Origin of the sequence: Pedobacter sp. BMA, assembly GCF_001027745.1 — a bacterium.
Classification (GTDB): domain Bacteria; phylum Bacteroidota; class Bacteroidia; order Sphingobacteriales; family Sphingobacteriaceae; genus Pedobacter.
The window spans coordinates 1-57,671 of sequence record NZ_LECU01000012.1 but is presented as its reverse complement, the minus strand read 5'-3'; the positions used below and the strand labels follow the sequence as shown (position 1 = coordinate 57,671).

Annotated in this window: 51 protein-coding genes and 2 tRNA genes (1 of these 53 running past the window's edge); 31 read left to right on the top strand and 22 right to left on the bottom strand. The window is 40.5% G+C overall.

The window, feature by feature from the left end; all coding sequences use genetic code 11:
- The 3 genes in view from AB669_RS21210 to AB669_RS21200 are tightly spaced (at most 33 nt apart) and all read left to right on the top strand, a layout consistent with a single transcriptional unit that may run on beyond the window.
- Positions 1 to 1,656 carry the 3' portion of a TonB-dependent receptor gene (locus tag AB669_RS21210; protein WP_053058533.1) on the top strand. The gene continues 1,689 nt to the left of window position 1, outside the view, so only the last 1,656 of its 3,345 coding nucleotides appear in the window; the start codon falls outside the window, past its left edge; the stop codon is at positions 1,654 to 1,656.
- A 14-nt stretch (positions 1,657 to 1,670) separates the two neighbouring features.
- Complete coding sequence (locus AB669_RS21205) at positions 1,671 to 3,161, top strand: RagB/SusD family nutrient uptake outer membrane protein (RefSeq protein ID WP_047801390.1); 1,491 nt, start codon at positions 1,671 to 1,673, stop codon at positions 3,159 to 3,161.
- A 33-nt stretch (positions 3,162 to 3,194) separates the two neighbouring features.
- Positions 3,195 to 4,580, top strand: coding sequence for an arylsulfatase (locus AB669_RS21200; protein ID WP_197082465.1), 1,386 nt, complete (start codon positions 3,195 to 3,197; stop codon positions 4,578 to 4,580).
- A gap of 62 nt (positions 4,581 to 4,642) precedes the next feature.
- Here the strand turns inward: AB669_RS21200 and AB669_RS21195 are convergent, their stop codons facing one another.
- Both AB669_RS21195 and AB669_RS21190 read right to left on the bottom strand, forming a co-directional pair.
- Complete coding sequence (locus AB669_RS21195) at positions 4,643 to 5,116, bottom strand: hypothetical protein (protein ID WP_156166827.1); 474 nt, start codon at positions 5,114 to 5,116, stop codon at positions 4,643 to 4,645.
- Between the two features lie 149 nt (positions 5,117 to 5,265).
- Positions 5,266 to 6,381 carry an acyltransferase gene (locus AB669_RS21190; RefSeq protein ID WP_047801375.1) on the bottom strand — a complete coding sequence of 372 codons (1,116 nt, stop codon included), beginning with the start codon at positions 6,379 to 6,381 and terminating at the stop codon, positions 5,266 to 5,268.
- A 238-nt stretch (positions 6,382 to 6,619) separates the two neighbouring features.
- On the opposite strand from AB669_RS21190, the gene AB669_RS21185 reads away from it, so the two are divergent.
- Entirely contained in the window at positions 6,620 to 7,048 is a 429-nt protein-coding gene (locus AB669_RS21185; protein ID WP_047801374.1) for an EamA family transporter, read from the top strand.
- A gap of 223 nt (positions 7,049 to 7,271) precedes the next feature.
- Here the strand turns inward: AB669_RS21185 and AB669_RS21180 are convergent.
- A tRNA-Met gene (locus AB669_RS21180) sits at positions 7,272 to 7,348 on the bottom strand.
- Between the two features lie 138 nt (positions 7,349 to 7,486).
- Between AB669_RS21180 and AB669_RS21175 the strand changes: the two genes are divergently transcribed.
- The 3 genes from AB669_RS21175 (at position 7,487) to AB669_RS21165 (ending at position 10,663) form a co-directional block, all read left to right on the top strand.
- Positions 7,487 to 7,867, top strand: a complete 381-nt coding sequence (locus AB669_RS21175; RefSeq protein WP_047801373.1) for an START-like domain-containing protein — start codon at positions 7,487 to 7,489, stop codon at positions 7,865 to 7,867.
- A 30-nt stretch (positions 7,868 to 7,897) separates the two neighbouring features.
- Entirely contained in the window at positions 7,898 to 9,322 is a 1,425-nt protein-coding gene (locus tag AB669_RS21170) for an LptF/LptG family permease (RefSeq protein ID WP_047801372.1), read from the top strand.
- A gap of 129 nt (positions 9,323 to 9,451) precedes the next feature.
- Positions 9,452 to 10,663, top strand: a complete 1,212-nt coding sequence (locus AB669_RS21165) for a bifunctional 3,4-dihydroxy-2-butanone-4-phosphate synthase/GTP cyclohydrolase II (RefSeq protein WP_047801371.1) — start codon at positions 9,452 to 9,454, stop codon at positions 10,661 to 10,663.
- Between the two features lie 97 nt (positions 10,664 to 10,760).
- On the opposite strand, the gene AB669_RS21160 is transcribed toward AB669_RS21165, so the two are convergent.
- Positions 10,761 to 15,152 (bottom strand): translocation/assembly module TamB domain-containing protein, encoded by a 4,392-nt coding sequence (locus AB669_RS21160; protein ID WP_231582728.1) that lies wholly within the window; start codon positions 15,150 to 15,152, stop codon positions 10,761 to 10,763.
- A gap of 117 nt (positions 15,153 to 15,269) precedes the next feature.
- Here AB669_RS21160 and tsaD point away from each other — a divergent pair, with 117 nt between their 5' ends.
- Positions 15,270 to 16,271 (top strand): tRNA (adenosine(37)-N6)-threonylcarbamoyltransferase complex transferase subunit TsaD, encoded by a 1,002-nt coding sequence (tsaD, locus tag AB669_RS21155; RefSeq protein ID WP_047801369.1) that lies wholly within the window; start codon positions 15,270 to 15,272, stop codon positions 16,269 to 16,271.
- A 23-nt stretch (positions 16,272 to 16,294) separates the two neighbouring features.
- Positions 16,295 to 16,492, top strand: coding sequence for a hypothetical protein (locus tag AB669_RS21150; RefSeq protein ID WP_047801368.1), 198 nt, complete (start codon positions 16,295 to 16,297; stop codon positions 16,490 to 16,492).
- 81 nt (positions 16,493 to 16,573) lie between these two features.
- Here the strand turns inward: AB669_RS21150 and AB669_RS21145 are convergent, their stop codons facing one another.
- From AB669_RS21145 to AB669_RS21130, 4 genes are all read right to left on the bottom strand, one after another.
- Complete coding sequence (locus AB669_RS21145; RefSeq protein ID WP_047801367.1) at positions 16,574 to 17,848, bottom strand: NUMOD4 domain-containing protein; 1,275 nt, start codon at positions 17,846 to 17,848, stop codon at positions 16,574 to 16,576.
- Positions 17,849 to 18,020: 172 nt separating this feature from the next.
- The gene (recA, locus tag AB669_RS21140) at positions 18,021 to 19,034 is read right to left on the bottom strand and encodes a recombinase RecA (RefSeq protein WP_047801366.1); all 1,014 of its coding nucleotides are present in this window, start codon (positions 19,032 to 19,034) and stop codon (positions 18,021 to 18,023) included.
- Between the two features lie 132 nt (positions 19,035 to 19,166).
- Positions 19,167 to 19,832, bottom strand: a complete 666-nt coding sequence (gene nth / locus AB669_RS21135; protein ID WP_047801365.1) for an endonuclease III — start codon at positions 19,830 to 19,832, stop codon at positions 19,167 to 19,169.
- Positions 19,833 to 19,915: 83 nt separating this feature from the next.
- Complete coding sequence (locus AB669_RS21130; protein WP_047801364.1) at positions 19,916 to 20,875, bottom strand: hypothetical protein; 960 nt, start codon at positions 20,873 to 20,875, stop codon at positions 19,916 to 19,918.
- Between the two features lie 208 nt (positions 20,876 to 21,083).
- Here AB669_RS21130 and AB669_RS21125 point away from each other — a divergent pair, with 208 nt between their 5' ends.
- Complete coding sequence (locus AB669_RS21125; RefSeq protein WP_047801363.1) at positions 21,084 to 21,716, top strand: hypothetical protein; 633 nt, start codon at positions 21,084 to 21,086, stop codon at positions 21,714 to 21,716.
- Between the two features lie 59 nt (positions 21,717 to 21,775).
- On the opposite strand, the gene AB669_RS21120 is transcribed toward AB669_RS21125, so the two are convergent.
- Together AB669_RS21120 and AB669_RS21110 are read right to left on the bottom strand one after the other, a co-directional pair.
- On the bottom strand, positions 21,776 to 22,972 hold the full coding sequence (locus AB669_RS21120) for an MFS transporter (RefSeq protein ID WP_047801362.1): 1,197 nt from the start codon (positions 22,970 to 22,972) through the stop codon (positions 21,776 to 21,778).
- Positions 22,973 to 23,413: 441 nt separating this feature from the next.
- Entirely contained in the window at positions 23,414 to 23,998 is a 585-nt protein-coding gene (locus AB669_RS21110; RefSeq protein ID WP_047801360.1) for an RNA polymerase sigma factor, read from the bottom strand.
- Between the two features lie 262 nt (positions 23,999 to 24,260).
- Between AB669_RS21110 and uvrA the strand changes: the two genes are divergently transcribed.
- Both uvrA and AB669_RS21100 read left to right on the top strand, forming a co-directional pair.
- On the top strand, positions 24,261 to 27,065 hold the full coding sequence (uvrA, locus tag AB669_RS21105; RefSeq protein ID WP_047801359.1) for an excinuclease ABC subunit UvrA: 2,805 nt from the start codon (positions 24,261 to 24,263) through the stop codon (positions 27,063 to 27,065).
- Positions 27,066 to 27,081: 16 nt separating this feature from the next.
- Positions 27,082 to 27,735: a LysE family transporter gene (locus tag AB669_RS21100; protein WP_047801358.1), complete on the top strand. Its 654-nt coding sequence runs from the start codon at positions 27,082 to 27,084 to the stop codon at positions 27,733 to 27,735.
- 124 nt (positions 27,736 to 27,859) lie between these two features.
- On the opposite strand, the gene AB669_RS21095 is transcribed toward AB669_RS21100, so the two are convergent.
- Positions 27,860 to 28,390 (bottom strand): hypothetical protein, encoded by a 531-nt coding sequence (locus tag AB669_RS21095; protein ID WP_047801357.1) that lies wholly within the window; start codon positions 28,388 to 28,390, stop codon positions 27,860 to 27,862.
- A 491-nt stretch (positions 28,391 to 28,881) separates the two neighbouring features.
- Positions 28,882 to 30,201 (bottom strand): M23 family metallopeptidase, encoded by a 1,320-nt coding sequence (locus AB669_RS21090; protein WP_082120755.1) that lies wholly within the window; start codon positions 30,199 to 30,201, stop codon positions 28,882 to 28,884.
- 193 nt (positions 30,202 to 30,394) lie between these two features.
- Between AB669_RS21090 and AB669_RS21085 the strand changes: the two genes are divergently transcribed.
- From AB669_RS21085 to AB669_RS21045, 9 genes are all read left to right on the top strand, one after another.
- Positions 30,395 to 31,135, top strand: a complete 741-nt coding sequence (locus AB669_RS21085) for a dienelactone hydrolase family protein (RefSeq protein WP_047801356.1) — start codon at positions 30,395 to 30,397, stop codon at positions 31,133 to 31,135.
- Between the two features lie 407 nt (positions 31,136 to 31,542).
- A complete protein-coding gene (locus AB669_RS21080; RefSeq protein WP_047801355.1) occupies positions 31,543 to 34,815 on the top strand; it encodes a TonB-dependent receptor in 3,273 nt (1,090 codons plus the stop codon).
- A 20-nt stretch (positions 34,816 to 34,835) separates the two neighbouring features.
- Positions 34,836 to 36,362, top strand: a complete 1,527-nt coding sequence (locus AB669_RS21075) for a RagB/SusD family nutrient uptake outer membrane protein (RefSeq protein WP_047801354.1) — start codon at positions 34,836 to 34,838, stop codon at positions 36,360 to 36,362.
- 64 nt (positions 36,363 to 36,426) lie between these two features.
- Positions 36,427 to 37,323, top strand: coding sequence for a glycerophosphodiester phosphodiesterase family protein (locus tag AB669_RS21070; protein WP_047801353.1), 897 nt, complete (start codon positions 36,427 to 36,429; stop codon positions 37,321 to 37,323).
- 225 nt (positions 37,324 to 37,548) lie between these two features.
- Positions 37,549 to 38,328, top strand: coding sequence for a family 16 glycosylhydrolase (locus AB669_RS21065; protein ID WP_047801352.1), 780 nt, complete (start codon positions 37,549 to 37,551; stop codon positions 38,326 to 38,328).
- Between the two features lie 52 nt (positions 38,329 to 38,380).
- The gene (locus tag AB669_RS21060; protein WP_047801351.1) at positions 38,381 to 39,580 is read left to right on the top strand and encodes a glycoside hydrolase family 88 protein; all 1,200 of its coding nucleotides are present in this window, start codon (positions 38,381 to 38,383) and stop codon (positions 39,578 to 39,580) included.
- 120 nt (positions 39,581 to 39,700) lie between these two features.
- Positions 39,701 to 40,540, top strand: coding sequence for a 5-dehydro-4-deoxy-D-glucuronate isomerase (gene kduI / locus AB669_RS21055; protein WP_047801350.1), 840 nt, complete (start codon positions 39,701 to 39,703; stop codon positions 40,538 to 40,540).
- Positions 40,541 to 40,605: 65 nt separating this feature from the next.
- Positions 40,606 to 41,739, top strand: coding sequence for a DUF4861 family protein (locus AB669_RS21050; RefSeq protein ID WP_047801349.1), 1,134 nt, complete (start codon positions 40,606 to 40,608; stop codon positions 41,737 to 41,739).
- Between the two features lie 23 nt (positions 41,740 to 41,762).
- On the top strand, positions 41,763 to 42,530 hold the full coding sequence (locus tag AB669_RS21045) for an SDR family NAD(P)-dependent oxidoreductase (RefSeq protein WP_047801348.1): 768 nt from the start codon (positions 41,763 to 41,765) through the stop codon (positions 42,528 to 42,530).
- A gap of 85 nt (positions 42,531 to 42,615) precedes the next feature.
- Here the strand turns inward: AB669_RS21045 and AB669_RS21040 are convergent, their stop codons facing one another.
- The 3 genes from AB669_RS21040 to AB669_RS21030 all read right to left on the bottom strand — a co-directional run bounded on the left by AB669_RS21040 (position 42,616) and on the right by AB669_RS21030 (position 44,982).
- Positions 42,616 to 43,242, bottom strand: coding sequence for a carbonic anhydrase (locus AB669_RS21040; protein WP_047801347.1), 627 nt, complete (start codon positions 43,240 to 43,242; stop codon positions 42,616 to 42,618).
- A 222-nt stretch (positions 43,243 to 43,464) separates the two neighbouring features.
- The gene (locus AB669_RS21035; RefSeq protein WP_047801346.1) at positions 43,465 to 44,064 is read right to left on the bottom strand and encodes a hypothetical protein; all 600 of its coding nucleotides are present in this window, start codon (positions 44,062 to 44,064) and stop codon (positions 43,465 to 43,467) included.
- A gap of 327 nt (positions 44,065 to 44,391) precedes the next feature.
- On the bottom strand, positions 44,392 to 44,982 hold the full coding sequence (locus tag AB669_RS21030; protein ID WP_231582727.1) for a Crp/Fnr family transcriptional regulator: 591 nt from the start codon (positions 44,980 to 44,982) through the stop codon (positions 44,392 to 44,394).
- A 61-nt stretch (positions 44,983 to 45,043) separates the two neighbouring features.
- On the opposite strand from AB669_RS21030, the gene AB669_RS21025 reads away from it, so the two are divergent.
- The 4 genes from AB669_RS21025 (at position 45,044) to AB669_RS21010 (ending at position 46,813) form a co-directional block, all read left to right on the top strand.
- Positions 45,044 to 45,739 carry an HAD family hydrolase gene (locus tag AB669_RS21025; protein ID WP_047801344.1) on the top strand — a complete coding sequence of 232 codons (696 nt, stop codon included), beginning with the start codon at positions 45,044 to 45,046 and terminating at the stop codon, positions 45,737 to 45,739.
- The gene (locus AB669_RS21020; RefSeq protein WP_047801343.1) at positions 45,736 to 46,383 is read left to right on the top strand and encodes a chloramphenicol acetyltransferase; all 648 of its coding nucleotides are present in this window, start codon (positions 45,736 to 45,738) and stop codon (positions 46,381 to 46,383) included. Before AB669_RS21025 ends, AB669_RS21020 begins: the two co-directional genes overlap by 4 nt.
- A gap of 34 nt (positions 46,384 to 46,417) precedes the next feature.
- A complete protein-coding gene (locus tag AB669_RS21015) occupies positions 46,418 to 46,624 on the top strand; it encodes a hypothetical protein (protein ID WP_047801342.1) in 207 nt (68 codons plus the stop codon).
- Between the two features lie 112 nt (positions 46,625 to 46,736).
- Positions 46,737 to 46,813, top strand: a tRNA-Ala gene (locus tag AB669_RS21010).
- Between the two features lie 110 nt (positions 46,814 to 46,923).
- Here the strand turns inward: AB669_RS21010 and AB669_RS21005 are convergent.
- Together AB669_RS21005 and AB669_RS21000 are read right to left on the bottom strand one after the other, a co-directional pair.
- Complete coding sequence (locus tag AB669_RS21005) at positions 46,924 to 47,910, bottom strand: SMP-30/gluconolactonase/LRE family protein (protein WP_047801341.1); 987 nt, start codon at positions 47,908 to 47,910, stop codon at positions 46,924 to 46,926.
- Between the two features lies 1 nt (position 47,911).
- Positions 47,912 to 49,102, bottom strand: a complete 1,191-nt coding sequence (locus AB669_RS21000) for a sorbosone dehydrogenase family protein (RefSeq protein WP_047801340.1) — start codon at positions 49,100 to 49,102, stop codon at positions 47,912 to 47,914.
- A gap of 264 nt (positions 49,103 to 49,366) precedes the next feature.
- Here AB669_RS21000 and AB669_RS20995 point away from each other — a divergent pair, with 264 nt between their 5' ends.
- The 6 genes from AB669_RS20995 (at position 49,367) to AB669_RS20970 (ending at position 54,452) form a co-directional block, all read left to right on the top strand.
- The gene (locus AB669_RS20995; RefSeq protein WP_047801339.1) at positions 49,367 to 51,022 is read left to right on the top strand and encodes an alpha-L-fucosidase; all 1,656 of its coding nucleotides are present in this window, start codon (positions 49,367 to 49,369) and stop codon (positions 51,020 to 51,022) included.
- Between the two features lie 123 nt (positions 51,023 to 51,145).
- Positions 51,146 to 52,024 (top strand): AraC family transcriptional regulator, encoded by an 879-nt coding sequence (locus AB669_RS20990; protein WP_047801338.1) that lies wholly within the window; start codon positions 51,146 to 51,148, stop codon positions 52,022 to 52,024.
- A gap of 216 nt (positions 52,025 to 52,240) precedes the next feature.
- Positions 52,241 to 52,498 (top strand): DUF3606 domain-containing protein, encoded by a 258-nt coding sequence (locus AB669_RS20985; RefSeq protein ID WP_047801337.1) that lies wholly within the window; start codon positions 52,241 to 52,243, stop codon positions 52,496 to 52,498.
- An 8-nt stretch (positions 52,499 to 52,506) separates the two neighbouring features.
- On the top strand, positions 52,507 to 53,280 hold the full coding sequence (locus tag AB669_RS20980) for a DNA-formamidopyrimidine glycosylase family protein (protein WP_047801336.1): 774 nt from the start codon (positions 52,507 to 52,509) through the stop codon (positions 53,278 to 53,280).
- Positions 53,281 to 53,386: 106 nt separating this feature from the next.
- Positions 53,387 to 53,848 carry a helix-turn-helix transcriptional regulator gene (locus AB669_RS20975; protein WP_047801388.1) on the top strand — a complete coding sequence of 154 codons (462 nt, stop codon included), beginning with the start codon at positions 53,387 to 53,389 and terminating at the stop codon, positions 53,846 to 53,848.
- 100 nt (positions 53,849 to 53,948) lie between these two features.
- Positions 53,949 to 54,452, top strand: coding sequence for a hypothetical protein (locus AB669_RS20970; RefSeq protein ID WP_047801335.1), 504 nt, complete (start codon positions 53,949 to 53,951; stop codon positions 54,450 to 54,452).
- Positions 54,453 to 54,516: 64 nt separating this feature from the next.
- Here AB669_RS20970 and AB669_RS20965 read toward each other — a convergent pair whose 3' ends face one another.
- The 5 genes from AB669_RS20965 to AB669_RS22445 form a co-directional block, all read right to left on the bottom strand.
- Positions 54,517 to 54,882 (bottom strand): response regulator transcription factor, encoded by a 366-nt coding sequence (locus tag AB669_RS20965; protein WP_047801334.1) that lies wholly within the window; start codon positions 54,880 to 54,882, stop codon positions 54,517 to 54,519.
- A gap of 499 nt (positions 54,883 to 55,381) precedes the next feature.
- On the bottom strand, positions 55,382 to 55,567 hold the full coding sequence (locus AB669_RS20955; protein WP_047801332.1) for a CsbD family protein: 186 nt from the start codon (positions 55,565 to 55,567) through the stop codon (positions 55,382 to 55,384).
- A 121-nt stretch (positions 55,568 to 55,688) separates the two neighbouring features.
- On the bottom strand, positions 55,689 to 56,804 hold the full coding sequence (locus AB669_RS20950; RefSeq protein ID WP_047801331.1) for an AI-2E family transporter: 1,116 nt from the start codon (positions 56,802 to 56,804) through the stop codon (positions 55,689 to 55,691).
- 137 nt (positions 56,805 to 56,941) lie between these two features.
- A complete protein-coding gene (locus AB669_RS20945; protein WP_047801330.1) occupies positions 56,942 to 57,520 on the bottom strand; it encodes a hypothetical protein in 579 nt (192 codons plus the stop codon).
- 17 nt (positions 57,521 to 57,537) lie between these two features.
- Positions 57,538 to 57,671, bottom strand: a 134-nt coding sequence (locus AB669_RS22445; protein ID WP_156166826.1) for an OmpA family protein, incomplete at its 5' end; no start/stop codon positions are given.

The window sequence follows — 57,671 nt, the reverse complement described above, 5'->3', positions numbered from 1 at the left end:
CCGGGATTATATTCAACCGGAGCTTATATTGTAAACAAAAAACAGAATTTCCTGAATGAAAACACCTTAAGCTATACCAAAACCTTTGCCGAAAACCACAAGCTTACTGCGCTTGCAGGGGTATCCTATAACATTGTTCACCTGGAAGGCGCAAGTTTGGCAACAGCCGGCGGTTTTGCCAATGATATTGTAAAAACTTTAAGTAATGCCATTGCAAACTCAGCAGGGGTAACCTTAACCGGCACCTCTACCGAATCGAATAATACGCTGTTTTCATACTATAGCCGCTTGCAGTATTCTTATAAGGATAAATATCTTTTCTCAGGAAGTATCAGAAGGGATGCATCATCTAAATTTGGTTCAGAGAACCGCTGGGGTACATTCCCTTCACTATCTGCCGGATGGAAAATCTCAGAAGAAACCTTTCTTAAAAACGTTAAAGCGATCAGCGACCTGAAGCTTCGCCTGAGCTGGGGTAAATCGGGTAACAACAATATTGGCGATTATAACGCCATCAGTACCCTGATTAGCTCCAATTATGTTTTTGGTGGAAACACGCCAACAACTGCAACAGGACAGGTGGTTTCCGGTTTAGCAAACAAAGCTTTAAAATGGGAAACTTCCAGCACTTACGATTTAGGCCTGGATCTTAGTTTATTAGCCAACAGGATTAACTTCACTTTTGATGCCTATCATAAAAAGAACACCGACCTGCTTTTAAATCTGCCAGTACTTTCAGCAAGTGGCTTTAGTACAAGTCTCCAGAATATTGGTGCGGTAGTAAATACCGGTTTGGAATTTAGCCTTAATACCGTAAACATCAAAACTCCCGATTTCCAGTGGACGATGAATGCGAATATTTCCTTCAATAAAAACAAGGTAACAGATCTTGGCCCAACACATGCAGATATTCAGATTGCTTCAGCATACAGCGGAAGTAACGCCCCTTATTTATTAAGAGAAGGTTTGCCTGCATTCAGTTATTACATTACCAAAACAGATGGCATATTAACTGCTGCAGATATCGCCAACCCTGGTGTGGCCAAGGTAACCGGTCAGACTGTGGGCGACGCCAAATATGTAGACAGCAACGGCGATGGAAAAATCACTGCCGCAGATCGCGTAATCGGCGGACAGCCCACACCAAAATATACCTGGGGATGGTCAAACAACTTTAAATACAAAGGCTTTGACCTGGGTATTCAGTTATATGGCCAGCATGGAGGCTCAATCCTTTCTTACCTGGGCAGGGCAATCGACTTTTCGGGAAGCACAACGGCCAATGTTTTAGGTGTGTGGAGAGATCGCTGGTCAACCACCAACCAGGATTACAGCGCAGCAAGAGGGAAACTCGGAGCAAGTTATACCTATCCGCAGGTAACATCAGACTGGGTTTACTCAACCGATTTCTTCCGAGTGCAAAATATCACCCTCGGTTACAACCTTAAAAAACTCATTAAAACACCTTTCATTTCTTCGGCACGAATTTACCTCGCTCTCGAAAATTATTTCTCTCACGATAAATATAAAGGAGGTGCAAATCCCGAAGCGCAGAACACCAACGTGAGTGGGGATACCAGTTATGCCATATCGGGCGATTACGGTTCACTGCCATTGAGTAAAACAGCTTCAGTTGGTTTAAACATTGGTTTCTAATAATGATTACAGAAATGAAAACGAAAATATATTTAAGTCTTTTTTCGCTCTTGCTCATATTGAGCAGCTGCGATAAACAATTGGATCAACTGCCGGTATCAAGCCTGGCTACTGAAAATTTCTTTACCAATAACAACGATTTCCTGCAGGCCGTAAATGGTGTGTATTCGCAATTGAGCAATTACCCAAGCCAGGCCCTATGGTTAAGTGAAATGCGCAGCGATAACTTAAACGCTACCTCTGACGGTAACCGTGACTGGGACGGCATTAATAACTTTACACCCGATATTGCTACAACAGGTTTTATTTCAACCGCATGGAAAGCCAACTTCAACGGTATTTATAATGCCAATACGGTTTTAGCTGCCTTAGAAAGTAAGGGAAGTATTTTAACAGTGGCCAATGCAACGCGCTATCAGGCAGAGGTTAAATTCCTCAGGGCATTTTATTACTTCTCGCTGGTGCGTACTTTTGGACAAGTGCCGTTGATATCTACTGTAAAAAGCGCTGCTGAAGTGGCCACAATTCCACGCAGTCCCGTTGCCGATGTATATGCACTCATCGAGTCTGATCTGCAATTTGCAGCAAGCAATTTACCTGCAAGCTTTACCGGTACCGATTTGGGGCGGCCAACGTCTTATGCCGCCAAAGGGCTTTTGGGTTTGGTTTACCTCACCAAATCAGGCCCTACCTATAGCATTAACGGTCCGGGGCTAAACAGTAACGAATACACAAAGGCAGCAGCATTATTTGATCAGATTATCACGGGAAGCCCCTACAGCTTTGGAACCAGCTACACCAATATCTTTTCCTACGCCAATGAAAATAACAGCGAGGTGGTGTTCGATGTGCAGTTTGCCTCAAGTTTAAATGGTGCCGGTTTTCCATCACATTTGGTACCAGTAGCATACTGGACGGGGCAGGGAATTTCAAATAGTTATGGTAATGGCTACGGGGCCAGTACTTTTCCGGTTTCAAAAAGTCTGGTGACTTCCTATACCACCAATACGGTAAGCGGAACAGACCTGCGTTACCCTTTTAATGTAGCCACAACTTACACAGTTGGCCCTTTTATCAAAAAATATATCGATATTTCGAAAAAAGGTACAAGTGGAAAAGACTGGCCGATTAATTTTATTGTGTTGCGCTATACCGATATTTTAATGATGAAAGCCGAATGTATTTTACATGGTACTGCCGGAACACAGGCCGATGTGGATGCTATTGTAAATCGTGTGAGAGCAAGGGCGGGTATAGGCAATATATCCAATGTTACCATCGAAACCCTGATGCAGGAGCGGCAAAGGGAGTTTTTAGGTGAAGGACTGAGATGGAACGACCTGGTAAGATCAGGACTGGCAGTAACGCAGATGAATACCTGGAGAACAGCTGATGCCATCACTAAGATAAATCCCATTGTAGCCAATTATGTGATCTATCCGGTTCCGGCAAGTGAACTGCAAACCGTTCCAGGCTTATACACCCAAAATCCGGGTTATAATTAGCGTTAAGTCCAAATGCATATAAATTGAATAAATATGATGATAAAGAAATTATTGCCTTTCTGTTTGATGCTGATGATGAGCAACATGGTATTTGCTCAGCAGCAGAGCGGCCAGAAACCTAATATTGTTTTCATCCTTGCCGATGATTTAGGCTATGGCGATGTGGGCGTTTACGGACAAAAATTAATTCAAACGCCTAACATTGATAAACTCGCAAAAGAGGGAACACGATTTACAGATTTTTATGCCGGTGCACCCGTTTGTTCTCCTTCCAGAGGATCGCTGTTAACAGGCCTGAATACCGGTCACGCCACCATTAGGGGTAATGCCACCGACCATGGAGGCATTGCAGGCAAAAAGGGAAAGAATGTAGTTTACCGTGCTAACCTGACAAGAGACGATTACACTATCGGAAACCTGATGCAGGACGCTGGTTATGAAACATCACTGGTGGGTAAATGGCATGTTGATGGCTATGATTCGCTGGCTACACCGCTGCAACGTGGTTTTGATAAATTCTCAGGCTGGCTGATTAATGTTCCCGAAACTTATGCCAGTACTTACTGGCCCGAAAAACGATATGTAAACGGAAAGTTGATTACCATTGAGCCTAATACCAATCAAAGAAAAGGTTATTACGAAACCAATTTATGTACCGATGAGGCACTGGCCTATCTGAAAACAAAAAAGGACAATAAAGACCCTTTCTTTCTGATGCTCAACTTTAATAATCCACATTCTCCGCTGGATGTGCCCGATCAGGCGATCTATAAAAATAAAGACTGGCCCGAGGATATGAAAACCTATGCAGCCATGGTTTATTATCTAGATCAAGCCGTTGCAAAAGTTAAAGATTATCTGATTAAAAGTGGTTTGTCGAAAAACACTATAGTGTTTTTTGCTTCTGATAACGGCCCGCGTTCTGAGCCAACTTCCCAGTTAAAGGCCGTATCAGAATTTTTTGATTCCAATGGTCAGCTTAAAGGCTATAAACGTGATGTTTATGAAGGTGGTATCCGCGTGCCTTTTATTGCCTGGGCACCCTTTATTAAAAATGCCCCTAAGGTGAGCCGTGTACCCGGTTACTTTGCCGATATTTTGCCCACTTTCGGAGACATAGCAGGCAAAACTACAGGATTCAAAACTGATGGATCAAGTATTTACCCTGCAATTAAAGGCGAAAAAAATAAAGAAGACCGGTTTTTATACTGGGAGTTTTTTGAACAGGGATTTGAGCAGGCTGTACGATATGGCAAATGGAAAGGAGTGAAGCGGCACAATAAACTGGAACTTTACAACCTTGATAACGACATCGGCGAACAGCACGATCTCGCTGCCGAACAGCCAGAGGTGGTTAAAAAGATCGAAAATTATTTGCTAACTGCCCGTACTGAATCCCCATACTGGTCGGTGAAATAATCGGGTTCTTTTGCTTGAAATTCAAGTCTCTGTTTCGCAATGAGAAACAGAGACTTGAATGATTATAACATATTAATGATTGCCCGATAAGACGTACTTCGTTTTAATAGCTTACCCTGACAATAAGCCTGAACTTCAAAACGGATTTTATGTACTTTATTTTTTTCCAGATTCAGGCTGCAATAAGGAATGAAAATAAACGGATCTCCTTCATTACTCAATTGTAGCGCCTGATCTTCCATGCATTGCATCACACTATTACCTTCGCGATAAAGTTTAACCTTCAAAATCACCTCTTTTCCACATCTGTTATCTATTTTAAACTTAGGATAGATCATCATTCCCTTAGAGTTCTCGTAAAGCTCATTATGCTCAATTTTAGCAGTAATTTTCTCCGCAATAACTGGCATTATCTCCTCATTTACATCGCTTAATGCGGTAGCAATCTCAAGGTTAGAATTTGAGGCATTCTGTTTGCTTTGTGCAAAAACAGATATGCTCATCACTAGAAAGAAGAGCGTAAAAATCGTTTTCATTGATTAAAGTAACAGATTTTTAACGACAAAGTTTTGACCATTTTGTTCAATAGCCCTAAAGGGCTATCGCTAATTCGGGCTCTGGCTTCAATTATTATAGCCGAAATACATTCTTTCTGTATGCTCTTAATTCATTAAATATTAATCACTTAACCTAATTTTTTTCTTAACCATTTACGAATAGGCTGATCATACCATTTCAATGTGGCATAGGCCAGAATAATCGATCCGGTTAAAATTAGCAAGGCATAAGGCCAGGCTTGTACAATTGTTGTGCCTTTATGGTTGCTGATCCACGCAACATAAAAATATACCAGCGGATAATGCACCAGATAGAGTGGATAAGATATATCCCCTAAAAATTTACAAATTCTTTTCTCCGCATTACCTTTAATGATTTCGCTGGAACCAAGGTATACAATCAATGGGAAAATAAAAATGATACATACGGATTCGTAAATCCCGTTCATCCAGAAATGTTCCCCGCCACCAATACGCGGCATATATAACACAATTGCAATTAAAACGCTACACCACAAAAATGCATTTTTAATCCGTGTTGGCTTTGCCACACGCGAAAGCAACAAACCAGCAAAGAATGGGTACATCGTGCGGACTATGCCCACCTTCACCTGCTCCACATTCAATGTCCAGCCGCCACTAACATCGCCATTGGTAATAGCCAGGTAAGCCAGCGCAATCGCAGCAATGACAACTAATATACTTAATGCATTTTTAGAAAACTTCCTGATCCAGACAGCATACAGGATGTTGGCAATATATTCAAAAAAAAGCGACCAGCCCACACTGTTCAGCGGATGCATCTCTTGCCAGCCACGGATATCCAGCGACAATGGAACTGGAAGTATGGTATAGCCTATTAATAGCACCAATAGCATTTTCCATAAAGGTATGGTATGAATAAGTGGCCATATTGTAGAATCCGTAAAATAGAATCCGATTGCACCTAGAGTCATACCTAAAATCACCATAGGTTGAAGACGCTCTAAACGGCGTTTCATGAAATCACCAAAGGTCATTTTAGGCCACTTGTCATCATAGGCATAGCCCATTACAAACCCAGATAGTAAAAAGAAAAAATCTACCGCCAGGTAGCCGTGATTGACCAGGATATCCAGATGTCCGGTTCCAAGTGGTTCTGTGAGGTGAAAGGTGACAACGATGATGGCTGCGATGCCACGAAGGCCATCTAATATCGGGTAGTGCGGTTTGGTGATTAGTTCAGTGTTCAAACTGGTTCTCATAGGAAGCGGTAAAAACTGCAATTTGTAAAAAATATTTAAGATTTCAGTTTTGGTATTTTGGTTTAGTGATTTTTATAAAGGGCGTATAAACCAGAATGGAATATCCTTGAACGTAATGATTCAATTCCCGTATTTTATTTCAACTGGCTTATTCGGAACATCAATAATGATGCTGGTCTGTCAGTAATGTTACAATCCATTGTTCCGCTTTGTTGTTCATTAGTCAAAAAGAAATATTATGTGGATTATATGGGCGGTACTAGCCGCAGTTTCGGCGGCGGTGGTCATTGTGCTCACTAAGGCAGGACTGAAAAATGTTGACCCTAGTCTAGCCTTTGCCATTCAGGCGGTACTGATATTGTTGATTACCTGGGGTGTGGTGCTTTACCAGGGGAATTTTACTTCCTGGAAAGCAATTGAAAAAAACGCGTGGATTTTTCTGATTGCTGCAGGTATTTTTACTTCGCTCTCAACGCTATTCTCTTATAAGGCATTGTCTATGGGACCAGCATCTTACGTGGCTACGGTCGAACGGATGTCTCTTGTTATCGCCATTGTGCTCTCTGTTATTTTTTTAAAGGAGAAATTAACCTGGCAGATTGTAATAGGAGGAACAGTGATGTTGGCGGGAGCCGTACTGATCGCTCTGTCCGACCAGGGTGAATGACCCTTTCTGTCCAGCGTCTCTCTTCTTGCATGGGGGTTATGAGAAATCTAGATACCCGGCGCGTTGACTTCGCTGATGAAAATATCTCGCTGGCATACTCTAATTTCTTTAAGTGAGCTTAGCGGATTCCAAGGTAGCTATGAGTTTCAGTACTTCGAATTTTAAGCATTTTTTAAGGTAAAAAAAAATGGGCAAACCAAACAGAAATTTGATTTGCCCACTATGGTAGCGGGGAGCAGGATCGAACTGCCGACCTCAGGGTTATGAATCCTGCGCTCTAACCATCTGAGCTACCCCGCCGGGTAAAAAATATTTGCTATATTATCAAATATTTTAGGTGGTTATTTTTTGGAGTTGCAAATATAGAATAATTTACCTTTCTTTAGAAAAATAAAATAAAAAAAATTAAGTCCGGATTTATTCTGGTAATGAATTAACATGGCAGATAAGAAAAAATTTACGCTAGAGTACGAGGTTAAATCGTCACCAAGAATATTGTATAGTTTTATTAGTGAGCCTAATGGCCTGTCGCAATGGTTTGCCGATGATGTTATTTTCCGCGATCAGGTTTTTACTTTTACCTGGGATGACGAGCAGCTAAAAGCCAAGCTGGTTTCTATAAAAGAAAACAAATTAGTAAAGTTTAAATGGCTTGACGACGAACCTCAATGCTATTTTGAGATGGAAATTGTTCAAGACGAACTTACCAATGATGTGGCGCTCTCCATTACCGATTTTACAACAGACGACCTTCTGGCAGAAAAAAAATTGATATGGGACAACCAGATCGATTACCTTATTAGCGTTTTAGGTGCATAATAATAGCTGCGCAATGTTTACCTTTGTAAGGTGAAAAAAATACATCTTCTCTTAATAAAAGCATTCATCAGACCCTTCATTGCCACATTCTTTGTGATGATGTTCATTCTTTTGATGTTTTTTTTATTTAAGTGGATAGATGACCTGATTGGTAAAGGCTTCGAATGGTACACCATTTTAGAGCTGATGTATTACGCTTCTGCAGCCAATGTTTCCATGGCCTTGCCACTATCAGTACTCTTGTCTTCAATCATGACTTTCGGTACCCTTGGCGAAAACTACGAGTTGGTGGCCATCAAATCAGCAGGGATATCTTTACAGCGTGCAATGAGGCCATTGCTGGTTGTGATTTTGATGCTCACCATTGCTTCCTTTCTGTTCTCCAATTACATGTTGCCCAAGGCCAATTTAAAGTTTGGCTCCTTGCTTTACGATATACGAAACAAAAAACTTTCTTTTCTGATCAAACCTGGCGTATTCAACAATGCAATCCCCGGCTATGCCATTCGTGTAGACAGTAAAGATGAGGATGGAATGCTACATGGCATTATGATTTATGATCATAAGGATAACAATGGTATCCCGAAGGTTATTTTAGCGAAAGAAGGTAAAATGGAGAAAACTGCCGACGGAAAATCGCTTATCCTCAGACTTAAAAATGGCGTCCAGTATGAGGAACAAGCGAAAAATAACGGCATGTACAATCCCCGTCAGGTATTTTCGCGGAGAAGGTTTAAGGAAACAGCACCAGAGTTCGATATGTCTTCTTTTGATGGAAATACAACCGATCCGAATGCTTTCGGAAACAGTACCCCAATGCTTAACCTGAAAGGGCTGGTTAAGAAAAGAGATTCATTGAAGCGTCAGCTGGATACCCTTCAAATCAATACCATTGCCAGTTTCACGGGTAATTTTAAGCAGTTTAATACAACCAAAGGCTACACAAAGTACAAAACCGCCCCTAAAAAAATAGACGATGTTATTCTGAAAGACATACCGAACGGATCGAGGAAACAGAGTCTGGAGAATGCAACCAACGTGGTGGCAGGTATTATGCAGCATGTGCCGAACTGGGCGCCGCGTCAGAATGATTTAACAGGCGAATGGATATTTACGAAGGTTGAATATCAACGTAAGTTTACGCTTGCCGCTTCATGTATCCTTTTATTTTTTATCGGAGCGCCATTAGGTGCAATTATCCGCAAAGGTGGAATGGGTCTTCCCGTGGTAATGGCGATTTCTTTTTTCCTGGTTTACCATATCATCACCACCGTGGCAGAGAAAACTGCCCGAGAAGGAAACCTGAATCCCATTTTTGGTATGTGGATAGCCGTGATTGTGCTGTCTCCGCTGGCAGCCTTTCTAACCTACAAGGCCACAGTAGATTCTGCCCTGTTCGACGTCAATGCGTACAAGGTGTTCTTCGCTAAATTTTTTAAGAAGAAGGAGAAATAAGTTCCCACTACATTTACTTCCAGATGATTATTTTAATCATTAGAATGCTCAATAAGGTTGTACCTTTGTGCAAGCAAACATCAATGCTTCTAGGCTTTTGAGGGCTTGCGACATTATGCTTTAATAACAATGCAAACAAAATTAAATACAATAGAAGAAGCCATCGCCGACATTAAAGCCGGAAAAGTAATCATTGTTGTAGATGACGAAAATAGAGAAAATGAAGGCGATTTCTTAACAGCAGCCGAAAATGCTACGCCAGAAGTAATCAACTTTATGGCTACTTATGGCAGAGGCTTGATTTGCGCACCACTTACTGAAGAGCGTTGCAAAGAATTGAATCTTAACCTGATGGTGGGAAAAAATACAGCAGCATATGAAACCAATTTCACCGTCTCGGTAGATTTGGTTGGTCATGGTTGTACAACTGGTATATCAGCCAGCGATCGTTCTAAAACGATGTTGGCTTTGGTAAATCCTAAAACCGATCCGGAAGAACTGGGCAGACCAGGTCACATCTTTCCTTTGATTGCCAAAGACGGTGGAGTAATTCGCCGTGCAGGTCATACAGAAGCCGCCGTAGATTTAGCACGTCTGGCCGGTATGAAACCTGCTGGTTTGTTGGTAGAGATTTTAAAAGAAGATGGCGAAATGGCTCGTTTACCTGACCTCTTTAAAATTGCCGAACAACACCAGTTAAAAATTATTTCTATTGAAGATTTAATTGCTTACCGTTTAAAAATCGATAGTTTAATTAAACAGGAAGTAACAATTGATTTGCCAACAGCCTGGGGTGATTTCAAAATGACTGCCTACACGCAGTTGGATAACAATGCAACACACCTGGCCATATCTAAAGGTACCTGGAATCAGGATGAGCCGATTTTAGCCCGCGTACACAGCTCATGTGTAACCGGCGATATATTCGGTTCCTGCCGTTGCGATTGTGGCCCTCAGCTGCACAAAGCGCTTGAAATGATTGAGAAAGAAGGCAAAGGCCTTGTAGTGTACATGAATCAGGAAGGAAGAGGAATTGGATTAATCAATAAACTCCGCTCATACAATCTTCAGGATGCCGGTTTTGATACCGTTGAAGCAAATATCAAACTGGGTTTTAAAGGAGATGAACGCGACTATGGAGTAGGCGCACAAATATTGAGATCTGAAGGTGTAACGAAAATGCGCCTGATGACCAACAACCCTACTAAAAGAGCTGGACTAATAGGCTATGGACTGGAAGTGGTCGAAAACATCCCGATTGAAATTGCAAGCAATAAACATAACGAACGTTATCTGGCCACTAAGCGTGATAAAATGGGACATTCCATCATGAAAGGATAGTCACTTAGTCAGAAAGTTCTGAAAAGAGAAAAGGGTCGTCAATTTAATTGATGACCCTTTGTTTTATAACCTGGTTTTGCGATCCTGAATCAGCTAATTATCTTCTCGGATTATTCTTATTCTCATTTATGATGGCTTCTTTATTGATCGATTTGTTGGTTTTTACCGGTGCCTGATCTTGCCTGCGCTTCAAGCTTCTGCGGTAAGAACCGGAAATCTTTTGAATGAACTCCTTAAAAGTATCAAACTGCTGTGTGTAAACTAATCCAAAAGAAGTAACATTTCTGGCCTGATCAATGCCCGGGTTCGCAAACACACTTTGTATGGTAGGAGGCTTATTCGCAATTTTACTGGTCAGACTACCATCCTTTCTGATCAGAAACACTGCTTCAACCTCACCGCCCACATTACTTTTGGAGAAGTCCAGCGAGAGATCGCTCAGACTATTGCGATCTACAATACCGGCATTGATAATTAACCTGTCGTTGAATAGTTTTACCGATGCACTTGCTTCGCTCAGAGAACGAACGTTAAGGTCAACAAAATTTAAGTTTAATGATGATAATACATTGTTGAACTGGTTAAACACAAGTTCGGTAGCTGTACTGGCCGCTGTAGAGCTCAACTGGTTACCAATTGATTCTCCACCGTTGCCAGGTGCAAAGCTTCGTCTGATGATTAAACTAAAAGCCTGAAGGTTCAGATTATTCACATCACTGAAATAAGTTTGCAACTCTTCTTTAATAGCTGGTTGAGCAGGGAAGTTAATGTCCAGTTTAATATCTGGTTGTAAAAGTAAACCCGTAAGGCCCATTTCAACCTCTGTATTTACACGCTGGTTAGCATTACTACTGGCATCACGGTTGGCTGCCTTAAAAAGATCGCTTAGGTTGGCCCTTAATGCATAAACTGCTTTTAGGTTGATCTGAGCAGCAGTAGGGTTGCCTGTCCACCTGATCGTTCCGCCCTGTCTGATTTCGAATTTTTTATTGATCACTTCCTGAGCCGTGAAATCAAAACTTCCTGATTCAATAATGTAGTCGCCAGACATTTCAAAATCGCCCAGACTATTAATGTTCAGACTTAAGTCTGCATTTCCTTTTCCGCTTAAATTTCCTAAAGTGGTATAAATGTTGGCTGTAGTATTGGGATCAATGCTCAGCTTAAAGGTTAAGGTCAATCCATCAAAGTTCGTCGTCTTTTTAACCGTCGCAGCCGATGAGTCCCTGCTGATGAAATTAATGAAATCCTTATCTGATACCGTTTCTGAACTGTTTAACGGCAGATTGAAAACTGTACCTTTTTCTGTTTTGGCATTGATGTCAATTTTCATCTTGCTCGTTGGCCCGTTAAATTTGAATACACCTGTTCCATAAGCCTTCCCGTAATAAATCGAATTGTCTTTCGCAGTTGTATTCAGCGCCATTAAATTGTCCGCTTTCAGACTTACATTTAGCGTAGGGTCATTAATGTCATTCAAATCAACCGTTCCGGATTCCACCATACCTTTATGGCCTTCAAGGTCACTTAATTCAAAATCTTTAAGCGTAATGACACTATTGTCAACTTTTACCTCATTGCTGATCACGTAAGTCGTTTTGAGGTAGTTGACCATTAGTTCAGCCTTGTCCAGGGCAAGCGTTCCATTAATCTGTGGCTTATCAAAACTTCCTTTTACTGTCAGATCAGCCGATATATTCCCCTTTAAGTTTGATACCAGCTGCTTAACAAAAGGTTCAAGGATGGTAAGTTTACTTTCATTCATCCGTAAATTCAGGTCAATCTCCTTAGCTTTCAGATCAAGATTTCCGGTCAGCTTGAAAGTCTCGGAATTTTCTGTCACTACACGGGTGAAAATACTAACCTTATTGCTTTCACTATTGAAGGATGAAGTATCGGTAAGTGTACCGATATAGATATCGTTGAAATTTAGGGAATCTATTTTAATGTCGTCATTTACCCTCGGACCTTTTAATATGCCATATAGATTGGTTTCACCATTAACAGCCCCGCTCAGTTTCACGCCAAATCCTTTGGTAAAAGGGTTTAAAGTTTTCAGGTTAAAATCCGTAAAGCCAACCTTAATCAAGTCTTTCGGGTCGTTAGAGATCAGTCCATCAATGGTAAGCTGCTGTGAACCGTTCGTCAGGTCGAAATTGCTAATTTCCGTTTTACCATTATTAAGTACAATACGAACTTTTTCCTGAATCCGCCACTCCTCGCTGTTGATTTTCAAAATCGACGGAAGGATACTCAATCGTGCAGTCGTATCCTGGTTTTTAGTAAACTCAACCAATCCGTTTAAATCAAGCTGATTGGCCTCATCAGAATTCGACATCTTCACGTTGAAAGCCAGGCTGTCATTCCGCAGGATGTTCGAAATGTTTACATCTTTGATAAACAGACTATCATTAAGTTGAACACGGTCTGATGTAACAATAAGTTGAAGTTGCTCAGGAGTAGTATTTTCATCAAGAATGATATTATTTACCACGATGCCGTTATACTTCAGCGTCTTCACGTAACCATTTAAAGTAGCCTTATTATTTCTCGAATCGAAGTCGCCAATTAGGGTAGCACCATCGTCCAGGGTCAGTCCGGGTGATATCAGTTGCGCCAGGGCCTCAAATTTTTTGATCTTCAGATTAAATTGAAAAATCTGGTTTCTATACTTGATAATGTCAGCCTGTAGCGATGGGATATAGGTTTTGGCTATCGCTTTATAATAAGATACGATCGAATTGAGGTCGTATTCTCCAACTATACTGGCATCGAGTATATCCGATTTGATAACTAAATTCCTGTTCACACCAGTGCCGGCAGCCATTAATTGAACCGAATCTACATTGTAAGTGCCTTTGGGGTTTTTCAACGTAATCTCTTGAATGAGTAAATTCCCTTCTATATTGTTCAGATCGGTTCCCGAAAAATTAGTGGTAAATTTTGCATCAACCATTAATGAATCTTTCATCAGTTTCAAGGCTTTTAGTTTTGCCTTCGAAATGGTTGCATTAAAGTTAAATACAGGAAGTTTAGGATTTAGGTTTACCCCTCCGTCAAAAGCCAGTTTAATATTCTTGTCATTGATGCTTAGCTTGCCATCAAAGTATTTCTTATCAAATGTACCATCGATTTTAACGTTACGGTAGCGATAACCATTAAAGTCAATATATGCGATGTCGCCATCAAGTTTTTCAGTCAGGTTTTTAAGCTCCGTTCCTCTTCCTTTTACATTTAATGATGAAGTGATACGGCCAAGGCTACGCTCATCAATTAAATTACCGATATTGAAATCATAAGTTTTAACACTTCCGGTATAAGATGGCACATCATTTTTGTCGATCTTCATGTTAACATCCGAAACAATGCGACCCAATTTGGTTTTGAACTCCCCATAAGCGATAAAGTCATCCTGAAAACCGGTGAAATTACCGTTAAAGTTAATGTTGCCAAACTTATTGATAATTACAGGAATGAGTTTCTTTTTGCTGTTGGTAATGCCTGCCAATACCTCGTCAAGATCTGTTTTATTGGTGCCTGCCATTTCTATTTTCAGGTCCATGAAAGTTTCCCGCCACTTCGGAAGCCCTTTTAAAATGAAATCTCCCTTAATATAGGTCGCTTTACCCGCTTTAACAGAAAGGTTTCTTGCCCTTAAATTATTTACCAGCCCTGTAATTTGTCCGTCAACATCTAAATCAAGTTTCATGTCCTTAAGCTCCGGAGCAAAAAATGCCACATCTCTTGAGCTAAGGTGGCTGTCTTTAAAAACAGCTTTCATTCTCACGTTATCAATGTAGTGGTTAAAATCGCGGTAGCCCTTAAACTTCATTTGATAATAGTTGGTCAAACGGCTTTGGTTCGTTTCCAGCAACAGGTTTTTCAATTCAATGGCATTGCTGTCAATAGTAGTCTCAGCGGTTAGGTTTTTCAGGTAAAAGCCGCTTTTCTCTTTTAAGGTTAGGTTTTTGATATTCGTTTTTAGCAGGTGGGTCTTCATATCAAGGCCCTCAAAAATCCCACTGAGCTCTTTTACACTTACATTATCAAAGTTGACAGCGCTACCTTGTGCGGTATCTTTTGCCGCAAAATTCTTATAGCGAAAAGCAAATTTATTCAGAATTAAACGCGCTAAACTAACATCAAATGGTTTGCTTTTCTTTTTCTTTACAGTAGGTTTACCCGAATCAAAATAATCGATGATGAAATCGAGGTTAGAAGACTTATCTTTGAAATCCTTTAGGAAAAATTGTCCATTGTTAATTTGAACAGTGGTGATGTCAATAATTTTCTTGTCGATGGATAGCTGATTGATATCGACCATGAATTTAGGAGTACTTAATAAAGTATCTTTTTGTAGGTCTAGTACAAGTAAGTCTTCAAGTACAACAGATTTAAAAGGCTTTATGTAAAGACTTTTGATAGATACGGTTGTTTTAAGCTCCTTAGATAGATATGCAGCAGCCCTTTGCGCAAAAAAAGTTTGCACGGGCTTAAATTGTAGTGAGAAAATGATTAGCGCAAGCAGCAAAATTATTGATGCAATTACCCAAAGGAGTATTTTAAATAGTTTTTTAATAATTTTGCAGCTTAAATATTAAATAAATTGTCTGTCATACTTGCTATAGAGTCCTCTTGCGACGATACCTCGGTTGCCATATGTAACAACGGCAAAATTACGGCCAATGTTATTGCAAACCAAACAATTCATGAAAATTATGGAGGGGTAATCCCAGAACTGGCATCCAGAGTACATCAACAAAATATTGTACCTACGATAGCCCAGGCTTTGAAAAATGCTGAGGTTACAAAACAGGACATAAGTGCAGTAGCTTTTACACAGGGACCCGGATTGTTGGGCTCTCTGCTGGTAGGTGTATCATTCGCTAAATCTTTTGCCCTCGCCCTTGGCGTTCCGTTAATTTCTGTTAATCACATGCACGCCCATATTCTGGCGCACTTCATCGATGATCCTAAACCTGAATTTCCTTTCTTGTGTTTAACCGTATCCGGAGGACATACGCAAATCGTACTGGTACGCGACTATTTCGACATGGATATTGTTGGCGAAACCCTTGATGATGCAGCAGGTGAAGCCTTTGATAAAACAGCAAAAATTCTGAAACTCCCATATCCTGGTGGTCCTTTAATCGATAAACATGCAAAGAACGGAAATCCTGTAGCATTTAAATTTGCAGAACCCCAGATTGCTGATCTGAATTTCAGTTTTAGCGGTTTCAAAACCTCTATCCTCTATTTCATCAGAAAACAAGAAGCTGAGAATCCTGATTTTATTGCCGAAAATTTAGACGATATTTGTGCTTCAGTGCAGCACAGCATCGTTCAGATTTTATTAAATAAACTGAAGAAAGCAGCAAAGCAGTACAACATTAAACAGATTGCCATAGCGGGTGGAGTGTCAGCCAATTCCGGTTTGAGGAATAGTCTGCAGGAGCTTGCCGGCCAACTCGGTTGGGAAGTGTTTATCCCTGCTTTTCAGTACTGCACCGATAATGCTGGTATGATAGCCATTGCAGGCTATCAAAAGTTTTTAGCCAACGATTTTGTTGGCCACGAGATCGCGCCAAAAGCGAGAATGGAATTTTAAATAATATTAGCAATTTTATATACATGACTGGAGCATCATTGATTTTTTGGGTTATTTGTGCCATTCCCCTCATCGGACTGTTATACTATCTGATTAGAAAAGATAAAAACAAGTTAAAAGGTACCTGGGGGGTAATTATTCTTGGAGGGCTTGTTATTGCCGCTTTACTGGTTATAGTATACGTAACAAAAGATTTCAGTACCGTTTTCAGTCAGAATTAAATACCTTGCTACCATAATAAAATAGCCATTCCGAACAGGGGATGGCTATTTTATTAACTCATGTTAGCGGTTTGAATTGAACTAAAGCGCCTGCATTTGTTGAGGAGCCGTAGCGGTATTCCTTTGATTTTTTTGCTTCATGTAGCGTTGTAACAGCGAATGCTCAAAATGACTATGCTGCCTGAATGAATTGGGATTAAGCCTTAAAGCTTCGCCCTTCGCCCAAAGGTAGCCACCTGCGGTAATGCCATCGCCCTTTAATACAATATGAATGCTTTTCGAATCTACTTTAGTTTTACGACTTGCATCAGAAACGCCGGCGTATGTTCCTCTCCAGATCCCATCAAGATCATAACGGCTGATTTTGTTATGCTCTGAATACACCGAAGAATGTTTAAAACCTGGTAACTTTTCCAGTTGTTTAATATTGATGGTAGGCTTGGTGCTGTAGCGCCATATGAATCCCCCACAAGTGATGTTTCTTCCATTTAAACTTCCCGAAAGTTGATTGTAGTTGAGATTCAGCTTACTTTCAATCTCCTTGATGGTTCCAAATGTTGCAATCAGTTTTCCCTGTAAGCTATACTGGCCGATATTGTGGATATATTTGGAAAGGGGGGAGCCCCAGATACCTGTTGTTCCTGCAAATTCATTAATGTCAATTTCTTCATTGGCACCTCTTCTCCAGATATAGCTCTTATAAGTAAGTGGCTTTCCACGCGTTGCTTTGGAGAGCAGATTAGCGCTGCATCCGAAAACCTTAGCCGCCACTTCTGCATTGTGATAGGTTTCCAGTAGCTTTCCAGATAACGAATAACGACTGATCTGGTCTTTAGGATTCTCTGCACGCTTTGCATTGATCTTGGCCTGCATTACCAAACGGTCAGTCTGGCTCATGGTGGCGAAAACATTGCCTTTTCTTCCTGCCTCAGCCATGCGCTTCTGTTTAATTTCCTGGCCTCCCATGAACAGGTTTTCAGCCGTAGTATTCAGCGTGTCACCGTCAGTAGGGAAAATATAGGTGTTTTTGTCGGCAAGATCGAAAGGCTTAACAAAGGTATAGTATACTAAACGCGGAACACTGAAATTAATAATCTTTCCTGCCATACTCATAGATACCTGGAGGTAAATTCTGGTGTCACCAGTAAAGCTATTGTGGCTTTTATTTTGGGTTTGTTTAAGGATTCTTTCCGGAAACTTTCTTTTTACACCTAAACGGTTTTCCAGTTGTCGGGTCAGCGCTTTAATGCGCCCATGGTTTGATACTTGAAAATGTCCTTCAAGTCCGATAATATCTTTCCAATACTCGTTTTCTCTTGTATTTAATGAGAGGTCCGTATAAGCATGTAACTTCATAATAATTGAATTATGACTTATAAACGCAAAACTTTAAAGAATGTAACGTGCTTTAACGTTCTTTAACATTTTTATGGCATTTCAGTCTGTATTGTAACATAAATGCTATTTACAGCAACAAAAAAGGGGCAGTTTATGGCTGCCCCTTTATTCAAAAAAGATACGGTTTAAATTATTTCTCAGCTAAATGCTCACCAGTAACTTCAGCTTTAATTTTAATTTCTAATTCTTCAGCCAATTCTGGATTATCATTTAAAAGTTGCTTTACTGCATCCCTACCCTGACCAAGTTTAGTATCCCCGTAAGAAAACCATGAACCTGCTTTTTTAATAATTCCAAAGTCTACGCCTAAGTCGATAATTTCACCGTTTTTAGAAATACCTTCTCCAAACATTACGTCAAATTCGGCAATACGAAAAGGCGGTGCAACTTTATTTTTAACAATTTTAACTTTAACGCGGTTACCAGATACCTCATCAGAATCTTTAATTTGCGAAGTACGACGGATATCTAAACGTACAGAAGCATAAAATTTCAAGGCATTACCACCGGTAGTGGTTTCAGGGTTACCAAACATCACACCAATTTTATCACGTAATTGGTTGATGAAAATACAGCAACATCCGGTTTTTGAAATTGTACCTGTTAATTTACGTAAAGCCTGACTCATCAAACGGGCATGTAATCCCATTTTACTGTCACCCATTTCACCCTCAATTTCACTTTTAGGAACCAGGGCCGCAACGGAGTCAATTACAATTACATCGATAGCACCAGAGCGAATCAGGTTGTCCGCAATTTCCAATGCCTGCTCTCCATTGTCTGGTTGTGAAATCAAGAGGTTATCAGTATCTACGCCTAACTTCTTTGCGTAAAACTGATCAAAAGCGTGCTCCGCATCAATGAATGCTGCAATACCACCTTTTTTCTGCGCTTCCGCAATGATGTGTGTCGCCAGGGTTGTTTTACCAGATGACTCCGGACCATAGATCTCAATAACCCTTCCTTTCGGAATACCACCAATACCTAATGCAATATCTAAGCTGATTGATCCTGTAGAAATAAAATCTATAGGTTCAATTGCAGTATCGCCAAGTTTCATAATGGTACCCTTTCCATAAGATTTTTCTAACTTATCGAGTGTTAACTGTAGGGCTTTTAATTTATCAGGATTTGCGCTTGCCATTTTATTTAATTTGTTGCTGTAAATATACTTGAATTGTCAGCTAATAAGTCTGAATGTTTATAACTATATGCTAAAATATTTAGCTAAGTTAATTGTTTTTTAGCTAATGTCAATAGTATTATCAAAAATATTTTATGCCTCTTTCTTTTCCCGCGCATTTTGCACCGTCAACCGTTCAAAATACCGGCACATGTAGGTGATCTCACAAACATCGCACTTCGGGCTTCTCGCCAAACATACATATCGCCCGTGGAGAATAAGCCAATGGTGGGCAATGTGGATGTCTTGTTCAGGTAAGTGTTTGACCAGATCTTTTTCAACAGCCAGAGGTGTTTTCCCATTGGTAAGTCCAAGCCGGTTTGCTACCCTGAAAACATGAGTATCAACGGCCATAGCCGGCGCATTGTAAATAACAGATGCAATCACATTGGCCGTTTTACGCCCAACACCCGGCATCTTCTGCAAGTCATTAATATCCGAGGGTACCACGTCATTGAATTCATGCAGTAAAATGTTAGCCATTCCGACCAGGTGCTTTGCTTTATTGTTTGGATAACTGATACTTCTGATGTAGTCAAAAACAATATCTGGGGTAGCCTCCGCAAGTGTTTTTGCATTTGGGAAGCGTTGAAAAAGAGCTGGTGTAACCATATTCACCCGCTTATCCGTGCACTGTGCCGAAAGAATTACCGACACCAGAAGCTGGTATGGATTATTGTAATGTAATTCTGTTTCCGCATCTGGTTGTTTGGCAGAAAAATGTTCTACAAAAAGTTTATAACGTTCTTTTTTAAGCATGAGCAAATATAGGGAATGCAGCCCTATCACCGAAAATGTAATATCCTACATAGTTTCGCACAATATCACTCTATTTGTCTAGTCTAGGTTCCTTCAATTTCCCTCAACAGTGCATCACACTCTGCAAAAGCATCATATAAATATTTGTTCCGTTGTTTCTCACCCTGCCCGCTGAATGAAACAGATTTCATGATCAGACTTTGCATCCAGTTTTTGGTTTGCATGCAATAAGTCTGATCTTCAGTGCGCAGATAATTAAAAGTATTGAACCTGTTGTAGCAAGTCATCCTGTCTTGCTGATTAACCAGATAGGATATACTTCCCAATACATCGCAATGGTACCAGGTGAAGGTATGATGAGGATCGATCGATTTCTTACTGCCAATAGCGTACATGTTCATATCTGTAAGGCAGTACTTCACTTGCTCAATAATCTTTGCCGCCAATTTTCTGTCCGACAGGTGACCGGCTTCAAAAGCATACCTGATCTGCTCTATAGTGCCGGTTATGGTATCCTTCGACCAGATTTCTGTACTTGGAATTTCCAGATAGGCTGCATTAAGTTCTTTAGATAAACCAATAATCTCATCAGATAAAAAGGATTCATTATAAGCAATGTTTTGATTATTGGTGCTGTTGGCCCAAAACGATAATTTGAAGCTGGTTAGTTCCGCGTATTTAAAAAAATGGAATACAGGGATATCATCCGTTGTAATCGTAATGTGTTTCTGCTTACTGTTTTTTATTGCCTTAATGTGGCTCAACAAATTCTTCAGATAGTTTACCATATCCAGATCCTCGTTCACGCTCAGGTAATTAAACGTAACCGATAAGGATGCTTTCGGGCTGTATAAAAAAGGAACATCAAAACTATTGGAAAGCTTTACAATCTGTTCAATGCTGAGTAAACTTGTTCCCCTAATCTTTTTATAAGCCTCATTAGTACTGATGCCCAATGCTTCTGCAACACTTAAGGCCAGATTCTGGTAATCCGGTAAAGCAGACTTGATTGACTCGAAAAATACGGTTTGTTGATTATTCATAAAGATTATCTTTTTTCGAGGTTGTAAACCATTTTACTAATCTAATTAATTAATTCAGGTTTTTAAAACCTTTAAATTGAATTTAATACCAACTTTATATCTAACTATTGTGTTTAAAAGTTATAATCTTCTCGGGATATATTGAATATAATTAATTGAGTTCTTGATTATCAGTTAGATTCGATACCAAACTTAATTAGCAATCACAATGAAAACTTTAAGCCTGGTTTCAACAGCCTGTCTTTGTATCCCCTGGAGAATAATCGCCTGGTTACTTTTGTGTTCATCATTAGTAAGCATTCTGCTATCAGGCTGTGCTTCTTTTTCTGATGCTACAATCGAAAATCACAGACAGAAAATTGCTCAGGGAAATTTATCCCAGGTTACAGGGATATACCAACTTGCTCCGGATCTGGAATATAAAGCTGATGGAAAGGCGAGGAATCTTGATAATAGAAATTTCGCGAAAGACATACATCTTTACATCAGTCAAAAAACAAGCAATCTCGATTCCGCTGCTGATATGCGGCTTATCATTAAACAGTATAAAATTGATCAGCTAACCTTTATTGTTAAACAAAATAGCCATACGCTAGATAGTCTTGCTGTGCCGGTAAAGTTTAATAAAGGGTCAGTATACCTTCAGAACAAAAGCCGTGAGTATATTGGCATACCATATTTGTTTGGTAGTATCATGACCGAAAAAACAAGAATTGGTTTGGCAAAAGATGAGGGACTTATAATACACTATTTATCAAATAGTTCAGGTGCGCTTTTATTTATATTTTTTGGCAGCAACAGTTATCAAAAAGCATATCACCTAAAAAAGATAAAGCCATAGTTATGCATGCCTGTCTTTAGGCGTTTGCCACGGTCAACTTGGTGATCGGAAAAAAAACCTTAATGCATCGGTACGTATTCTGATTTTGCCGCCACTTGTTCTCCAGGAGGTTTTAATGCATTTCGTTTGATTAACCAGAACGCAAAAAATGCACCCGCAAGCGCCATTGCGGCACCTACGTAAGCAGGTGAGGTATAGTCGAAACCATAAACCAGCGGTAGTCCACCAAAAAACGCACCCAAAGCATTTCCGATATTAAAGCTCGCCTGACTTGCCGAGGCAGCGAGCATTTCAGAACCTTTCGCCGATTGAATCATTAACATCTGAATAGGAGAGGCCAGTGCAAATGATACCGCACCGGTTATAAAAGTCATGATTAAAGCCAGTGGCTGGTTGAAAGAAACGAAGTGTACGATGATTAAGGTTGCAACCATTGCAATCAATAACACTGCCGAAGCCTTAGCAGGTGAGAACCTGTCGGCAAGCTTTCCACCAAGATAATTTCCGATAAACATACCAACGCCGGCCAGCATCAAAATGTAAGTAACAGCATTAGCGGAAAAACCTGCTACGATGGTCATGAGCGGTGCAATATAGCTGTACCAGGTAAATAATCCGCCCGTACCAATGGAAATCATAAAAATGATAATCCAGGCATCCTTCTTTTTAAAGAAGCTGAGCTCAGATTTCAGATCGCGGTTCTCAGTAGCAGGTAAGGCTGGAAGCCACAGTTTTAGAGAAAGCAAAGTAACCAGGCCTACAAACACTACTACCGCAAATGAAATCCGCCACGAGAAGTTATGGCCAATAAAAGTCCCTAGCGGGACCCCCAGGATGTTGGCAATAGTTAAACCCATAAACATCAACGAAACAGCTTGTGCAGCTTTTCCTTTTTCCGCAATCCTGCTTGCCACCACCGAGCCCACGCCAAAAAAGGCGCCATGTGGCAAGCCCGATAATAACCGGGCAATAAATAATGTATCAAAGGTTGGCGCAAACGCCGAAAATGCGTTGAAAGCAGTAAACATAACCATCAAGGCAATCAGTATTTTCTTCGGCGGGTATTTACCCGCAATCATAATCAGTAATGGTGCACCAATTACTACGCCTAAAGCATAAGCAGATATCAAATGTCCGGCTTCAGGAATGCTAACCTTTAAATCAACCGCGATGTCGGGCAGTAAACCCATCATTACAAATTCTGTAATGCCAATACCTAAACCTCCTAAAGTTAACGGGATAAGATTTCTGTTCATGTTCTGCTTAGTGTTATAATTACACTAAGCAAAAGTACCTGTTTTTTACTGAAGATGGAAGATGCATCAAACATGATGGCAAATGAATGATACAAAAGGTGGAAAATAAAAAAAGCTGCCCCGGTTTCAGGGCAGCTTATAGCTCGTGTAAATTTTTGTTATTTCGATCTGCTGTAGGTCAAAATCTTATTGATGGTTTCATCACTTGGATTTTTAGCTAGCCGATCCAACTTAGATTTGATTTGATCATAAAATAAGTCGATTTCCGTGTCAGATTCTATATCAGTTTTATGCTGAAACATAGGGTGATTAGGTAAATTTACATTTGTGTTCGATGTAGAGGTTTTTGTCATAAGCAACTAAATGTTCTAAGTTTTATAAACTTAACGATTGTTTAGATGCTTTATTTCAATCCCTAAAACAAAATATGTAACTTTTTCATTACCCTTTATAGGTCATCTCCTTTGTTTTGAGCATCTTTCTCAGGTTGCTCAAAGCGTAACGCATACGCCCTAACGCAGTATTTATGCTTACGTCTGTTAAATCGGCTATTTCTTTAAAACTCAGGTCTGCGTAATGGCGCATTAAAAGCACTTCTTTCTGCTCATCAGGCAATAAATGAATCATTGCCTTCAAATCTTTATGCGTTTGATCACGTAGCATTCTTTCCTCCGCACTTTCATCGTAAAAGTGTAGCATATTGAATACATCCATTCCATCAGAACTGGTAATGATCGGAGTCCTTTTTTCTTTTCTGAAATAATCGATAACCAGGTTGTGCGCAATACGCATTACCCAAGGTAAGAACTTGCCTTCCTCATTGTATCGTCCTGATCGCAGGGTATTAATGACTTTTATAAAGGCATCCTGAAAAATATCCTCTGCCAGGTATTGGTCTTTCACCAATAGATAGATAGAAGTATAAATCTTGCTTTTATGTCGTCTTAAAAGTTCCTGCAATCCATTCTCGTTCCCGGTAATATACAATTTTACCAGGTCCTGATCGTTATATGATTGTAAATCCATAGGTTTACCTACACTAAATCCCGTACTATTTGCTAAAAATTAATTTGTAGATGTTTAATTTCTATAGCTTTTCTCCTATGCTTTTTTGATTCTTGTTAGTTTGGTTCTGAGCTTGTTAATATCCAAAGAAAGTTATTTTTTTATCAAAAAACAAAAAATAAAATGTTAAAAAATAAATTAACGACCTCAGTACCCTATTTTTGTATGTTTTTAAAACCCTACATTTATTAAATGGGTTATGTTTTAAAATCCTTTATTATTCATGAGCAAAAAAGAAGCCGAAAAAGATCCGCATAGAAATATTATTATAAAAGGTGCTCGTGTGCACAACCTTAAAAACATAGATGTCGCCATCCCAAAAAATAAACTGGTAGTGGTTACAGGAATGTCAGGTTCCGGGAAATCTTCTCTCGCTTTTGATACATTATATGCTGAAGGGCAGCGCCGCTACGTCGAAAGTTTGTCTTCTTACGCTCGTCAGTTTATGGGAAGGATGAACAAACCAGATGTAGATTATATCAAAGGTATTGCACCCGCCATTGCCATTGAGCAAAAAGTGATTACATCAAATCCGCGTTCAACCGTGGGTACGTCTACTGAAATATATGATTACCTGAAGCTTCTCTTTTCCCGCATCGGCAAAACCATCTCACCGGTTTCAGGTAAAGAGGTTAAAAAAGATTCGGTAAGCTCTGTAGTAGACTATGTAAACGCCCTGCTGGAAGCTACTACAGTAACTATTTTCTGTCCACTGTATCCACATAATAACAGGACTATAAAAGAAGAACTCGCTATTTTATTGCAAAAAGGCTTTTTGAGGGTTTTAATTGATCAGAAGATTTTGAAAATCGAATCTGTTTTAGAAGATGTCGATTTCAAAGATGCTGAACTTACAGATGATAAAACTGTTCAGATTCTGATCGACCGGATCGTAACCAATCAGGAAGAAGAAACCTTAAGCCGCCTGGCCGACTCGGTACAAACCGCTTTCTTTGAAGGAAAAGGTGATTGTTATGTAGAGGCTGAAGGAAAAACAAAGCACTTTAGCGATCGCTTTGAGCTTGATGGGATCAGGTTCGAGGAACCTACACCAAACTTCTTTTCATTCAATAATCCTTACGGAGCTTGTAAACGTTGCGAGGGATATGGAAATGTAATTGGCATTGATGAAGATCTTGTGATACCAGATAAAAGCAAGAGCGTTTATGATAATGCCATCGCACCTTGGCGTGGTGAAAAAATGGGCGTTTGGTTGCAAAACTTCATTAAAGCCTCTGCTAAGTTCGACTTTCCTATTCACCGCGCATATAGCCAACTTACCGATAAGGAACAACAGCTCTTGTGGACTGGAAATAAGCACTTTTCCGGGCTGAATGATTTCTTTAAAGAACTCGAAGAACAAACCTATAAGATACAATACCGCGTGATGCTTTCGCGTTACCGTGGTAAAACAACTTGTCCTGAATGTAAAGGATCCCGTTTACGTAAAGATGCGTCGTACGTTAAAATTGCCGAAAAGTCGATTATAGATGTTGTACTGATGCCCTTGTCGAAAGCCCTGGTTTTCTTCAATGAACTGAAGCTGAATACTACAGATGCTAAAGTTGCAAAACGTTTACTGGCAGAAATTGATAACCGCTTTCTTTATCTGAATAATGTTGGTCTTGGCTATTTAACGCTGAACAGGTTATCAAATACCTTATCAGGAGGTGAGTCTCAAAGAATTAATTTAGCAACTTCTCTGGGAAGTAGTCTGGTGGGTTCCATCTATGTGTTGGACGAACCAAGTATCGGCTTACACCCCCGTGATACCAATAAACTGATAGAAGTACTGCTCTCCCTGCGTAATGTGGGTAATACTGTGCTGGTTGTAGAGCACGAAGAAGAAATGATGCGTGCTGCCGATTATATCATAGACATCGGTCCTGAAGCCGGTACCCATGGCGGTAATCTGGTGTTCAGTGGCGACTATGAATCTATCCTGAAAGATAAAAATAGCTTAACCGGCCGATACCTGTCGGGCGAAGAGAAAATTGCAATTCCTGCACAGCGCCGCAAATGGAAAGATCATGTCCTGATCAAAGGGGCACGGGAAAATAACCTGAAAAATATTGATGTCAAATTCCCATTGGGTGTATTTACAGCGGTAAGCGGGGTTTCCGGTTCCGGAAAAACCAGTCTGGTTAAAAAAATATTGTACCCGGCACTGCAAAAAGCCATTGGTAATTATGCTGGTGAACAAACCGGCTCCTATGATGGGATATTTGGTAATTACGAAATGGTGAGTGCCGTGGAGCTGGTCGATCAGAATCCAATTGGCCGTTCCAGCCGTTCTAATCCGGTAACATACGTTAAAGCATGGGATGATATCCGGTCATTATTCTCAGGGCTGGCGGCAGCTAAAGCTGCGGGACTCAAACCGGCAGCTTTCTCTTTTAACGTAGAGGGCGGACGTTGCGACGTTTGCCAGGGTGAAGGCGAAGTGAAAATTGAAATGCAGTTTATGGCCGATATTTATCTGCCTTGCGAAGCTTGCGGCGGAAAACGCTTCAAGCAGCAGGTACTAGATGTGGTTTATAAAGAGAAAAATGTATCCGAAATTCTGGATATGACCATTGATGAGGCCGTTGAGTTTTTCAAAGATGAGCCAAAAATCCTTAATAAACTGAATCCGCTTGTAGATGTTGGTTTAGGCTATGTACATCTTGGGCAGTCGTCCAATACCTTATCAGGTGGAGAGGCACAGCGAATCAAACTTGCATCCTTTCTGATTAAAGGGAACAATGCGAATAAAACGATGTTCATTTTTGATGAGCCAACTACCGGACTTCACTTTCACGACATCAAAAAGCTGTTAAAAGCACTCAACACCTTAATTGAGCAAGGCAATACCATTCTGGTAATTGAGCATAACATGGATATGATTAAGTGTGCGGATTGGGTGATCGATATTGGTCCCGAAGGTGGCGATGGGGGAGGTGAACTGGTATTCGAAGGAATACCAGAAGATCTCGTTAAACAGAAAAATTCCTATACCGGTAAATACCTGGCAAGCCATTTAAAATAAATACCTAATTTCGTCCATGCTATTTTTAACGTTTATTATAGGTATTCTTCTCAACGCCATGGGCTATATTCCGCCCGGTAATATCAATCTTACCGTGGCGCAGCTGGCCATAAACAAGGGGATGCGACAGGTATGGTATTTCATCCTGTCATTCTCCTGTGTGGAGGTTTTTTTTACCTTTGGGATGATGCGTTTCGCCCGTTGGGCTATGAGTGATATCAATCCCGATGCCGCAGTAAGCGAAGTCCGGCTTGGCACTTTGGTCGATTGCTTCATGATTCTGATGTTTATTACAATGGGAACTATCACCTGGGTCAACCGTAAAAAAGTCCCTAAAACAAGTAATACTGAAGAAGATAAACGCAGCGGCAGCGTGCTTTATGGTTTAATCCTCGGTGTGCTCAACCCGGTGCAAATTCCTTTCTGGCTATTCTTCGGGAACTATGTCATTCTGCACGAATGGATCGAAACTGATTACCTCTCTCTGGTTGTTTTTGCCGTAGGTTCGGGATTCGGTTCGGCACTGGCATTGTATGTTTATGCACATTTTGCTACTTTCATTCAGGAAAAGTTTGCCTTGAGCAGCCTGATCATCAATAAGTCCATCGCCATATTTCTTTATGTGCTTGCTGCATATTTATTGGTGAAACAAGCGATAGTGATATTTTAGAAGGTGTTACTCAATTGGAGTTCCTTATCTATTGACTGCTGTTAATAGTCATTAACAGGGTTTTGGTCGAAAGCTTTATCTGAGTGGCTGACTCCGACGGGATTTCTATAGAATATCTCTGACACTAATTTACCTCTCTTTTAAAAGCAATATCATTTATGAAAGTCTCAAATACGATATCAGCTTCAGCTTTTTCAGCTACTTTAAACATTATTTTTGCAATCATCGAATAGGCTTGCTGTGGATCAGATATTAGTGTATAAGTATATTCACCATCGTGCAAAGTTTTCCAAATTAGATACTTTGTCTGGTTCTTAGTTGTTATCTCTGATTGTATTATGTTAGATTGCAACCCCAATTCAGCCATTACCCCTTCAAGTTCTTTTTTAATTTGGGTTAGTGTTCTAGCTTTCTCCTTTTTAACAATGTAATCTTGAAAGCCTAAAATGATATTATTTATCTTATATGCGTTCTTCATACTAAGGATATTTGCGTGTGATTTAAAACTCTGCCCAAGATTTTTTTCTGCATTTGGGGCTAATAATTTTACTGAGCCTGATGGTATTTTGATACTTATTGACGGGTTGATTTGAGCCCAGGTATTTTTGCTTGAAAAATAGCAGAATATTATTAGTGAGATTATTTTAATTTTCATGATTGAATTTATTTGATCAAAATGATAACGTTATTGTTAGTAACATTCTACACTGGTTAGCAGGGTTTATAATAACCTTTAAACAAATTTGGGACTTAATTATTGACGCGATGGGTGAAAAATCAAACTATTTAGGGGTGTTTTTCTACAGTTTCAGTTTTATCACAAGAGGCTAATTTTAAAAGAACCAGAATTCATTAGAATCATCTTCAAGGTTACGCTTCAGTTCGGAAATGCATGTGGTTGAAAATATTGAAGTACTTGAAGCAGAGTATTCAATTAATAATATTGAGCAGGCTTTCGAAGTATGGAGGTTACTCCGGGTGAGATATTGACGTTTCGATGAGTGCTGTAAGTTTTTTCTGCCTTATAAGATATATGACAAGCCTCCAAAGAATGAAGGAAATATTTCCGGAATCGTTACAAATGAGCCATATTAGCAATGAAGGAAAAAGAAATAGGCAAAATCCTGCAAGTTTTTCGCTAAAAGATTACTTCACAATCCAGCCAACCTCATTCTGCTCGTTACTCACCAGCTGATAATTATTGAAGTTGCCCAATAAACTTACGGTTTCCCCTGTTTTTAAATGCAGTTTAACCGGGGCCAGGGTATCAGGCTCGTTATAAACCTGCTGTTGCTGTGCATTGATTTTAATTTTTCGTAGAGGCTTACTGCTCTGTACCACTCCATCAATCGGTATAAATCCGCTGCTCCCATCAGGCAGCTCTGCCCTGTAATAGTTGCCAGTAGCGCCGTTAATACGAAGAACCGTTGCCGGCGACAGGTTCGATACAGCCGCTGATTTGCTTTGTAGTGTGCTCAGTAAACTTGTTCTTCCTGTAGTACGTAATGTCCTTTTCAGGTTCATCAATGATGCAGTGATATTAGCGGGTGTCTTCGTGACCGGATCAATGAATGGAAGCGGGTTGATTGCCCCGGCGGAAGTATAAATCCCGAAGTGGAGATGCGTCGGTGTATTTTTAGCATTTCCGGTATTGCCCATTAAACCGAGCGTATCACCAGTTTTAACATCTTGTCCTTCAGTAGCAATCTGCTGGTCGAGATGCGCATAATAAAGCGTGTAATCCCTGCCTTTTGGTCGTAGCCACACCACCTTACCCCCCAAATTGTTTTCGTTTACCCGGGTTACCGTGCCATCGGCAATGGCCACAACAGGGCTTCTGAATGTTCCAAAAATGTCAACACCCTCATGTTTGCGGGCATTATTATCGCGCCCATCACCCCAATAACTTCCAATGCTTTTACTACTTTTCGATTGTGTAGGAAAGGCGAGCGATGGACCGGTGGTAATCTCCAGGGTGTATTCCACACTCTGTAAAAGTTCAGGCTGCAAACGGATCAGATACGTTCCGGTGTCATTTATTTCGTGCTGAAGTACACGGTTTAGTGTGTCGGCAGAAGCAATAAGTTTGGGATTACTTACATCGGAAACGTACCATAAGTCCAGGTATAATGCAGTTTGTGCAGGTTTCTTTGCTAAAGCGATCGTCAACTTTTGCCCTTTAGTAGCCGTGAATTTATAAGTAACCGCCTGCACCTTATCTGCGCCAAAAAATCCTGTCTCCCGGTAAGGTAAACCAATCGTCAACGCCTTTTGTAAACTTAATAATGAAGAATTAATCCACGCCGAACCCATCGCAGTTTTGTCGAGTCCCGCTGTTTCCAGTTTCCTTCGGTATTGTTCGTGAGGATTGGCTGCTTTAAATAAGTTAACTGATCCGGATTTACAGGAGTAAATAGCCACAATAGCAAACGTGGCTAATATAAAAAGGAGATGTCGCTTCAACATAAATGATAATTTCTTTAAATAACAAGCCCCTTTGCTGATAGTTTTACCCCGCCAGAGATATTACCGGCTACTTTCTATCATCCAGATTTAATTTTTCAATCATCAACAAACCTATCCTGTAATTTCCTGTTTTGATTGGTGGCACAATCATTCCAGAATCGTATTTTAGAAACATATAAACCAATAAAGAAAAATGAAGAAATTAATGTTAATAGCAGCTATGCTGATCAGCGGATTTGCAAATGCGCAACAATTAAAGGCGGTTAGCTATTCCGACGGAGACCAGAAATTAAATGGTTTGGTAACCCCTAACGCTGGCAAAAAACTTCCCGGTGTATTGGTATTGCCGGCATGGAAAGGAATTGATGAGGAAGCGAAAACTGCTGCGCTCGATCTTCAAAAGCAAGGATACATAGCCTTTGTTGCCGACATTTATGGCGAAGGCAACATTCCTGCCGATAATGCTGCTGCGGCTAAGCTTTCCGGAAAATATAAACAGGATCATCAGGCTTACCAGAAACGGATTAGTCTGGCGCTGGAACAATTAAAGAAAGCTGGTGCACTTCCAGATAAAATCGCAGTTATCGGCTATTGTTTCGGTGGTGCAGGTGCACTTGAAACTGCCCGTGCTGGTTTGCCAGTTTTGGGTGTCATCTCCATTCACGGTAGTTTAGGTAAAGCTGCTGACAGACCAAATGGGCCGTTAAAAGCTAAAATATTAGTAGAGAACCCAGCTGATGATGCAAGCGTAACCCCTGAAATAATGTCTAAACTCATTGCTGAAATGAATGAAGGCAATGCCGATTGGCAAATCATTACCTACGCACACAGTAAACATACCTTCACAGACCCAAAATCTGCCGATTATAACGAGATCATGGCAAAAAGGGCCTGGAAGCACACTACCGCATTTCTGGCCGAATTACTGAAATAATTCCGGCTTTACACCTTAATAAATCCCGCAAATCCTTGCCAATGCTGAAGAAATTTAGTAATATGGTCTGGCTCTGCGGGTTTTTTGCATCTCACCCATCCCATCCGCCTTTACCCCACCTTTTTGCCACTTTTAACCCACCTCCGCCCCGCGGATACCTTAACTGCTGTTTATACCACCTGGCCACAAAACTGTTAATCTACCCTTAACATTGCTGCTGTCTTCTTATTGTAGTGTTAACCTGCCGGCAATGTTTTCTTAAAACAGCAAGCCTAGTTTTGCCGACGTAAAAAGCTCTCCCAAACAAATATTTAATTAAAACATTTGCCTATGTGAATTTGAAAATGTACGCCTTTCAATAACATAAACGAATTTCTATTTCTCAAACAATTACTTAAATCAAAAAGATGATTTCATTTTTTTCAGTAACAGGTATCAAAACTACCTGTAGGAAATTGCTATTGCCACTCGGGCTATTCGCCCTTTGCAATGCTCCGGTCCTGGCAGCCACCAATGGTAAATTATTTCCGGCTATCAAACTCAATAATCGTTTAGCTACCATCAGCGGAACGGTAACAGACGAGAAGGGACAGCCCCTTCCTGGTGTGAGTGTTTACGATAAACAAACCAAAAAAACAACCACTACAGATGCTAATGGTAAATTTACCATCGATGCTACAAATGGCGCCACCCTAACATTTTCGTATATCGGCTTCGAAACCCAGGAACTTTTGGTTGGAACTAGTAAAACGATTAATGTACAATTAAAGGAAAGCAGTAATACCCTGAATGAAGTCGTTGCCATCGGGTATCAGAAAATCCGGAAATCGGATGTTACCGGTGCAATCAGCAGCGTTAAAGCCAGCGAAATGAACCTCAGTGCACCAACCGTTGGTCAGGCACTTGTGGGTAAAGTAGCAGGCGTACAGGTGTCGCAAACCACAGGCGCACCTTATGCTGGTACAAAAATCCGGGTAAGAGGTGTCGGTTCAATTAATGCCAGCTCCGATCCTTTATATGTTATTGATGGTTATCCATCAGGAAATAACGTTTTCATTAACCCTGAAGATATTGAAACCATCGACATTTTGAAAGATGCAGCATCTGCGGCTATTTACGGTTCAAGAGGTTCTGGCGGTGTAGTGATGATTACAACAAAGAAAGGTAAAGACGGCAAAGGCAAGTTCGAATATGATGTACAGGCTGGTATCACTCAATTAGCAAAGAAAGTAAAACTATTGAATGCTGAACAGTTCATCCAGTTGATGATTGATGCCCGTAACAACGCGTATAAAGATCTGGTAGTGAACGCCGGAAAAACCTGGAATGATGGAATGTTTTCGGATAGCAATGCGGCGCGTACCGCTAACGTAGGTAACAGCTCTTCAGTTTGGATTCCGACCGACATATATAATGCAGCAACGCAAACAGCAAAGGCACCGGCTTATGATACCGATTGGCAGGATGTGTTATATAGAGATGCATTTTTTCAACGTCATAACCTGTCTTTCACAGGGGGAAATAAAGACATTAAATACTTTGTCAGCGGAGGATATCAGGATCAGGACGGTATTGTCACCAATACAGCTATGCGTTCATTAAATTTCCGTACAAACATTGAAGGACAAGTGAGTAAGAGAATGAAGGTAGGGGCTAACATTGCCCTAACCCAAACCAATAACAAGGAAGTTGGTGAAGGTCGTTTCAGTCCTATGATGTCGGCCTTGTTGTATTTGCCTTATTTACCTGCAACTGATGCAGCAGGCAATCCCATTAAATACGGTATGGCTGCTTTAGCCAATGAATACGGCTACCAGGGATTGGAAAATCCATTAGCAACAGTTAACGAAATGAAAATTAACCGTTTGGGTAACCGTAATAATTATAATGCTTATGCTACCTACGATATTCTAAAGGGTTTAACATTCAAAGCCAATCTTGGAACCACTAATTATGCGGAAAAATACGATTACTATCGACCTACAAGTTTAAGTAATGGTGGCGGTAATGCACCTTATTCCGCTTCTGCAATTGCAGCGTCTAATTCTATTGCTCAAAATCTAACCCGTGTTGATAAATTAGCTGAATTTACGTTAGACTATAATAAGAATTTTGGTAAGAATAATATTGATGTTCTTGGTGGTTATTCAGCACAGCACACTGCTACTGATGTTGTGCGCATAAGCGCATCCGGATTTAATAATGACAAAATCGGAGAGATTACAGATAAATCTGCCGATGCTAACTTATTTACGCTAGGATCACAAACAGGAAAAACAGTGACCACCCTTCTTTCTTACTTTGGTAGATTTAGTTATAACTACGACAGCAGATATTTCTTAAGTGGTACATTCCGGATGGATGGTTCATCCAGATTTGGTCCTCAAAATAAATGGGGTGCCTTCTCTTCTGTATCTGCAGGTTGGAATCTATCTCAGGAAAAATGGTATAACGATTTCTTAGGCAGAGGCTCTTCTGTTAAACTAAGAGCCAGCTGGGGATTGAGCGGCAATAATAATATCGGCGATTATCAGCACACACAAACCATGAGTTCTCCTGGTGGAGCTGTGTTTGGCAGCGGAGCGGTTTCTACAGCTGTCTGGGCTGGTGGTATTAAAGATCAAAGTTTAGGATGGGAATCAACCTCTCAATATAATTTTGGTACCGATCTAAGCCTCTTTAATGGTAGGCTATCTGTAATGGCCAATTATTATTATAGTTTATCTTACAATTTATTATTTAATCAGCCAATCTCATCAATAGCAGGTTCATCAACTATCTTAACAAATCTTAAAGATAGTAAGGTAAGGAATACAGGTGTTGATCTTCAGTTAGATGGGCGTATAATTAATAATGAAAACTTCAAATTAGGATTAAGCGGTAACATCGCTTTCAATAAAAATAAAGTACTTGATCTTGGAGGCAATAGTACAATATACAGTTTTGGTGCTGAGAGACAATACATCACGCACGTAACCATGGAAGGTCAGCCAATTGGCATGTTCTACGGTTACCAGGTAGCAGGAAGGGTAACTCCAGAATTGCTTGGTAAAGTAGCAAGGTCTTCAGCACAATCTAATCCATATAAAGTTGGAGATTTGTATTTTGAAGATACCAATGGTGATGGAATTGTAAATGACGCAGACAAGAAAATCATCGGGAGCCCTTATCCTGACTTTACATATGGCTTTGCCGTAGATGCAAGCTACAAAGCAATTGATATCAGAGCTTCATTCAATGGTTCACAAGGTAATGATGTTCTGGATGGCCAGGATTATTATCTATATAATTTTGAAGGATCGGGCAATCAGTACGTAGAAGTTGCAGATCGTTACAGAAATGAAGCTAATCCGGGAAGTGGCTTAAACTACCGGGCCTCACGTGCCGGCACACAAAGTAATAGCACCCGTTTATCGTCATTCTACATCCAGGATGGCTCTTATTTAAGGTGTACTAATATCACTCTGGGTTATAGTTTCCCTAAAGCTGTTGCCAAAAACCTCCATGTGGAAAATATCAGGGTTTTTGGTAGTGTAGATAATGCGTTTACCATCACGAATTACAAAGGCTACAATCCTGAGGTAGATTATAATGGCGGCGCTAACGGTACGCCGGGCGTTGATTATGGAAATTACCCATTAGCCAGAGCTTATAACCTTGGTATCAAATTAACATTTTAATCATTATTAATTTCACTGAAATGAGAAAAAATATTTTCATAGTTTTTATAGCGTTGATTTCTCTGTCATCCTGTAAAAAAGATTTTCTTGATCAAAAAGATCCTAATGCAGTAACAGTAGATCAATATCTAACTTCTCCAAGTGACGCTCTCCTTGTTTTGAACGGTATTTATGCTTCACTAAGAAGTGGTAGTAATATTGGTGAAGGCAGTGGCTTGTATACCGATCAGCGATCAGACGATACTGGAACAAATGATAACCAGAGTAATGCCGGTGAACCATTCCAATTTGGTGATTTCAGTATTGCAACCAGTAACAGTTACCTCAAAGGACACTGGGGAAGTTTATATCAAACCATTACCAGATGTAATTTAATTACCTCAAACATAGATAAAGTTCCCTTTACAAATCCAGACCAGAAAGCACAATACCTGGCGGAGGCAAAATTTATTAGAGCACTTATTTATTTTCATTTGGTGCGCAAATGGGGCGATGTTCCTTTGGTTACGAAACAGTTGACCACTAACGATGAGGTGTTGGCCAATACTGCACGTCAGCCACAGGCTACCGTGTATGCACAAATTGTAACTGATCTAAAGGATGCTTTAACCAGTACAACTATTCCCAATCTCGCCACTGGAGCAAACGCAGGTCGTGTATCTAAAGCTGCAATTAATGGACTACTTGGACAGGTTTACCTTACCATGGCAACTACTGTGGAGGCAAACAGAACGGAAAATCTAACAAATGCCAACACCTATTTGATGGCTGCTTATAATTTAAAGCCTTTCGCTTCTCTTGCCAGTGTTCCTTATGCTGATGTTTTTGATGTAACGAAAAAAACAAGTAACCCTGAAGCCATTTTTGAAATTGTAAATGCTCAAGGTAATGCCAGCTATGCATCCAGTATTGCAGCAGATAACCAGGCTTGGGGAGAAACCATTAACTCACCAAAAGTACCAACGGGCGTTGGAGGCAATGTAACACCAGACTTAATCCTGGATTATGAAACTGGCGACCCACGTAAAGATTTTTCAGTAAAATATGCCGCTGATGTACGTGTCAATGATTGGTTTGTAACTAAATACCGCGATACAAACGCAGGAGCTACCGCAAACGGCTACGGCGGTAACAACTGTCCCCTCATGCGCTATGCAGATATTATCCTCATGCTGGCAGAAGTAAATATGTTACAAGGCAACGACGCCGCGGCCATTACTTACCTGGATATGGTTAGGGCAAGGGCAGGTGTTCCATTATATGCCGTAGCACGCACAAAGGCTACTTACAATGCTAAATACCCAACGTTAAAACTGGCTATTTTACATGAGCGTCGTGTAGAATTAGCATTCGAACACCACAGATGGTTTGATTTGCTGCGTTTCTTTACTACCGCTGAGCTGGTAACATTTTTCAAAGCTAAATCACAAGCCAACTTTGGAAATGCCAGACTCAGCAACTTTACCACAAAAGACAGGTACTTCCCGATCCCTTTTGATGAGTACAAACTGAATCCGGAAAAAATGTACCAGAATCCTGGCTACTAAAAATATTAATAAATGGCAAACCCCGGGCGATTGAGCAATCAATCGCCCTTTTATATTTTTAAAGATGAAATACAAAATCTTGATCGCATCAGTACTGGTTCTAAATGCCCTGAATACTTTTTCACAGCAACCTGCAGCTAAACTGACTGCACTTTTTAATTTAAACCATAAAAATATACTTGTTGCCGCACACCGTGGCGATTGGCGCAATGCGCCCGAAAACTCCCTAAACGCGCTGCTAAACTGTATTGATAAAGGTTTTGATATGATGGAGCTTGATGTGAAAATGACCAAAGACAGCGTGTTGGTGGTCATGCACGACCAAACCATCGACCGCACCACCAACGCAAAAGGCAAAGTAAGCGACTATACTTTTCAAGAAATAAGTAAGTTCAGACTTAAAAACGGTCTCGGCAGGGTAACCTTAAACCCCATTCCCACATTTAAAGAAATGATGCTTGCCGCAAAAGGGAAAATACTGATTAATGTAGATAAAGGGAACGACCACCTCACTGAAGTATTCAAAGTATTAAATGAAACCGGAACCTTGAATCAGGCCATCGTAAACGTTGGAGATAACATCAGCTACAGTAAATTGATTTCTACAGAAAAGATCCCATCGGATGCCGCGCTGATGGTCGTAGTTAACATGGCCGGGCCTGATGCCATTGAACTAATCAAAAGCTATAAAGCTTTTCCAAAAAGTGTTATCCAGCCCATTTTTAATACCGATACTTTATCCACCTTAAAATCACTTCCTGCAATTGCGAAAAGTCAGGTCATCTGGCTGAATAGTTTGTGGCCTTCACTTAACGGCGGGCACGACGATGATCGCGCCGTTGAACAAAAAGATACAAAAGGGAGTTGGGCCTGGTTACTGGAACTTAAGCCTCTGGTGATCCAAAGCGACCGCCCGGCAGATCTGATATCCTATTTGAAAGCAAATCATGCACATCAATAAAAAAATCAAATTACCGCCCCAAACCACGTTTTTGTGTGCTATTTGTTACAATGTTTAGGAATTTCACCCTTATTGTTTAGGATAGTCACCCAAGGAAAGCAAGTTTAACAAATATGTTTGTATCGCTTTAAGGTAACATAAGGCATATGAAATAATTGTTTGTTTAATATTTGACTGGCTGCACCTACGCTGTTTAAAAGGTGTAGCCGGTTTTTTCCTTCATCTATGAAAATTGTACTTGCTGCATTATTAGCGTTTCTAAGTGTAAAGGGCTTTGCCCAAAGTAACGGACCTAAAAGAAAATTAATCTGGTTCGACGAGTTTAATTATACCGGTTTACCAGATCAGCGCAAATGGGATTATGAAACCGGATTCGCCCGTAATAAAGAACCACAGTACTATACGCGGGAGCGCCTCGAAAACGCCAGGGTAGCAGATGGAAAACTGATTATCCAGGCCATCAAAGAATCTTACAAAGGCGCAAACTATACCTCCGCAAGCTTAATTACCCTTGGTAAAAAACATTTCCGGTATGGCAGGGTAGAAGTGAGGGCTAAAGTGACCAAAGGTATTGGCGCCTGGCCCGCAATATGGATGCTCGGCGTAAACCGCCAGGAAGTCAAATGGCCTTTCTGTGGTGAAATTGATATCCTCGAGTATGTAGGAAAGGATTCAACTCAGGTTTATGGAACCACACACTTTACAGATAAAGATGATGTATACCATTATCAAACTGAAAAGCCTGTAGTAGGGAAACCCTGGGAAGATTACCATGTATATGCCATCAATTGGGATAAAAAGAAGATTGAATTCTATTATGATGATAAGTGTTACTTCACCTACGACCTGAGTAAAGCAGATCATGAAGACTATAACCCTTTCAGAAGGAAATTCTATCTCCTGCTCAATATGGCACTGGGGCGGGAAGGCACGCTCGGCGGCCGGCTCGACGATCGTATTTTACCGTTAACTTATGAAGTGGATTATGTGCGTGTGTACAAGTAAAATTATCAGCATCATCAATCTTTCCCTCAACTTAAAACCCTAACAAACCAATATGATTAACAAAAGTCTGATCTTTAGCCTCCTGCTTTTCTCAGGTGTAACTTCTTCCGCACAAAAAACTGCTGTAAAGCCAATGGCACAGCTTATCGATGAAGAATTCAGGTTTGCCACCAGCCAGTACAAAGTGCTCGCACGTAACATTACACCGGGTAAAACACCCCAAAGTTATCAGGATGGTAAGCCAATAAATAAAGAAATTACCTGGTGGTGCAGTGGTTTTTATTCCGGGAGTTTATGGTATATCTTTGAGCAAACCAAAGACGTTGCCATAAAGAAACAGGCCGAAGAGGCCTTGAAACTGATTGAACCAAATCAAACCTATACGGGCAACCATGACCTGGGTTTTATGATGTACTGTAGTTTTGGAAATGCCTATCGCATCACAGGCAAGCCTGAATATAAAGCCATCATCAACCGGTCGGCAGAATCGCTGGCCAGCCGTTACCATGAGCCGGTAAAAGCCATCCAATCCTGGAATAAAAGCAAGTATTGGGAATATCCGGTCATCATCGATAACATGATGAACCTCGAAATGATGAACTGGGTATCCGATCAGGGTGGAGATCCAAAGTATAAGGAAATCTCCATTAACCATGCAAATACCACACTGAAGAATCACTTTCGCCCTGATTTCAGCTCCTATCATGTAATCGATTATAATCCGGAAACCGGAGCGGTAAGGCGAAAAGCAACCTGGCAGGGAGCAGCTGATTGCTCGGCCTGGTCACGCGGACAAGGATGGGCACTTTACGGCTACATCATGATGTACCGTTTCACTAAAAACGAGGCTTATCTGGCTCAGGCCAGGGGAATAGCAAAATTTATCCTCAATCATCCCAATCTGCCGGCAGATAAAATACCCTTCTGGGACTTTGATGCACAGGGAATTCCATATGCCAAACGCGATGCATCTGCAGGTGCTTTGATTGCTTCAGCACTCCTTGAACTGGGTCAGTATACGCCGGAAGATGAAACGAAAACATACAAAGCTGCGGCCGAAACCATGATATATTCCTTATCAACTGATGCCTACCGGGCGAAGCCGGGAACCAACGGTGGTTTTCTGTTAATGCACAGTACAGGTGCCTACCCGCTCAATATAGAAATTGATGTACCGCTCATCTATGCTGATTATTATTATCTGGAAGCATTGGCCCGTTATAAAAAATGGTATCTGGGAAATCAGAAGTAAATTTAAACGTTGGTTATACGTTAATTTTCAATAATTTCGGTATTCATTCAAATAATAAGCATGGTATAAATATATTTGCTACCGGAACTTATTGTTTCACCTTATCTCAAATTTTAACCAATGAATAAATTCGAAAGCCGTTACGCTCAAAGCCCTAAAGAAGTAAAACAAATGGATACCGCTGCTTTGCGGGAAAACTTCCTGATTGAAAATGTTTTTGAGGCTAATCAGGTAAACTTAACATTATCTCACTTCGACAGGTACATCGTAGGTGGTGCTATGCCGGTTGGTCAAACCCTTGAACTACCTAATCCTGATGATCTTAAGGCCACTTATTTTCTGGAGCGCCGGGAACTGGGAATCATCAATGTGGGTGGTAAAGCCATCGTAACTGCTGATGGTGAAAAATTCGAACTGGAATATAAAGAAGCTTTATATATCGGGAAAGGTACGCAATCAGTAACATTTGCCTCGGCAGATTCTGCACAACCTGCAAAATTATACATCAATTCGGCACCTGCCCACCACACTTACCCAACAAAAAAAGTGAGCAAGGCAGATGCAGAGATTGTGGAACTGGGTACACCTGAAACAGCAAACCACCGCGTCATCAATAAGCTTTTGGTGAATAGCGTATTGCCTACATGCCAGTTGCAGATGGGAATGACCGAACTAAAATCAGGCAGTGTATGGAACACCATGCCAGCCCATACACACGACCGCAGAATGGAAGCCTACTTCTATTTCGAAGTGCCTCAGGGACAAAGTGTGTGTCATTTTATGGGGCAGCCACAGGAAACACGCCACATCTGGATGCAGAACGATCAGGCCGTTATTTCTCCAAACTGGTCAATACACTCCGGTGCAGGAACCAGTAACTATACCTTTATCTGGGGCATGGCAGGTGAAAACCTCGACTATGGCGACATGGACCACTGTGCCATTACCGAATTAAAATAAGTTATTCAAAATAAGCCTGGGGTCTATCCCACGCTTATTGTTTGTTTACCTCAATCCTATAAACAATGAAAAGAATCTTTCACTGTATTGTACTGCTTTTATTATTCTCTTCTCATGCATTTGCACAGCAGAAATACCCAACCATAACAATTAAAAATTCATCTTCTGCTAACAGGGTGGATGTGGTGGTTTCAATTCCCTGGGCGCAGATTTTAAAAGCCGATCCGAAAATTGATACCGCCAAGTTTTTGGTCATGAACAAGAATACAGAAACTGAAATCCCGCATCAGCTTGAATATAAAGGTGAAAAAATAGTACAAAACCTGTTGTTACAGGTTTCTGCAAAGGCGCAGGAAAGCCTGGTCTTGCTCATCTTTGCATCAAAAGCCAAACCAGTTGTAGCAAAAACTTTTGCCCGCTATGTGCCCGAACGTAAAGATGATTTTGCATGGGAAAACGACCGTATCGCTTTCAGGATGTATGGTAAGGCTTTAGAGAAAACATCAGAGGATGCCTATGGTATCGATGTGTGGGTGAAAAGCACAGAAAAGCTTGTGGTAAACGACCGCTATAAAAAGAACGATTATCATAAAGATCATGGCGATGGCTTAGATTATTATAGCGTTGGCTTCACCCTTGGTGCCGGAAGTATGGCACCATACCTGAATAACAAAGTTTACTATTCCGGTAATTACCGCACTTCTAAAGTGTTGGATAATGGTCCCTTGCGTTCCACTTTTCAGCTTACTTATGATGAATGGGATGTTGCCGGAAAAAAGGTGAAGGTAACTAAAACGATATCGATCGATGCAGGTTCACAATTAAACAAAATCGAAAATGTATATAGCTGGTCAGGCAGCGGCAGTTTGCCTGTTGCCATTGGTCTTGCAACCAGAGGCGAAAAAGATATGAAGGCGCTGCAGGATCAAAGTGGCGTAATCGGATATTGGGAACCGGTACACGGAGCGGATGGGATAACCGGCGTAGGCGCTGTAAGCGGAAAATCATTCACGAGCACCTTGGCAGAACCAAAACAACTATTAGCGTTAACTGAAGTTAAAAATAACATCCCTTATGTTTACTATGCCGGTGCAGCATGGAATAAGGGTGGTAGAATTGCTGATGAAACCTCATGGTTTAAATACTTAAAAGAATTTCAGCAACAATTGAAAACACCATTGAAAATAACGGTCAAATAAAATATCATACAAATTAAGATCTTATGTCACAAAATATATTCAATCTAAGTGGTAAAACTGCGCTGGTTACAGGTTGCAAAAGGGGAATTGGTAAAGCAATGGCGCTTGCCCTTGCAGAAGCCGGCGCCGACATTATCGGGGTTTCTGCCAATCTTGAACTGCAGGGAAGCTCAATAGAACAGGAAGTTACTGCACTGGGAAGAAGGTTTTATGCTTATCAATGTAATTTCAGCGATCGCGAGTCTACCCTTAAATTTGCCGCACAAGTAAAGGCCGATCATCCGGTAATCGATATTCTGGTTAATAATGCGGGAACAATATTGCGTAAACCAATTGCCGAACACCCCGATGAAATGTGGGATGAAGTGATTGCCGTTAACCAGACTGCACCATTTATTTTGACCAGAGAGATCGGCCGAGATATGGTTAACAGAGGAAGCGGGAAGGTTATTTTTACGGCCTCGCTTTTATCATTCCAGGGTGGTATTACCGTTCCAGGCTATGCTGCCAGTAAAGGTGCTATTGCATCATTAACTAAAGCGTTTGCCAATGAATGGGCAGCTAAAGGGGTTAATGTAAACGCCATTGCTCCTGGCTATATTGCAACTGATAATACATCTGCTTTAAGGGAAGATCAGGATAGAAGCACATCGATACTGGCACGTATACCCGCCGGAAGATGGGGAACTCCGGAGGATTTCAAAGGTCCAACCTTATTCCTGGCCTCGGGTGCAAGCGATTATGTGCACGGAACGATCCTAACGGTTGACGGTGGCTGGATGGGACGATAGTATCACCTCTAAGACAAAAAAAGTCCGGAGTTCTGGTCATCAAACCTGTACTCCGGACTTTTCCATTTATAATCTATTACCCGAACTAGTACAAGTCATATATCTCTTTAATGTCTTTTAACACAGCTTTGAAATCCAGTTTCAGGTCGATAAGCTTGCCGGTACGAATATCAAATACCCAGCCGTGAACGGTTAAACCACGTTCTGTAATCGCTTGTTGAATTGCAGCTGTTTTAAGCAAGTTTACACACTGTTCCTGAACATTCAGTTCCACCAAACGGTCATAGCGTTTTCCTTCATCCTCAATCGCGTTTAATTCATCTTTATGGGTACGGTACACATCACGGATGTTTCTTAACCACGGATTTAAGATACCCATGTCTGCAGGCTGCATAGCGGCTTTCACACCACCACAGTTATAATGCCCGCAAACCACTACGTGTTTCACTTTCAAATGGCGAACAGAGTAGTTTAAAACGGTCATCACATTTAAGTCTACGTTGTTTACCAGATTAGCTACGTTACGGTGTACAAAGGCCTCTCCTGGTTTTATACCCATTAAATCTTCTGCCGTTACACGACTATCCGAACAGCCGATGTATAAAAATTCAGGGGTTTGTCCTTTTGCCAGTTCTGTAAAATAATCAGGATTGATGGCCAGTTTATCAGTGATCCATTGCTCATTGTTTTTAAATACGTCTGCTACATTCATATTCTATATCTGATTTTGTTTTTATTGGTATGATGAACTATTAATTTATTATAAAACTAAAGAAAGATTTCCTGATTTCGATGAGTTCTTCTTCAGTTATTGTATTGTTTATATTAAAATGCTCAGGCTATCCAGAAACAACAGCTATGGGGAATATGTTTTACAATAAAAAAAGGTCCTGGTATAATGCCAGGACCTTGCATAGGTAGATGAAATGGATTTTTAGCTGGCTACAGCAATTGCATTCTTATTAATGTGTTTAGGTAGTTCTTCTAATGTGTAAAGATTGGAAAGACATTCACCCAATACATTTTTATGGGTATACCAGGTATTCTCGTGGGTAAAATGACACACACCAATCCCCATTTCGGTAATTATTGCCCCAATAAGGGTAGCGAAATGGCTTTCAAATAAGTTACCGCTATAATACTTCAGTGAGAAAACCTTGTTGTATTTTTCTAGTTGTCCTTCAATTTCTGCAGTTAATTTTACCGGTGCCGCAGCTTTCTTTTTTTTCTTTTTAAACAGTTTCTGCAAAAAGTTTTGCCTTACCAGCTTGTCTTTAAATAGCTTCTTTTTATATTCTTTTAAATCGAAAGACTGCATTCCGGTACTGAAATTCAACTTCAAGTTGTTTTCATTGAAAGAGGTGATGCTGGGTTTGTCCCATTTAAAAACCATTGCAAGTGAACCTGATGGGTTTCTGAAAGAAAATGATGGATTCATATCCAATACAGTTTCATGTTCATTTAGCCGTTTTAAAAGGGTTGGAATAAGTTCGTCAGTGAGTGAGTTTGAGTAGATGTGGATAAAAGCGCTCATAATTATAAGATTACTAATAGATTAGTTATTGCCAGGAAATAATTCCTTGTGATTTTTATACGAGATAAGGATATCTGGAAATTAAAATACTTTAGGATGCGTCCATGGGGATCATTCTGGAAATGTCAATGTAAAGGTTCTTTTTTGCATGGTTATTCATTTGTGTATATGCTTATAATGTATCCGGCAGATCATTTTAAGCCTAAAACGTTTGTTTGTTTGATTTCGCTACAGTAGCAAAAAAAATATTTTACACACAATAACTATACCAATGATGCCCTTCCATACATCCGCAGACTTGGTGATATGAATCATTGTTGTTATAGATCAACTGTTTTTTTCCTGAACCAATTTTAATACTCTGTTAAAGCTCCGTGTAGAAATACCCAGATAGGCCGCCATATCTTCCTTTGAAATGGAAATCTGCTCGTCTGTTTGTAGCTTCAACAGTTTTTCCAAACCGTATTCCAGTGTGTACAATTGCTGAAAAGATGCCCTTGAGCTGGTTTGAATAATCCGTGTGGAAAGTTCCTGAAGCAGTAGGCGGTTAAACTCGTTATTTTGTTCCGTCAGGGAAATAAAAACATGATCGGGAATGGCAAACACTGTCACCTCCGTAATGGCTTCCACATTACAAAGGCAATTAATTTTTTTGATGGCCTCCAGTTCTCCGGCAAGCTCCCCCTTTCCCAAAAACTCAATGATGAAATCCTTTCCGTTTTCCTCAGAAATAAAACACTTGGTAATACCATCTTTCACAATGTAAATGTTGCGTATCTGCTCTCCCTGTTCAATAAATCTGTACCCTGCCGGGAATGACTTGATGGTAATTCTTGATTCCTCATTGCCGGCATAATAACGCTCAATAAAAGATAAAAGTGATAAGTTGGTGCGTAACATCATTTCCTGTTGAGACAAATGTCCTTTTTAATCTAATTAGCTTGATCTACATTTGCAGCACGAAATTAGTGCAATAACTATGAACAATCAAATTAGCGTAATTGCTTTCGATGCAGATGATACCCTCTGGGTAAATGAGCCCTACTTCCGGGAAACCGAAGCCAAGTTTGCCGGACTGCTGGAGGATTTTATGCCCCACCACAGCATCATAGCCGAACTCTTAAAAACGGAAATCGATAATTTACCGCTTTATGGCTATGGTATTAAAGGTTTTATGCTCAGTATGATTGAAACGGTATTGCGGATAACTGAAGGAAAAGTCAATCCTGAAGTCATCAGCAGAGCCATTCAGCTTGGTCAGGAAATGCTCAGCAAACCAATAGAATTACTTGATGGCGTAGAAGAGGTTTTAAAAGCATTACAAGGAAAATATAAACTGGTGGTGGCAACTAAAGGTGATTTGCTCGATCAGCAAAGGAAGCTTAACAAATCCGGATTGGATCATTACTTTCACCACATTGAAATCATGAGCGATAAGCAGGAATCGGATTATCGAAAATTGCTGAAACACCTCGATTGCAAACCGGAACAATTTCTGATGCTGGGCAACTCACTGAAATCGGATGTTTTGCCCGTATTAAACATTGGAGGGCATGCAGTACATATTCCCTACCATACCACCTGGGTACACGAGCATATCGATCACACCATTGAACATGCCAATTTTTATCAGATGGAAAGCCTGTCTGAAGTTTTACCTAAATTATTAGAATGAAAGAAAAAATAGATATCAACACCTGGATCAGAAAAGATCACTTTAACTTTTTTAACAGTTTCACAGAACCCTTCTTCGGCATCAGCGTAGAAGTCGACTGCACTTCAACCTATCAGGAGGCTAAGCAAAAAGAACAATCATTCTTTTTGCTTTACCTGTACAAGTCCCTTCAGGCAGCAAATGCCATAGAGCCTTTTCGTTACCGCATTACCAATGGCGAGGTTTGGAAATACGATCAGGTGCATGCTTCCGCAACCATCAACCGGCCTAACGGAACTTTCGGCTTTGGCTACATCGATTTCAACGAAGATTTCAACGAATTCCTGGCAGGCGCCGAAAAAGAAATTCAGCAGGTGCAAAATACCAGGGGACTGATCCCATCTTCTTCCGGCGAAAATGTAATCCACTATTCTGCTCTTCCATGGCTCGATTTCAAATCCCTGTCGCACGCCCGTAATTTTTCCTATCAGGATAGCTGCCCCAAAATATCTTTTGGTAAAGTGAAAGATCTCGACGGCAGGAAAATCATGACCATCTCCATTCATGTCAGTCACGCCCTGATGGACGGTTTTCATGTATCACAGTTTGTTGACCACTATCAAGCCTTGCTAAACGAAGAGATTAAGGATTTAATTACCGCTTAATTTAAGCTTAATACGGGAATATTATTTTGGGTGAATGTTTCTAGCCACTCTTATCGTTCCCTTTTATCTTCTGGCAATTATCGCCATCTTTTTCATGAACTCTTTTCAAAAAGGAATGCTGTTTATGGTGATGATGCTGATTGCCACTTTTATATTGTTCTTATTTATAACCAATCCTTTACCTTCGGCCATGGCGGTAATTTGTTTTATGGCTTTATTTGCATTTAAACTTAAAGATTAAATATCATTTGTATTAGTTAAACTTATTACTATTTTTGCAACGCAGCAGGATAGTTCATCCTCAACAGCACAGGGGGCAATTCCTTAAATCTGTTTAACTGCGAATCGAAATTGGGGGATTAGCTCATTTGGCTAGAGCGCTTCGCTGGCAGTGAAGAGGTGATCGGTTCGAATCCGATATTCTCCACCACTAAATTGTATTGATAGACAGTAGATTATCTGTCTATCAAATACAATTTTTCCAAAAGTCTGTCCTGACTTCTCCAAGGACATTAAAAATTTACAGGTCCGAAGATCTTATTATTTACCTTTAGTTTTCGGAACAGGTTTGAATACCGCTTTCTGGATAGCAAACTGTTTCGCCGGAACCGAGTTGCTATCTACAAGCTCATTGAAGCGGGCATTCATTACCCATACATGGTTACCATTGAGTGTTACTGTAGCTGGATAGGTAAAACGGTCTGCAATCAAGGTGGTCGCCGAAAGTTTTGAAGTCTTCCATTCATCATTCGTTGAAAGCTTAAATATTTTATCGTTTCCACCATTTACAACAATCGTTAACGAGTCTGGGGCGTTTAAGAGCAAACCGTCTGCACCAAGAAAGAACTGGTCAGATTTGATCAGTTCTACGTTTTTTGGATTGCTTAACGGTACCTTGTAGAGCATCCCTGTAGCGCTGTTATCCACAATTAGAAATCCAGCAGAGTGAAATGCGATGCCATTGATGCCAACCCCTTCAGTTACAAATTTCTCATCGCTTACCAACAGGGTGGCTTTTGCTGCGGCATCAATTTTATATATGGCATGGGCAAAACTATCGGTGATGTAAGCATTGCCTGCATCATCAAAGGTCAGGTCATTAGGGAAATGCTTTCCGGGCTTTAAATCGGCAAGGTTGATATCAGATAGCTTCCTGCCAGTTTCCAGATCAATGATTAACAAACGTGCCATTTTTGCTCTCGTGTCCGGAGAAGTAAATTTACTGTAGTTCGCATCCCCAACACAAACGTACAGCCTTTTACCATCAGGGTGCACTTTCATTCCGTAAGAAGATTTAAGGCTGTTGTCGGTATACAGGGTAGAATAAATCCCAGCAGGAGATACCTTTCCGATTGTACCCAGCCTTGCCGAAGAAACGTAGTAAAGGCTTCTTTGTTTATCAAAAGCTATCCCCTCCGGATAGGTGTCTTCTGCGGTAAAATTAATACGTTCGGAAGGGTTTGGTTGAAGTACCCTACAGCCTGTAACCAACAGCGCTGCGATAGCTATATAGTGATGTTTTTTCATGTTATTGTTTATTTTGTTTGATTGAGTAGATCACTCCATTTGCATCATCCGAAATGTAGATTACGCCCTCCGGGGTAATGGTTATGCCCGCAGGTCTGCCAAAGCGATTGTTGCCCTTTAAAAAGCCCGTCAGAAAATCCTCCGCACCTACAGCGGTTCCGTTGTTGAACCTTATACGCTGTACTTTAAAACCTACTGCTTTTTTGGCATTCCATGAACCATGCCAGGCCACAAGGCCATCACCCTTATATCCGGCGGAAATATTTGTCTGGTCCTTAAAAAACACGAAGGCGATAGGCGCCATGTGAGCCGTTAGTTCAAGAACAGAGGGCACTGTTGTTTTCACCACTGCTTCTTTTATATCACCGGCAGGATCCTCACGGCTCTGATCTACTTCCTGTTTTCCATACGCAAAAGGAAATCCGTAGTTTCCGCCTTTAACAATCCGGTTAACCTCTTCAGGTGGCCAGGTACTTCCCTTTCCATCCCCACCATTGTCTATGCCCCACATTTCACCTGTTTCGGGATGGAAATCAAATCCAATTGTATTTCTCAAGCCACTGGCAAATATGGTGCGTTTCCACGTTTTAGGATCAATCTGCAGCATCGTTCCTGCTTCCTTATCAGTTTCCTTACAATCGTTACATAAGGTTCCAACCGATAGATACAGCATTCCGTCGGGGCCAAAAGTCATCGTACGGTTGGGGTGCTGTCCACCATTGGGCAAATCACTGATCAACAGTTCCATCGCGCCAAGGGTGCCGTCGGGCTTTAGCGGATATCTTCGCAGCTGAGTGTTGTTACATAAATAGAGATAGTTATCTTTGATCGTAATCCCGTGAACGCCTTTAAAATCATAAAGCACGGTTTTGATTTCATCAAATTTATCGTCGCCATCCTTATCAATCAGCATCAATACGTCTCCGCCGTCACGGCGGGTAACGTACAAGCTGCCCTTTGGCCCGGGATAGAGCATCCTTGGCCGCCCCAGGCCTACTGCTGCCGCATCAATGTGCCATCCGTCGGGAACTTTCAACAGGTTTACCATTTCCGGAAGAAAATCAAGGTGTTGAGGATAATTGGTAACCATTGTGGTTTTGGTGCCCTGCTTTGGGGGCAATCCTCTCTGCGCGCTTACATTTGAAAAAAGCGCGGAGAGCAAGGTAATCGATAGCAGTATTTTTGTTTTCATATTAGATCAGTTAACTTTTTGATAACATGATCCCTTGCAGGATAGTTTATGGGATAACTACGCGTTTTGATGCGGTAGTTTACGTAGTTGATGGTTATTATTAATAGTTAGTGATGACACTGCAGCTTGACGGATGTCGCCTGCATTTTTTTAGATAGTCCGTAGTCATTGCTAAGTCGGATTAGTGCAAACATTTGTCGTAATGATGCAAATGTTATTGCATTGATGCGCCCTATATTTGAATGTTGACTATTAGCCAGATATATGAAAAGACGTACCCTGCTCAAACTCCTAACCACGGGCCTTCCAGGCTTCTATTTAGCAAATAATGCCAAAGCAACCATAATCCGTCACATGGTAACCAGCTCGGAAACTAAAAATCCGTTTCAACCCACCTGGCCGTCGCTAAGAAAATATGTTACGCCGGATTGGTTCAGAGATGCCAAATTTGGCATGTGGGCGCATTGGGGCCCTCAGTGCCAGCCGGAAGCAGGGGACTGGTATGCAAGAAACATGTACATGGAGGGATCCGGTCAATACAAATTTCACCTTAAAAAGTATGGACATCCTTCACAATTTGGGTTTAAGGATGTAATTAACACCTGGAAGGCCGAAAAATGGGACCCGGAAGCCATCGTTGATCTTTATCATCATTCGGGTGCAAAATACTTCATGGCGCTGGCCAACCACCATGATAATTTTGACTTGTACGATAGCCGTTTTCAAAAGAATTGGAATTCGACTAAACTGGGTCCAAAAAAAGATATTGTTGGCGGCTGGGCCGCCGCCGCAAGAAAAAGAGGTTTGCATTTTGCGGTGAGTGTGCATGCTGCCCATACCTGGAGTTGGATGGAAACCGCAAAACGATCGGACAAATCGGGCCCCTATGCGGGTGTACCTTACGATGGTAACCTGACTAAATTGCAAGGCAGAGGCATGTGGTGGGATGGACTTGATCCACAGGAACTCTATGCCCAGCAACATCAGTTAAGTGAAAACAGTTTTGATAATGGGATGATTCACAGGCAATGGGATTGGGGTAACGGCGTAAGTAAACCTGATAAAAAGTACATCGAGAAGTTCTACAACCGAACCATCGAACTCATTGATAAGTATCAGCCTGATATGATTTATTTTGACGATTCGCAGTTCCCGCTATGGCCGATAGACGATGCCGGTTTAAAAATTGCGTCGCACTTTTACAATAAAAGTATCAGGGATAAAGGCAGTTTGCAGGCAGTAATTACCGGCAAAATATTAAATGAGGAGCAAAGACAGGCGATGGTATGGGACATTGAACGTGGCCAAAGTAATGGTATAGAGCCCCTGCCATGGCAAACGGATACCTGCATTGGCGACTGGCATTACAACAGGTCGGTTTATGATAATAAGCGATACAAAAGCGCTAAATCGGTTGTTCATACTTTGATTGATGTGGTGAGCAAAAACGGTAATCTGATGCTTAATGTGCCTTTGAGAGGTGACGGTACCATGGATGAGCTGGAGTTACAAATCGTTAACGAAATTGGTGCCTGGATGAGGGAGAACGGGGAAAGTATATATGGCACACGGCCGTGGGTAATTTTTGGTGAAGGGCCAGCGCAGCTTGGCGCGGCGGCACTTTCTGCACAGGGTTTTAACGAAGGTAAGGGCAAGCCTTTCACCGAAGAGGACGTAAGATTTGTGACTAAGGATGGTGCCTTATATGCAACAATAATGTCTTCAGATTTTAGCCGGAATTTTGTTCATATCAAGAGCCTCGCAGATCAAAGCATTTATTATCCGGAAAAAATCAACCAGGTCAAAATGGTATCTACCGGTCTTCCGTTAAAGTTTATCCGTAGCCAAACTGGTCTCAATGTCTTCTTGCCCGAAGATGGTAAGCTTTCTAAATTTGCATTTGCACTTAAAATAACCTGATTTCTAATGCGGTAATCAAACTCGTGCAGTAATCATTTCTGAATGAAAGTGCTTGTTATTATATTGGCATTCTTAAGCAATTGGAGGTGACAGATATTTACATAACAAAAACTTCGTAAACCGATGAAACTAACTAAAAATTATTTTCATCTCTTAAATGCTGACTTGGTTAGACTCGGACCCAGATGGAATTTTAACAATGTCATCAGTCCCTACTATAGAATATATTATATAGCGGCTGGAGAAGGATATATAAACAGTCAGAACGGACACACCAAATTGGTAGAAGGACAACTTTATCTGATTCCGAGCTTTACGCTGTGCGATCTCCATTGCGATGGTTTTCTGCACCAGTACTTTATACAGTTTTTTGAGGAATCTACTAATGGAATATCAACATTTAGCCATTGTAGGGAAGTTTTAAACCTATCTGCTGCCGAGATTGATGTTGTTAATTTCAAAAGGCTGATTGAGATCAATCCAGGCCGGGGAATTAACCGGTCTGACAATCCAAAAGTTTACGAAAAAGATGAGTTCTATAAGGAATACAGGAAATTAAACGAACAACAACATATAGGGGTGCAGTACGAAACTCAAGGCATTATTCATCAGTTGCTGTCGAGATTTATGAAATCGGAACGGTTTAAAATGATCAACAACCAACCTATTCCGTCGGCTGTGCTGTCTGCCATCAGCTATATTCAAATCAATATCGGAAATCAATTAAAGGTAAATGAGCTGGCTAATCATGCCAATTTAAATGTAGATTACTTTTCGCGAATCTTCCATCGCTGCACAGGGAAAAGTCCGGTAAACTTTATTTTAGAAACACGAATCGAAAGGGCCCAATATTTAATCATCACATCCAATATTCCATATGGAGAAATTGCCGCACTAACCGGTTTTGGTAATCAGCAGTATTTCTCCAGGATGTTTAAGAAGATGATTGGTTCAAGTCCAAAAGAGTATCGAAAACAAAATCAGTTCATGTCACAGGTATAAACATTTTTCAATTTTAAACTGATTATTATTTCCGTATGGGTGTCCTTCACTTTTTCCAGGCTTAACAGAAATTCCGGACATTGTATTAAATTTAGTTGTTTCTTTAGTTTGAGGTATGAGATTTGAAAAAGAGTATATTTATATGGCTGACCCAGATTTTATTACTAATGGTCGTCGATTTACAGAACTTAACCTGAGCCAAACTGTTTTAAACCTATGGAAGATAATCAAAATCAAAACATGGGTGAAGTGCCAGATCCAGATGAGGTCAGAGAAAGATATCCTATTGAAGATGATGCTGATACATTGGAGCCTTTCGATGATCAGTCGGAACATCGTGAAATCAATGCGGATGACCCAAAGGATTTAGCCTACTGGGCAGCGCAATTTCAAATCGATGTAAACTCACTTAAAGGTGCAATAGCGCTCAATGGCAACTCCATAAGGGAAATCAAAAAATATTTAAGCGTATAAAAAAAGTCATGGCCGAACTACCCGATCTTACCGTATTTGCCAGTACCCTAAACCATAAGTTTAAGGGTAAAAAATTAGAAAAGCTCGACGTAGTTGTAGCTAAAAAGATTAACGTGTCATCTGCTGAGCTAAAAAGCAAGCTGGAAGGACAAAAATTGGAGAAAGTAGCACGTGTAGGGAAAACTTTACAATTTCATTTTGGAAAAAGCGATATCCTGGGCTTACATCTGATGCTGCGGGGAGAGTTGAGAGAAATCCAGAAAGATGATGAGGCTCCTAAACATTCCATATTAATTTTTCATTTCACCGGCAAAAATACATTTGCGGTAATTGATACGCTGAAGCAGGCTACCCCGACATTAAATCCTGCAGAAAATAAGGTGCCAGATGCACTGGAGATCAGCGAGGGCGACTTTCTCACTCTGCTGTCAAAAAGATCAAAGAAGATTAAGGAAGTGCTCATGGATCAGAAAGCCATCCGCGGCATCGGCAATTCTTATGCTGATGAAATTCTTTGGGCAGCGCGTATCTCCCCATTTTCAATAGCGAAATCGATTCCAGAGAATGTGGCAAAGCAACTATTGGCAACCATTACAGAGGTATTAAGCGAAGCCATTAGAGATATCAAAAAAGAAAACAAAGATGAGCTTCGCGGAGAGCTGCGCGATTTCATGAAAATCCACGGGTCTAAGATTGAAAGGTCGCCCACAGGAAAGCTGATTAAATCAGAAACCATCGGGGGTAGAACTGCATATTTTACTTCTGAGCAAAAACTTTATTAGTAGGCTACTAATCAAAGAAGACCATTCCTCCCTCACCAAAGCTGCGTAGCTAGTTTGCCTTCATTTTAACAGAACTTAACCTAAACCAAACTGTTCTATGGTTAACATGAGCATTATACAACATATCAATCTTTTAAAAAATCACATTGGAAGTAAACAATTGGATAAACTTGAAGCGGGAGCGCTCAGGCATAAAGAACAGTCAAATATTGAATTTTCAATAACTGCCGTTGATGATACCACCATTCAGGTTTCTACAGTACAAAATGAGACCTCTTCAGGTAAATATGCAAGCGAGGCGACATTATTGAAACGCACGCAGGATCTTTTTAGAAAACAGATGCCTGGATATGAGATAGTAGTTTCTGCCGAGACAAAGCTTCCTTCGCCCGCACAATTGGTAAATGTGCCGTGGATCGAAAATAAGATGAAGGAAAAAGGAATCAGAATAAAACAAATAGCATTCGATACCGGAATTGATCGGGAAAGTATAGCGGATTGGGTTACCGGTAAACGGGCAATGAGTCAGATCGTAAAAGCAATGTTCTATTTTTACCTTATTAAATGATCAGTAAAATATCATCATGATGTAAATGAAGGCGTAACTTTTTTCAACCAGGCAAATATTTGATGTCAGGGTTAATCATTAAATTTTAAATATATATTATATGAGAAATTATCTAATCAAAACAGTTGGTGCCACTATAGCGGGTACAACAGTGATGACCTTATCGAGTGCACTAATGTCGCTCGGGGAACAGGATTTTCGTGAACCTAAACATTTGCGCAGACTCGTTGGCAGACTTCTGCCAACCCTGTCAAGCGAAACAAAAACTTTAACTGGATGGGCGGGTCATTACGCACTGGGAATGGCTTTTTCTTTAATATATGTGATGTTATGGGAAAAAAAGCTGCTAAAACCTTCGGTCGGCTCAGCCATTCTATTGGGCCTGGCCAGTAGCGTAGTTGGAATTGGGATCTGGAAAACAACATTCAAGCTTCATCCCTTTACACCTTTTATGGATTATAAAAGATTCTACCTACAGCGTATACCGGCTCACCTGGTTTTTGCCGCTTTTGCCACAGTTGGTTATGTTCTAACTAAAAAATATCTCGATAATCGTCCCTCTAACGTTGCTGAGAACCCCACACGGAATAAACTCCTGCGCTAGATGCTACAGCTGGCAGGGCTAATCCAAAGTGATGCAAGGGTATTTACCCTTACCTTTCAAACGATTAAGCAGAATTTTCGATTTGCGAACGTACTTTGCCTAGAAAAAAATCCATGTCAAACGGCTTTTGAATAAAACTTTCAGCACCGCACCCATTTCTAACTTCTTCAACACTGGCATGGGCACTCATAATGATAATAGGGGCATTTGCTAAACTACTTTCTGCCTTTAACCTTCCGCAAACATCCAGTCCTGAACCGTCTGGTAGCATTACATCAAGGATAAATAGATCTGGTATTTCTTTCATATCGCGCTGCATGAAATCGTGTACGTTTGCAAAGGAAACGACCGTATAATTTTCAGATTCAAGCATCATCGTAACTACTTCTCTAATGTCTTTATCGTCTTCTAAAACAAAAATTTTCCCCATAAAACCTTTAAAATATAAGTGAAATATTTTCTCTTAACTATTTGATTCTGATGCATTTTAATTAGCAATTGCTTCTACAAGTTTACAACCAGGCGTTCGTCTGCAAGATCCATTGTTTGCCAAAATACTAGACATCCATAAATATTAGCTACTCCATCAGTGACTTCATACCCTTCGTGAGCTAATATCCTCAGGTTCAAATGTTCTGAACTTCCTGTGAACATCACTTTTGCTTTCGAATAAAACATCTTTGTCGAATTTTTAACATCAGCCCAGGTAAATAGTTTTAAGATTGTTAACAAAGTCACCTCAATCCGGGTTTGACCATGTAATTTTCATAGCAAAAAACGATTTTAACTGACTACGCAGGATGGGGATTTATGGTGATGATTATTGGTAACTAAACCAATTTGAAAATATTTTAATTTTCAAGTTCTAATTAATTAAAATAAAAAAGCCCTTTTCTTTTTAGAAAAGGGCCTTAAACTGATATTGTATTCTATAATGATTTTAACCAATCTACCACTTCTTCTCTGGTCTTCCCGGTTTTAGTCTGGAGCCTTCCATACAACTCATCATCTTTACCTTCTTCATGTTTCAAATCATCGTCAGTAAGATCACCATATGCCTGCTTTACTTTACCTTTAAGCTCGTTCCACTTTCCTTTTAATTCTAACTTATCCATTTTATTATTATTTTAAGTAAATGATATCTTATAAACAACGTGGAATTTTATATGTTTTTAGCGTTGAAAATAATTTGATTCCTGAACGCTTTAATTCCTATTGAGCATAAATAGTTGTATATTATTCAGTAACCAGTTTTTTCTTTGGGCTAAGTTTCTTCGCGAGTCTATTCTGCTTTTTTTCCTCATCGCCCAGAATGATTCCCCATGGTTTCATGCTTTCTACGCGATCGAATATTATTTTCAGCACGGCAATTACCGGGATAGATAAAAACATACCGGATATTCCCCAGACCATTTCACCGATAATTACGCCCAGTACCGTGATAAGTGCGTTGATCCGAACTTTCGAACCCACTACCAGTGGCAATATGACGTTGCTGTCAATTAAATGAACGATAATGAGGGTTACAATTACCAGGATGACTTTCGAAAGTATCGTTGCCGTAGCAAAAGTGATGAGTGTGCTCAGGATAAGTGCTACAAATATCCCGATATAAGGTATGATATTAAGTATGCCTGTAATAAGACCTAAAAGTATAGCGTATTTAATCCCCAAAAACCAGAATACAATACTTACAACGGTTGCCACGATTGCCATTTCAATAAGCAATCCAATGATGTATTTCCGGATGATGTACTGCACCTGTTCAATAATATCATATACCATTTTTTTATTTTCTTCTAAAAATACTGATACGAGAAATTTCATGATCAGGGTGCGGTACAGTAAAAAAAAGAAAGTGTAGATAAAGGTAAATACCAGAAACAGCAAAATAGATGAAAGCGATAGTACCGTAGCGCCAACAACAGTGGTGCTGGAAGCCAGGGCTTTGCTGGTTGCTGAATGCACATAGTTGAGCTGTTTAGCCGCATCAATATGAAAACGGTTATCTATCCACTTTTGCAGATTCTGACCAGTAATGTTGAGCTGGGCACGGAACTGGGGCCAGTCATTTGCAAGGTCAGTTAGCTGCGAGCCTATCACGTAAAGTACAAGTCCAATTGCAGCTAACATCAGGATTACCGATAGCATTGAGGCGGCGCTTCTTGGTAACTTTAGCCGGTATTCGAAGAAAGATGCCATAGGCAATAGCAGGATGGAAAACAAACAGGAAAATATGAGTGGTGATAAAATTTCCTTAGCTATGATCACCAGATAGCCAACAGCAATCAGACTTACCAGTACGCACATCGTTTTTACGTAGAATGGTTTTTGCGCAAATTTAATATCCATTTTTAATTGTTTTAGATTATTGATTTGTTTGCCTCGTACCGGAATGCGGGAATGTCACAAACCGCTTAACTGCCCTAAATAATCTGAAAAAAAAATGCTGTTACTTTTGGGTAACAGCATTTTTAGTTTTCGGCCGCTTATTTAATATCGCCTTTAACTTTGTTTGCAGTTCGTTGACCTGGTAAATAGATCTGGAAGCCGAAAGACAGATTAAGATTACTTTGTGTTGTAGCACTACCGAAACCTACCAGTCCGTTATACTTAAGTAATGTTTCCAAACCGATATTGGGAGTTACGAAATAAGCAAATCCTGGTCCTACACTTAAGTTAAGACCGTTGGTGTTACCACCACCTTTACTCACATTTACACCACCTATGCCTGCGGTTGCTTCAGCAAAGAAACGGCCGTGACGTAGCACTTCAGTGTCTTTGCCTGCATAATACCGTCCCAACGCACCAACGCCATAACTGGTAGTGGTGTTGGAATTTTTGGCTGTTTCCAAACCAAAGTTTACATAGGCGCCCAGTGCTACATTGTCCTGTATAAACCATGCAGCTTTCGGTGTAATATCCACACTGAAAATTTTAGGGTCATCTAGTCCCAAGTTGATATTGCTTAGATTTCCACCTACCAATACGTTACCTTTTTGGATTTGTGCATTTGCAGCAAACACCGTAGTTGCCGCAATAATTACTGTTGCTAAAAATTTTTTCATGATTGATGGTAATTGGATTAATATAAAGTAAACTCAACACGACGGTTTTCTTGACGACCAGCTGCAGTTTTGTTAGTTGCAATTGGTTGATCAGGTCCGTAACCAGTAGCTTCAATTCTTGATGCATTAGCACCTTGAGATACTAAATAAG

What these genes read in the sequence shown, in the direction of transcription:
- AB669_RS21205 (WP_047801390.1), top strand. Translation starts at nt 1,671, where the DNA reads ATGAAAACGAAAATATATTTAAGTCTTTTTTCGCTCTTGCTCATATTG.
- AB669_RS21200 (WP_197082465.1), top strand. Translation starts at nt 3,195, where the DNA reads ATGATGATAAAGAAATTATTGCCTTTCTGTTTGATGCTGATGATGAGC.
- AB669_RS21195 (WP_156166827.1), bottom strand. Translation starts at nt 5,116, where the DNA reads ATGAAAACGATTTTTACGCTCTTCTTTCTAGTGATGAGCATATCTGTT.
- AB669_RS21190 (WP_047801375.1), bottom strand. Translation starts at nt 6,381, where the DNA reads ATGAGAACCAGTTTGAACACTGAACTAATCACCAAACCGCACTACCCG.
- AB669_RS21185 (WP_047801374.1), top strand. Translation starts at nt 6,620, where the DNA reads ATGTGGATTATATGGGCGGTACTAGCCGCAGTTTCGGCGGCGGTGGTC.
- AB669_RS21175 (WP_047801373.1), top strand. Translation starts at nt 7,487, where the DNA reads ATGGCAGATAAGAAAAAATTTACGCTAGAGTACGAGGTTAAATCGTCA.
- AB669_RS21165 (WP_047801371.1), top strand. Translation starts at nt 9,452, where the DNA reads ATGCAAACAAAATTAAATACAATAGAAGAAGCCATCGCCGACATTAAA.
- AB669_RS21150 (WP_047801368.1), top strand. Translation starts at nt 16,295, where the DNA reads ATGACTGGAGCATCATTGATTTTTTGGGTTATTTGTGCCATTCCCCTC.
- AB669_RS21145 (WP_047801367.1), bottom strand. Translation starts at nt 17,848, where the DNA reads ATGAAGTTACATGCTTATACGGACCTCTCATTAAATACAAGAGAAAAC.
- recA (WP_047801366.1), bottom strand. Translation starts at nt 19,034, where the DNA reads ATGGCAAGCGCAAATCCTGATAAATTAAAAGCCCTACAGTTAACACTC.
- nth (WP_047801365.1), bottom strand. Translation starts at nt 19,832, where the DNA reads ATGCTTAAAAAAGAACGTTATAAACTTTTTGTAGAACATTTTTCTGCC.
- AB669_RS21130 (WP_047801364.1), bottom strand. Translation starts at nt 20,875, where the DNA reads ATGAATAATCAACAAACCGTATTTTTCGAGTCAATCAAGTCTGCTTTA.
- AB669_RS21125 (WP_047801363.1), top strand. Translation starts at nt 21,084, where the DNA reads ATGAAAACTTTAAGCCTGGTTTCAACAGCCTGTCTTTGTATCCCCTGG.
- AB669_RS21120 (WP_047801362.1), bottom strand. Translation starts at nt 22,972, where the DNA reads ATGAACAGAAATCTTATCCCGTTAACTTTAGGAGGTTTAGGTATTGGC.
- AB669_RS21110 (WP_047801360.1), bottom strand. Translation starts at nt 23,998, where the DNA reads ATGGATTTACAATCATATAACGATCAGGACCTGGTAAAATTGTATATT.
- uvrA (WP_047801359.1), top strand. Translation starts at nt 24,261, where the DNA reads ATGAGCAAAAAAGAAGCCGAAAAAGATCCGCATAGAAATATTATTATA.
- AB669_RS21100 (WP_047801358.1), top strand. Translation starts at nt 27,082, where the DNA reads ATGCTATTTTTAACGTTTATTATAGGTATTCTTCTCAACGCCATGGGC.
- AB669_RS21095 (WP_047801357.1), bottom strand. Translation starts at nt 28,390, where the DNA reads ATGAAAATTAAAATAATCTCACTAATAATATTCTGCTATTTTTCAAGC.
- AB669_RS21090 (WP_082120755.1), bottom strand. Translation starts at nt 30,201, where the DNA reads ATGTTGAAGCGACATCTCCTTTTTATATTAGCCACGTTTGCTATTGTG.
- AB669_RS21085 (WP_047801356.1), top strand. Translation starts at nt 30,395, where the DNA reads ATGAAGAAATTAATGTTAATAGCAGCTATGCTGATCAGCGGATTTGCA.
- AB669_RS21080 (WP_047801355.1), top strand. Translation starts at nt 31,543, where the DNA reads ATGATTTCATTTTTTTCAGTAACAGGTATCAAAACTACCTGTAGGAAA.
- AB669_RS21075 (WP_047801354.1), top strand. Translation starts at nt 34,836, where the DNA reads ATGAGAAAAAATATTTTCATAGTTTTTATAGCGTTGATTTCTCTGTCA.
- AB669_RS21070 (WP_047801353.1), top strand. Translation starts at nt 36,427, where the DNA reads ATGAAATACAAAATCTTGATCGCATCAGTACTGGTTCTAAATGCCCTG.
- AB669_RS21065 (WP_047801352.1), top strand. Translation starts at nt 37,549, where the DNA reads ATGAAAATTGTACTTGCTGCATTATTAGCGTTTCTAAGTGTAAAGGGC.
- AB669_RS21060 (WP_047801351.1), top strand. Translation starts at nt 38,381, where the DNA reads ATGATTAACAAAAGTCTGATCTTTAGCCTCCTGCTTTTCTCAGGTGTA.
- kduI (WP_047801350.1), top strand. Translation starts at nt 39,701, where the DNA reads ATGAATAAATTCGAAAGCCGTTACGCTCAAAGCCCTAAAGAAGTAAAA.
- AB669_RS21050 (WP_047801349.1), top strand. Translation starts at nt 40,606, where the DNA reads ATGAAAAGAATCTTTCACTGTATTGTACTGCTTTTATTATTCTCTTCT.
- AB669_RS21045 (WP_047801348.1), top strand. Translation starts at nt 41,763, where the DNA reads ATGTCACAAAATATATTCAATCTAAGTGGTAAAACTGCGCTGGTTACA.
- AB669_RS21040 (WP_047801347.1), bottom strand. Translation starts at nt 43,242, where the DNA reads ATGAATGTAGCAGACGTATTTAAAAACAATGAGCAATGGATCACTGAT.
- AB669_RS21035 (WP_047801346.1), bottom strand. Translation starts at nt 44,064, where the DNA reads ATGAGCGCTTTTATCCACATCTACTCAAACTCACTCACTGACGAACTT.
- AB669_RS21025 (WP_047801344.1), top strand. Translation starts at nt 45,044, where the DNA reads ATGAACAATCAAATTAGCGTAATTGCTTTCGATGCAGATGATACCCTC.
- AB669_RS21020 (WP_047801343.1), top strand. Translation starts at nt 45,736, where the DNA reads ATGAAAGAAAAAATAGATATCAACACCTGGATCAGAAAAGATCACTTT.
- AB669_RS21015 (WP_047801342.1), top strand. Translation starts at nt 46,418, where the DNA reads ATGTTTCTAGCCACTCTTATCGTTCCCTTTTATCTTCTGGCAATTATC.
- AB669_RS21005 (WP_047801341.1), bottom strand. Translation starts at nt 47,910, where the DNA reads ATGAAAAAACATCACTATATAGCTATCGCAGCGCTGTTGGTTACAGGC.
- AB669_RS21000 (WP_047801340.1), bottom strand. Translation starts at nt 49,102, where the DNA reads ATGAAAACAAAAATACTGCTATCGATTACCTTGCTCTCCGCGCTTTTT.
- AB669_RS20995 (WP_047801339.1), top strand. Translation starts at nt 49,367, where the DNA reads ATGAAAAGACGTACCCTGCTCAAACTCCTAACCACGGGCCTTCCAGGC.
- AB669_RS20990 (WP_047801338.1), top strand. Translation starts at nt 51,146, where the DNA reads ATGAAACTAACTAAAAATTATTTTCATCTCTTAAATGCTGACTTGGTT.
- AB669_RS20985 (WP_047801337.1), top strand. Translation starts at nt 52,241, where the DNA reads ATGGAAGATAATCAAAATCAAAACATGGGTGAAGTGCCAGATCCAGAT.
- AB669_RS20980 (WP_047801336.1), top strand. Translation starts at nt 52,507, where the DNA reads ATGGCCGAACTACCCGATCTTACCGTATTTGCCAGTACCCTAAACCAT.
- AB669_RS20975 (WP_047801388.1), top strand. Translation starts at nt 53,387, where the DNA reads ATGAGCATTATACAACATATCAATCTTTTAAAAAATCACATTGGAAGT.
- AB669_RS20970 (WP_047801335.1), top strand. Translation starts at nt 53,949, where the DNA reads ATGAGAAATTATCTAATCAAAACAGTTGGTGCCACTATAGCGGGTACA.
- AB669_RS20965 (WP_047801334.1), bottom strand. Translation starts at nt 54,882, where the DNA reads ATGGGGAAAATTTTTGTTTTAGAAGACGATAAAGACATTAGAGAAGTA.
- AB669_RS20955 (WP_047801332.1), bottom strand. Translation starts at nt 55,567, where the DNA reads ATGGATAAGTTAGAATTAAAAGGAAAGTGGAACGAGCTTAAAGGTAAA.
- AB669_RS20950 (WP_047801331.1), bottom strand. Translation starts at nt 56,804, where the DNA reads ATGGATATTAAATTTGCGCAAAAACCATTCTACGTAAAAACGATGTGC.
- AB669_RS20945 (WP_047801330.1), bottom strand. Translation starts at nt 57,520, where the DNA reads ATGAAAAAATTTTTAGCAACAGTAATTATTGCGGCAACTACGGTGTTT.